At 71.3% G+C, this 57,671-nt stretch carries 45 protein-coding genes (2 of these 45 only partly in view); 25 read left to right on the top strand and 20 right to left on the bottom strand.

The annotated features are described in order from the left end of the window. Positions 1-2,239 carry the 5' portion of a tetratricopeptide repeat protein gene (locus WME95_RS16355; protein ID WP_437552775.1) on the bottom strand. It extends 1,625 nt beyond the left edge of the window, so 2,239 of the gene's 3,864 nt are visible here — the first part of the coding sequence; its start codon is at positions 2,237-2,239; its stop codon lies off the left edge, out of view. Between the two features lie 91 nt (positions 2,240-2,330). Beyond that, positions 2,331-3,992, bottom strand: a complete 1,662-nt coding sequence (locus WME95_RS16350; RefSeq protein ID WP_437909276.1) for a tetratricopeptide repeat protein — start codon at positions 3,990-3,992, stop codon at positions 2,331-2,333. Positions 3,993-4,658: 666 nt separating this feature from the next. Here WME95_RS16350 and WME95_RS16345 point away from each other — a divergent pair. Together WME95_RS16345 and WME95_RS16340 are read left to right on the top strand one after the other, a co-directional pair. Next, positions 4,659-5,510, top strand: coding sequence for a hypothetical protein (locus tag WME95_RS16345; protein WP_437909274.1), 852 nt, complete (start codon positions 4,659-4,661; stop codon positions 5,508-5,510). Positions 5,511-5,751: 241 nt separating this feature from the next. After that, positions 5,752-6,075 carry a YraN family protein gene (locus WME95_RS16340; protein ID WP_437552772.1) on the top strand — a complete coding sequence of 108 codons (324 nt, stop codon included), beginning with the start codon at positions 5,752-5,754 and terminating at the stop codon, positions 6,073-6,075. A gap of 85 nt (positions 6,076-6,160) precedes the next feature. Here WME95_RS16340 and WME95_RS16335 read toward each other — a convergent pair whose 3' ends face one another. Both WME95_RS16335 and WME95_RS16330 read right to left on the bottom strand, forming a co-directional pair. Then, positions 6,161-7,030, bottom strand: a complete 870-nt coding sequence (locus WME95_RS16335) for a HAMP domain-containing protein (protein ID WP_437552771.1) — start codon at positions 7,028-7,030, stop codon at positions 6,161-6,163. A 76-nt stretch (positions 7,031-7,106) separates the two neighbouring features. Continuing rightward, positions 7,107-7,901 carry a HEAT repeat domain-containing protein gene (locus WME95_RS16330; RefSeq protein ID WP_437552770.1) on the bottom strand — a complete coding sequence of 265 codons (795 nt, stop codon included), beginning with the start codon at positions 7,899-7,901 and terminating at the stop codon, positions 7,107-7,109. Positions 7,902-8,389: 488 nt separating this feature from the next. Here WME95_RS16330 and WME95_RS16325 point away from each other — a divergent pair, with 488 nt between their 5' ends. The 9 genes from WME95_RS16325 to WME95_RS16285 all read left to right on the top strand — a co-directional run bounded on the left by WME95_RS16325 (position 8,390) and on the right by WME95_RS16285 (position 19,941). Further along, on the top strand, positions 8,390-10,168 hold the full coding sequence (locus WME95_RS16325) for a carboxypeptidase regulatory-like domain-containing protein (RefSeq protein WP_437909272.1): 1,779 nt from the start codon (positions 8,390-8,392) through the stop codon (positions 10,166-10,168). A 145-nt stretch (positions 10,169-10,313) separates the two neighbouring features. After that, positions 10,314-11,672: a signal recognition particle-docking protein FtsY gene (gene ftsY, locus WME95_RS16320; protein ID WP_437552768.1), complete on the top strand. Its 1,359-nt coding sequence runs from the start codon at positions 10,314-10,316 to the stop codon at positions 11,670-11,672. A 560-nt stretch (positions 11,673-12,232) separates the two neighbouring features. Continuing rightward, complete coding sequence (locus WME95_RS16315) at positions 12,233-13,021, top strand: outer membrane beta-barrel domain-containing protein (RefSeq protein WP_437552767.1); 789 nt, start codon at positions 12,233-12,235, stop codon at positions 13,019-13,021. Between the two features lie 73 nt (positions 13,022-13,094). After that, positions 13,095-13,973 (top strand): hypothetical protein, encoded by an 879-nt coding sequence (locus WME95_RS16310; protein WP_437552766.1) that lies wholly within the window; start codon positions 13,095-13,097, stop codon positions 13,971-13,973. A gap of 337 nt (positions 13,974-14,310) precedes the next feature. Then, positions 14,311-15,006, top strand: a complete 696-nt coding sequence (locus WME95_RS16305; protein WP_437909270.1) for a HEAT repeat domain-containing protein — start codon at positions 14,311-14,313, stop codon at positions 15,004-15,006. Positions 15,007-15,248: 242 nt separating this feature from the next. Further along, on the top strand, positions 15,249-16,910 hold the full coding sequence (locus tag WME95_RS16300) for a hypothetical protein (protein ID WP_437909269.1): 1,662 nt from the start codon (positions 15,249-15,251) through the stop codon (positions 16,908-16,910). An 11-nt stretch (positions 16,911-16,921) separates the two neighbouring features. Then, positions 16,922-18,370 (top strand): cytochrome c3 family protein, encoded by a 1,449-nt coding sequence (locus WME95_RS16295; RefSeq protein ID WP_437909267.1) that lies wholly within the window; start codon positions 16,922-16,924, stop codon positions 18,368-18,370. Positions 18,371-18,478: 108 nt separating this feature from the next. Next, positions 18,479-18,733: a hypothetical protein gene (locus WME95_RS16290; RefSeq protein WP_044964942.1), complete on the top strand. Its 255-nt coding sequence runs from the start codon at positions 18,479-18,481 to the stop codon at positions 18,731-18,733. A gap of 77 nt (positions 18,734-18,810) precedes the next feature. Then, positions 18,811-19,941, top strand: coding sequence for a hypothetical protein (locus WME95_RS16285; protein ID WP_437909265.1), 1,131 nt, complete (start codon positions 18,811-18,813; stop codon positions 19,939-19,941). Between the two features lie 16 nt (positions 19,942-19,957). Here the strand turns inward: WME95_RS16285 and WME95_RS16280 are convergent, their stop codons facing one another. Beyond that, positions 19,958-20,854 carry a diguanylate cyclase gene (locus WME95_RS16280; protein ID WP_437909264.1) on the bottom strand — a complete coding sequence of 299 codons (897 nt, stop codon included), beginning with the start codon at positions 20,852-20,854 and terminating at the stop codon, positions 19,958-19,960. A gap of 77 nt (positions 20,855-20,931) precedes the next feature. Here WME95_RS16280 and WME95_RS16275 point away from each other — a divergent pair, with 77 nt between their 5' ends. Together WME95_RS16275 and WME95_RS16270 are read left to right on the top strand one after the other, a co-directional pair. After that, the gene (locus WME95_RS16275; RefSeq protein ID WP_437909263.1) at positions 20,932-21,696 is read left to right on the top strand and encodes a DUF3105 domain-containing protein; all 765 of its coding nucleotides are present in this window, start codon (positions 20,932-20,934) and stop codon (positions 21,694-21,696) included. 41 nt (positions 21,697-21,737) lie between these two features. Next, entirely contained in the window at positions 21,738-26,261 is a 4,524-nt protein-coding gene (locus tag WME95_RS16270; RefSeq protein WP_437909261.1) for a sigma 54-interacting transcriptional regulator, read from the top strand. A gap of 16 nt (positions 26,262-26,277) precedes the next feature. On the opposite strand, the gene WME95_RS16265 is transcribed toward WME95_RS16270, so the two are convergent. The 7 genes from WME95_RS16265 to WME95_RS16235 form a co-directional block, all read right to left on the bottom strand. Further along, entirely contained in the window at positions 26,278-26,895 is a 618-nt protein-coding gene (locus WME95_RS16265; protein ID WP_437909260.1) for an SCO family protein, read from the bottom strand. A 169-nt stretch (positions 26,896-27,064) separates the two neighbouring features. Continuing rightward, positions 27,065-28,063 (bottom strand): heme o synthase, encoded by a 999-nt coding sequence (gene cyoE / locus WME95_RS16260; protein ID WP_437552757.1) that lies wholly within the window; start codon positions 28,061-28,063, stop codon positions 27,065-27,067. A gap of 364 nt (positions 28,064-28,427) precedes the next feature. Then, the gene (locus WME95_RS16255) at positions 28,428-29,318 is read right to left on the bottom strand and encodes a carboxypeptidase regulatory-like domain-containing protein (RefSeq protein ID WP_437909259.1); all 891 of its coding nucleotides are present in this window, start codon (positions 29,316-29,318) and stop codon (positions 28,428-28,430) included. A 195-nt stretch (positions 29,319-29,513) separates the two neighbouring features. After that, positions 29,514-30,731 (bottom strand): hypothetical protein, encoded by a 1,218-nt coding sequence (locus WME95_RS16250; RefSeq protein ID WP_437909258.1) that lies wholly within the window; start codon positions 30,729-30,731, stop codon positions 29,514-29,516. 19 nt (positions 30,732-30,750) lie between these two features. Then, positions 30,751-31,254, bottom strand: a complete 504-nt coding sequence (locus WME95_RS16245) for a T3SS (YopN, CesT) and YbjN peptide-binding chaperone 1 (RefSeq protein WP_012235526.1) — start codon at positions 31,252-31,254, stop codon at positions 30,751-30,753. A gap of 44 nt (positions 31,255-31,298) precedes the next feature. Continuing rightward, complete coding sequence (locus tag WME95_RS16240; RefSeq protein ID WP_437909257.1) at positions 31,299-33,062, bottom strand: hypothetical protein; 1,764 nt, start codon at positions 33,060-33,062, stop codon at positions 31,299-31,301. A gap of 273 nt (positions 33,063-33,335) precedes the next feature. Then, a complete protein-coding gene (locus tag WME95_RS16235) occupies positions 33,336-34,181 on the bottom strand; it encodes an SDR family NAD(P)-dependent oxidoreductase (protein ID WP_437909255.1) in 846 nt (281 codons plus the stop codon). 253 nt (positions 34,182-34,434) lie between these two features. Here WME95_RS16235 and WME95_RS16230 point away from each other — a divergent pair, with 253 nt between their 5' ends. Further along, a complete protein-coding gene (locus WME95_RS16230; RefSeq protein WP_437909254.1) occupies positions 34,435-35,208 on the top strand; it encodes a J domain-containing protein in 774 nt (257 codons plus the stop codon). Positions 35,209-35,226: 18 nt separating this feature from the next. Here the strand turns inward: WME95_RS16230 and WME95_RS16225 are convergent, their stop codons facing one another. The 3 genes from WME95_RS16225 to WME95_RS16215 form a co-directional block, all read right to left on the bottom strand. Further along, the gene (locus tag WME95_RS16225) at positions 35,227-35,961 is read right to left on the bottom strand and encodes an OAM dimerization domain-containing protein (RefSeq protein WP_437552751.1); all 735 of its coding nucleotides are present in this window, start codon (positions 35,959-35,961) and stop codon (positions 35,227-35,229) included. Positions 35,962-36,278: 317 nt separating this feature from the next. Beyond that, on the bottom strand, positions 36,279-36,770 hold the full coding sequence (locus tag WME95_RS16220) for a hypothetical protein (protein WP_437909252.1): 492 nt from the start codon (positions 36,768-36,770) through the stop codon (positions 36,279-36,281). Positions 36,771-36,798: 28 nt separating this feature from the next. Continuing rightward, positions 36,799-38,343 (bottom strand): lysine 5,6-aminomutase subunit alpha, encoded by a 1,545-nt coding sequence (locus WME95_RS16215; RefSeq protein WP_437552749.1) that lies wholly within the window; start codon positions 38,341-38,343, stop codon positions 36,799-36,801. Positions 38,344-38,548: 205 nt separating this feature from the next. On the opposite strand from WME95_RS16215, the gene WME95_RS16210 reads away from it, so the two are divergent. The 4 genes from WME95_RS16210 to WME95_RS16195 all read left to right on the top strand — a co-directional run bounded on the left by WME95_RS16210 (position 38,549) and on the right by WME95_RS16195 (position 43,514). After that, positions 38,549-39,145, top strand: a complete 597-nt coding sequence (locus tag WME95_RS16210) for an FxsA family protein (RefSeq protein ID WP_437909251.1) — start codon at positions 38,549-38,551, stop codon at positions 39,143-39,145. Positions 39,146-39,616: 471 nt separating this feature from the next. After that, the gene (locus tag WME95_RS16205) at positions 39,617-40,159 is read left to right on the top strand and encodes an NUDIX hydrolase (protein WP_437909249.1); all 543 of its coding nucleotides are present in this window, start codon (positions 39,617-39,619) and stop codon (positions 40,157-40,159) included. Between the two features lie 382 nt (positions 40,160-40,541). Continuing rightward, the gene (locus tag WME95_RS16200; RefSeq protein ID WP_437909247.1) at positions 40,542-41,234 is read left to right on the top strand and encodes an oxidoreductase; all 693 of its coding nucleotides are present in this window, start codon (positions 40,542-40,544) and stop codon (positions 41,232-41,234) included. Positions 41,235-41,327: 93 nt separating this feature from the next. Next, positions 41,328-43,514: a RecQ family ATP-dependent DNA helicase gene (locus tag WME95_RS16195; RefSeq protein ID WP_437909246.1), complete on the top strand. Its 2,187-nt coding sequence runs from the start codon at positions 41,328-41,330 to the stop codon at positions 43,512-43,514. 13 nt (positions 43,515-43,527) lie between these two features. Here WME95_RS16195 and WME95_RS16190 read toward each other — a convergent pair whose 3' ends face one another. From WME95_RS16190 to WME95_RS16175, 4 genes are all read right to left on the bottom strand, one after another. Then, a complete protein-coding gene (locus tag WME95_RS16190) occupies positions 43,528-43,740 on the bottom strand; it encodes a hypothetical protein (RefSeq protein ID WP_437909244.1) in 213 nt (70 codons plus the stop codon). Positions 43,741-44,065: 325 nt separating this feature from the next. After that, positions 44,066-45,121 (bottom strand): tyrosine/phenylalanine carboxypeptidase domain-containing protein, encoded by a 1,056-nt coding sequence (locus WME95_RS16185; RefSeq protein ID WP_437552743.1) that lies wholly within the window; start codon positions 45,119-45,121, stop codon positions 44,066-44,068. 135 nt (positions 45,122-45,256) lie between these two features. After that, the gene (locus WME95_RS16180; RefSeq protein WP_437552742.1) at positions 45,257-46,576 is read right to left on the bottom strand and encodes a PhoH family protein; all 1,320 of its coding nucleotides are present in this window, start codon (positions 46,574-46,576) and stop codon (positions 45,257-45,259) included. A 95-nt stretch (positions 46,577-46,671) separates the two neighbouring features. After that, complete coding sequence (locus tag WME95_RS16175; RefSeq protein WP_437552741.1) at positions 46,672-48,033, bottom strand: sigma-54-dependent transcriptional regulator; 1,362 nt, start codon at positions 48,031-48,033, stop codon at positions 46,672-46,674. A 387-nt stretch (positions 48,034-48,420) separates the two neighbouring features. Between WME95_RS16175 and WME95_RS16170 the strand changes: the two genes are divergently transcribed. From WME95_RS16170 to WME95_RS16145, 6 genes are all read left to right on the top strand, one after another. Next, complete coding sequence (locus WME95_RS16170; protein ID WP_437909242.1) at positions 48,421-50,100, top strand: aminotransferase class I/II-fold pyridoxal phosphate-dependent enzyme; 1,680 nt, start codon at positions 48,421-48,423, stop codon at positions 50,098-50,100. Positions 50,101-50,247: 147 nt separating this feature from the next. Continuing rightward, positions 50,248-50,955 (top strand): hypothetical protein, encoded by a 708-nt coding sequence (locus WME95_RS16165; RefSeq protein ID WP_437909241.1) that lies wholly within the window; start codon positions 50,248-50,250, stop codon positions 50,953-50,955. A 320-nt stretch (positions 50,956-51,275) separates the two neighbouring features. Next, a complete protein-coding gene (locus tag WME95_RS16160) occupies positions 51,276-52,085 on the top strand; it encodes a hypothetical protein (protein WP_437909239.1) in 810 nt (269 codons plus the stop codon). A gap of 112 nt (positions 52,086-52,197) precedes the next feature. After that, on the top strand, positions 52,198-53,646 hold the full coding sequence (locus tag WME95_RS16155; RefSeq protein ID WP_437909238.1) for a serpin family protein: 1,449 nt from the start codon (positions 52,198-52,200) through the stop codon (positions 53,644-53,646). 117 nt (positions 53,647-53,763) lie between these two features. Continuing rightward, a complete protein-coding gene (locus WME95_RS16150; RefSeq protein ID WP_437909237.1) occupies positions 53,764-54,933 on the top strand; it encodes an acyl-CoA dehydrogenase family protein in 1,170 nt (389 codons plus the stop codon). Positions 54,934-54,969: 36 nt separating this feature from the next. Further along, positions 54,970-56,028, top strand: a complete 1,059-nt coding sequence (locus WME95_RS16145) for an LNS2 domain-containing protein (RefSeq protein ID WP_437909236.1) — start codon at positions 54,970-54,972, stop codon at positions 56,026-56,028. Positions 56,029-56,113: 85 nt separating this feature from the next. On the opposite strand, the gene WME95_RS16140 is transcribed toward WME95_RS16145, so the two are convergent. Continuing rightward, positions 56,114-57,310: a vWA domain-containing protein gene (locus WME95_RS16140; RefSeq protein ID WP_437909235.1), complete on the bottom strand. Its 1,197-nt coding sequence runs from the start codon at positions 57,308-57,310 to the stop codon at positions 56,114-56,116. 332 nt (positions 57,311-57,642) lie between these two features. Here WME95_RS16140 and WME95_RS16135 point away from each other — a divergent pair, with 332 nt between their 5' ends. Next, positions 57,643-57,671, top strand: partial view of an HAD family hydrolase gene (locus tag WME95_RS16135; RefSeq protein ID WP_437909234.1) — the start only. Its footprint extends 586 nt past the window's final position; the window shows 29 of its 615 coding nt (coding positions 1-29); it begins with the start codon at positions 57,643-57,645; the stop codon falls past the right edge of the window.

The following is a 57,671-nucleotide window of genomic DNA, read 5'->3' as shown; positions in this document are numbered from 1 at the left end:
TCTCCTTCTCCTTGCCGCCCTTGCAGTAGAGATCGATGAACTTGGGCACGTCCGCGGCCATGTCGTCGTAGCAAGACGGACGCGGCGGGTCCATGTTCGCGCCGAGGACGTTGAGCGACTCGAGGTAGAGCTGAGACGCGTAGATGCCGACCTCCTTGTCGGCATGGTTCAGCGCCACGTCGCGGAACGCGAGCGCGGCCTCCTCCCAGTGCTGCGCCTCGAAGTACGTGCGGCCGCGCGCGTACTTCACCTCGACGTACTGCTCCTGGGCCTCCTTGTCGTTGGCCGCGGGCTTGATGTAGCAGACGTACCGGTTGAAGGCGGTGATCATGCCCTTCTGGCTGTCACTGAAGTCCTTCGGCTGGAACTTCGCCTTCTCCGCCTTCTTGTCGCCCTTCTTGCCCGTCCCCCCGTCGGGGAGGTTGCCGGACCCCTTCTTGTCGGAGCCGTCCTTGTGGGTCTCGGTGTAGATGTTCTGGTAGCAGAGCACCGAGGCGTACGCGGCCTCAGCCGCCTGCGGGCCGTTCGGATCCTCGGCCACGACCGAGTCGAACGCGGGACCGCACTTGGCCCAGTCCTTCTGGAAGTACAGAAGGTCGGCCATCGCGTACTTGATCTTGAAGATGTTCGGCCAGTCCTCCTTCAGGATGCGGGGGAACTCGAACTTGGCGAACTGCTCCTGCTTGAAGTTGTTGACGACCTTGTCGTAGAGCTGCGCGGCGAGCTGCATCGTCTTCTTGTCGCCGGTGCCGCGCACGCCGCCCGAGCCCACCGCCTCGAGGTGCCAGGCCATCGCCGTCTCGGTCAGCAGACCGGCGGTGATGTTCGAGCACTTCAGCTTGGCGTCCGCCGGGTGCCCCTCGCCCTGGAACTTGTTGTGGACGTCGAGCTGGCGCCCGAGCTCGCCGATGATCTGGTCCTTGTTGCCAGACTTCATGGCGAGCGTCGCCTCCGCGATGTGCCCCTGGTAGACGCAGTACCTCGGGCCCCGATCGCGGGTCATCAGGTCGGTGTAGAGCTCGATGCCCTCCTTGTAGTGACCGGTGTCGAGGTAGTTCTGCCCGAGGTCGTCCATCATCTTGAACGTCTTCTCGGAGCTGCCGCCCGCGTCGCCGCTGAGCGGACGGAGGAAGTCGTGCGACTTGCGCGGGTCGCCCGCGAGCGCGTAGACGGGGATGATGTCGCGCCGCGCAGAGACGGCGAGCTGCGCAGCGTTCGGCATCTGCTGGAACTGCTGCCCGTACTCGATCGTCTTCTTGAACTCGCTGATGGCGCGGGCGAAGTCGCCCTTGTTCCAGTAGACGTACCCGAGCTTGTAGTGGGCGTAGCCCCAGACCTTGTTCTCGGGCGGCGGGTACTGGGTGACCTTGACGTACGACTGCTCCGCCAGGTCCCACTTGGACGGGTCGCCCTGCGCCTCGTTGAAGAAGAGCTCACCGAAGGCGAGGTACGCGTTCGGGATGTACTTCGAGTTCGGCCAGTTCTTGATGAGCTCGAAGTAGACCTTGCGAGCGTCCTCGAGCTGCTGGGCCTGCTCGTACTCATAGGCGAGGTAGTAGAGGACCTCGTCCGTGCAGCCCGTGCTCTTCGCGGGGTCGGCCGCGTTGGTGCTCTGGCAGTACTTCGGATACTGCGTCTTCAGGTCCGTGTAGTACTTGATCGCCTGCTTGCGCGCGAGGACGAGGATCTTGTCGGCCTTGGCGATCTCGGCTCGGATCCCGGCGACCGCCTTCGGGTTCTTCCGCTTGGCCTCGTCCGCCTTGATCTGCCCCTCGGTCTTGTCGCGGAACGCCGCCGACTCGAGCTCGACGTAGCCCTCGGCGAGGCGCCGCATCAGCTTCGGCCGGTCCGGCGCGTTCTTGGGCGTCGAGGAGTACAGGCCCTCGAGCCCCTGGATCTCCGTCACGAGCAGGCTCCTCACCTTCGGGGCGAGGCGATTGCGCCGCTCGTCGCGCTGCGCCGAGGCCTGTGAAGCGGTCGGATTGGCCGGCTTCGTCAAGTCCTCGCGCTTCTTCAGCTGGATCCCCTGCGGGGCTGACTTGAAGCTAACCTGCGGCTTCTTGCCCGCCGACACCTGGAGCTTGCCGCCCGGACAGGCGGCGATCGCATCCTTCGCCGGCTGCGTGATGCACGCGTCGGCCGCCGACGCGGGGCTCGTTGTGACCGCGCACGCCGCCACGGCCAACGTACCCGCCGCCGCGCGGAGCGCATGCAGTACACCGAACTTCGACTGCTTCATCTCCATCTCCGTCCCTCCGCCACGGACCCCCGTGAGGAAGCGCTGCCTGCCCCGCGACCTCTGGCCGCGGGGCCAACCATGATGAAATCGCTCACTTGCTGCACTTCGACGTCACGACCTGCCGGTAGAAGCCGAGCTCGTCGCGCCAGTACTCGCCGTCGAACGGCCAGAGCACGTGCTCGTCGTCGGGCTTGACGACGCCGTACGTGAGCGCGTCCTCCTTCGACAGCTGGCCGCTGACGACCTGCTGATCGAGCTTGTTCCTCTCGGCCGCGGTGATGTCGATGAGGATCTTCGACGAGTCGCGGAGGTGCTCGTTGAGCTCGTCGAGGTTGCGCTGGTAGCGCTCCCGGCCGAGCGTGCCGGCGTTCCGGATCGCGAGGCTCCTCGCGAACTCGAGCGCGTCGGTCACGTCGCTGCCGACCGGAGAGTTGCGGAAGTTGGCGGGCGCCTTCTTGAACCGGTCCGCCTCCTCATCGAGGATGCGCACGTACTCCATGTTGCGGCGGAGCTGGCGGTCGGAGAGCGCGTTCTCGACGATCGGCCGGACCCTCGGCGGGATGTCGCCCTTGCCGGCGCCCACGTCCTTCAGGAACTGGAAGAAGCGCTCCTCGTTCCCCTCCCCCTGGTACCGCGTGAGGATCGACTCGAGGTCCTTCTTGATCGGCTCGTACTTCTTCTTCATCTTCGCGACGATCGTGGTCGCGTCGCCGTACTGGCAGATCGTGAACGAGACGACGGCCTTCAGGATGTCGGCCTCGGGATAGAACGAGTTCGGGAAGTAGGGCGACTCGATCGTGTGGATGTTGCCGAGCGCCTGCGGGTACAGCCCGGCCATGAAGTACGCCCAGGACTGCTCGAAGAGGCTGTCCAGCCAGTACTCGCTCGCGACGTCGACGCGGTTCCAGTACTTGACGGCGGCCGAGAGCTTCGCGGCGTCGATCGTCGGAACGTTGTTGTCGTCGAGGCGGACGGAGGCCGAGTAGTAGGTGCGCGCCATCGAGAGGAACGCGAGGTCGCGCATGCGCGCCTCGTCCTCGAGGCCCTCGACGCCCTCGTCGATCGCCTGGACGATGCGCTGGAACGACTTGACAGCCGGCACCGACTTGCGCAGCTGCACGTACGAGATGCCGCTGAAGAACTGGGCCTGGACGTAGTACTTGCTGTTCGGGTCGACCTTGGCGAAGAGGCTGATGGCCTCCTCGTAGTTCCGGTTCCGGTACTTGTAGCGGCCGAGCAGGTAGTTGAGCTGCCAGTAGAGGTCGCGCTGCTGGGGGTTGTTGAACCGCGCGATCTGCTCGGTCTTGTACTTGCCGACGCGCTCGATGATGTCCGCCGGCTCCGGGAGCTGCGTCGCGAGCTTGGACAGCCAGAGCAGCGTCTCGTTGAACTTGAGGTGGTTCGGCTTGTCGGCGATCTGCGAGAAGATCGCGTAGCTCGCCTGGTAGAACTGCATGCGGTAGAGCGCGATCGCGAGGTGGTACTGGGCGATCTGCTTGTTGCCATCGTCATCGCCGGTGTCGCCGTCGACGACGCGCTTCAGCTGCCGCGCGGCGTCGCTCCACCGCTCGCTGTCGAAGAGCCGCTTGCCCTGCGCCGCCTCCTCCGTCATCTGCCCCGCGGTCACGGGGCCCGCATCCTCGTCGGCGCTGACCTCTTTGCTGGGCTTCTTGTCGCCCTTGGCGTCCGCCTTTTCAGCCGCGACGGGCTTACCTTTGCCGGGCTGCGCATGCCCCACGGCGGGGGATAGCAACAGGGCAGAAGCTACAAGGCAGATACTCGCCACCCGGTTCCGCATCGTCGTTCCTCGCTTTCGGCGACGTAAAGATCGTGGCCCCTTCGCCCCGTTCGCGGCTCCACACACGGAGAACGCGCGCCGTAGACCCCCGAGGCAGCTCGGTCAGGAACCAAAAAGTTCAATGAGAATCAACGGATACTTGCGTGTGGCGGGGGATGGTAGGATTGTGGCGCGCAGCTTGTCAAGCGATGCCGGGCGAGGGGCCCCCTCTTGCATTCCCGTCCTGAGACACCGGGCGCCGGGCCGACCTTGGGGTTGCGCACTGCGTAGGAGTCGACGGTGGAATTATCGAACGGAGGCGCGCTCGCTTCCTTAAATGCGATCGTCGCGCCGTGGCCGCGCCGTCGCCGCACTATTGCCGCCCAGGCGGCAGCCTGACCGTCCGCTGCCAAGGGACCAGCGCGCGCAGGGTCGAACGCCTCGCACCGGCGGCGCCCGCCCACCTCGGCGACGTGGACGGGCGCGCCCCATCCGGCTGTTGACGCTCGAGGCGCGCTTCGTCTAGGGTCCAACCGCTGACGTTGTGCCTTTGAGCACCTCGACTTGAGCGTTTTCTTGCCTCCCGTCCGCGCGCCTCTGCCGAAGCGGTGGCGCGCACCGCCGCCGAAGGAGCACGTTCTGATGACCCGTTCCATTCTGTCCGGCCTGCTCGGCCTGCTCAGCGTCGTCGCAATGGCGAGCCTGCCCTCCGCGTGCGAGAGCGGCGGCGTCGGCGACCCGTGTCTGCCCGAAGACGAGTACGATTCGCAGTTCGCTGGCTTCAAGGTGACGGAAGAGAACATCGAATCGCGATCCTTCCAGTGCCAGACGCGGATCTGCCTGGTGAACCACTTCCAGGGGCGCGTGAGCTGCCCGCTCGGCCAGGAGGCGCCCGCGACGTGTATCCCCGGGCAGGCCGGGTGCACAACCTGCGAGGAGTCGGGGACCTACGCGCCCGACTGCGAACCGTCGAGGCCGGACGGCGGCAAGAGCCAGTGCCTCAGCGGCATGTGCGACCCCGCGGGCGCCTTCTGTCGCTGCGGCGGCGACGCGGACTGCCCCGGCAGCGGCTGGATGTGCCAGGAGGGCGTCTGCAAGCTCTACCTCTGCCGCGACGGCTTCACCGGCTGCCAGGACCCGACCAAGTCGGCGGCAGAGAACGAGGGCAAAGCCTGCTGCGTGCCGGGGACCGACGACCAGGTCGCGTCGCCCGTGTGCGGCCAGTGCGCCGCCAACTCGAACCGGAACGCGCAGCAGGCGGTGTACTGCTCCTGCCGGTGCGGCGTGGCCGACGGCGAGCCGGACGACCCGAACTTCAACTTCTGCGAGTGCCCGCAGGGCTTCACCTGCTCGGAGATCCGGCCGAACGTCGGCCTCGGGGACCCGAACATCACCGGCAAGTACTGCATCAAGCAGAACACGGGGTTCGAGAACGAGGGGGCCTGCGGCGACGTGCAGGGCCGCGCCAACTCGGACCAGTGCGAAGGCTTCTAGGCGTCGGGTGACCGGTCGTCGCGGTTCGCGAAGCCCTCGCCCGACGACGGCCGATCTGGCCGGCACCTCCCTCTCCCTCCCTCCCAGCGATGATTCGGGCTCACACGACGGCCGTCCGCCCGGGCGCACCGCCACGCGCAGCGCGCCGGCGGCTTCGGCGACGAGCCGGACCGCGATCGGGCGCGCTGGCGCTCCGGCGGCCGACGCGCGGCGAGCGCTCGGCGCGCGCGCGGAGGACGCGGTGGTCGCTCACCTCGCCGCGCAAGGCGTGGAGATCGTCGCGCGCAACGCGCGGGTCGGGCGGCTGGAGATCGACGTGGTCGCGCGCGACGGCCCCGTCATCGTGATCATCGAGGTGCGGACGCGCGGCGCCGGCTCCTACGTCCGCGCCCTCGACAGCATCGACGCGAGCAAGCGCGCCCGCGTGCGGCGAGCGGGCGAGCGGCTCTGGCGCGCCACGTTCTCGCGCGTGCGGGGCGTGGAGCGGATGCGCTTCGACGCCGCGTCCGTGACGTTCCTCCCAAGCGGAGAAGCGACGGTCGAGATCGTCAAGGCCGCCTTTTAGCGCGGCCTGAACTCTTCCTATTTTTAGCTTGATTTCGCGCTGGATTCGGATGGCGCGTGCATCGTTCGACCGCGCGCGGGCGCGATCACGCGTCGAGCTGCTCCTGCATCTCGCTGCGGAGTCGCTTCAGCTGGGAGAGGCCCTCGGGGTCGATCTCCATCGTCCCCTTCTGGGCGTGCGCCCCCGCCTCGAGCTTCTCGAGGATCGCATCCATCTTGGCGATCTTGCCCTGCTGGCGCGCCCTCAGGTCCTCGACCATCTTCTCGAACGCCTCGAAGAAGTGCTGGAGCTCGTCGCCCTTCCGGAGCTTCTCGCGCACGATCAGCTTGCCCTCGCCGACCTGACGGAGCAGCCGCTTCATCTTGAAGATCGGCCCGGCGATCTTGTGCGTGAAGACGATGCCCGCGACGCCGACGCCGAGGACGAGCAACGACAGAAGCGCGACGATGAGGCGGAGCAGCATCTGCTGGTTGTTCGCGACGTCGGCGGCCTGCCGCTCGAGCGCCTCCGCCCGCTGCTGCAGCGTGGCCGCGTCGCGCTCGAGCCGCGACTGCTCGTCCTTGAGCTTGCTCTCGTCGAGCTGCGCCGCCTCGCCGAACGTCTTCGCGAGCTCGGGGTCGTCCTTGTACTCCTTCGCGATGTTCATCGCGACGACCTCGCTGACCCGACGGCTCTGGACGAGCACCTCCTGGCCGCGCTTGACGGTCTCCTGACCCTGACGGACGGTCTCCTGACCCTGCTGCACGGCGCTGCGGCTCTGCTCGATGATCTTCGAGCTCGCGTTCCAGAGGAGGATCCCGAGCGCCACGGAGAGCGCAAGGCTGATCCCCACGAGGAACCCCGTGTATTTCAGCTGGAAGTTCTGGTCGAGCAGGTAGTTCCGCGCGCTCCGCTGGTAGCGCGCTCTGACCTCCGGCGCGGAGGTCTGCGGGGCCGTGCTGGAAGCGTCGCTCATGGGATCCTCGAAGCTGGCTGGAGATGACAAGGGTCGTGAGGCACTGGAAAAGCCAATATCGAGCAGCGAAGGTGCGTCACAGCGAGGCGACGACCTTGTGGAAGGTCTCGACCGCGTTCTCGACGCACATCTTCATCAGGATGTTCTCGCTCTGGACGTCTTTCTTCGGGGTGCCGCTCTGCGTGAGCTTCGGCGCGAACTCACCCTGGAGCGACTTGGACGGATAGGTCCACATGCTGACGCGGACCACCTGGGTGAGGTTGCCGCCCTGGTACACGGCGGGCTCGACCGTGGCGAGGAGATAGAAGCCCTTCAGCTTCTTGCCGTTCAGAATCTTCTTGCCTTGCGCCACCGTCTCGCCCTTGGGGGCGACCGCGTAGCCGGCCTTCGCGAGGATCTTCGACTGTATCGCGGCGCGCACGAGCGGCTCGATCTCGGACTCAGGGCGGCCGCTCTTGTTCGTGATCTCGATGGCCACGTAGTACTTCGTGTCCGCGCCCGGAGGCGGCGGCGCCGCCGAGCCGCTCCCGCCGCCGCCGCCGCCAGCGGACAGCGCGGCGATCGACTTCTGCATCTGCGACTTGACGGCCGGCGTCTGCTCGCGGCCCTCGGCGCGCTCCAGGCACGCGAGCCCCGCGGGCTTACCGAGCTTGCCGAGCGCCGCTGCCGCCGCGACCTTGACGGACGCGTTGCCGTCCGTGAGCGCGTCGCAGAGCGGCCTCGTGGCGGCGTCGTCTCCCGACGCGCCGAGCGCGAGCGCCGCCTGCGTGCGGACGCGATAGTCCTCGTTGGTCCTGAGCTGGTCGGCGAGGTAGCTCGTGCGCTGATCCGCGTAGAGCCTCGTGGGTATCAGCGAGAGTACAAGCGTCACAACCAGCAACACGAGCACTGAAAAGGGCCGACGCATTCCACGTCCGACGATACACGAGCGCATCGCCGCCGTGGCGATCGGATCAGCGGGTCTACACCCGAAAATTGGTGCGCACACGCTCGCACTTTTGCCTTGCATTCGCTCGCTCCTCGCTGCGACCAGACTGGACGGTTTGACGCGGCCTGCTCGCGGCGCTTCAACCCGTGAACCATGTTGGGCTCACGGCGAACACGGCTTCACCATCCGCTTATCTACCCACCGCTGCCGTCATCGACCCGACGCGCTGCCGCGAGCTCGCGTGCACGTCCGCTCACGTCCGCTTACGTCCGCACTCGCCGCTTGCTCGCTCGCTCGCGACACGCACACGATGCCCGCCGGGCGAGCGCGAGCTCGGCACGACTTCGGATCGGCTTCCTCTTGCCCGTGCCGCGCCGGCGTGACCGATAATGCGTGACCATGACGAGGAGCTCGCCGGAGGCGTTCGGGAGATGCGCGGACTGAGACGATGCCTGCCGTGGGCGCTCCTCGCGGCCACGGCGCTCGCGGCGGCGCCCGCGGCGCACGCGCAGACGCAAGGTGCGCCGCTCCGCATCCATGTGCGCGGAAGCGCGCAGATCGAGGCGGTCGCATGGACCGAGCCCGACGGGTTCGTCGTGCGCGGAAGCGTGGTCGACGACGCGCGGAGCGCGATCGCGGAGGCGCCGCTCTCCCTCGATGCCCTCACGAGCGCCGGCGCCCCCGCGGTCCTGCCGGCGGCCTTCGGGTGCGCGGCCGACGGCGCGGCGCGCGCACGCGAGCCCCGCCCCTCGCAAGGCGGCTACGTGATCGCGACAGACGAGCGCGGCGGGTTCTGCCTCCGCGGGCGCGCGCCGCTCGCGGACGCGACGCTGCGCATCCGGTTCGCAGGGGGAAAGCTCTACGACGCGGTCGAGGCGAAGATCCCGCTCGAGGCGCGCGCGGCCCCGCTCGCGCCGGTGATCCTCCGGTTCGATCCGCCGGTCGACGCGGTCGATCTCGATCGCCCGACGGTGAACGTCACCGTGGCGCTCCGGCTCGATCGCAGCGGCGCGCGCGGCGTCGGGAGCGGCGCGCCGTTCGAGCGCGAGCGCCTCCCGGTCGTGCTCGAGGACGAGCGCGGCGCGCGGCTCGCGGAGGCTCCGACCGGCGGCGACGGCCGCGCGCGCTTCGAGCTCCCGACCGAGCGCCTCGACGGCGCCGGCCAGGGCGTGCTGCGCGCGCGCTTCGATGGCACCGCCACGCTGGCGAAGGCGAGCGTCAGCCAGAGCGTCGTCCGGTACGCGCAGGTCACGCTCGATCTGTCGCATCCTGTCGAGCCGGCGCGCGCGGAGGACGGCGTGCCGATCGACGTCGAGGTGCGCTCGTCCCGCGGCCCGGTCGAGGGCGGCGTGGTCGAGGCGCTGCGCGCGGGCGAGCCCGTCGGGGCGGCCACCGTGACGGGCGGCAAGGCGCGGGTGATCGCCGCGTTCACCGCCGAGCGAGCGGGGACGGTCCCGATCTCGCTCCGCTACGTGCCCGCCTCGCCTTGGTGGATCCCCGGCGCGGAGCTCGCGATCGACGTGCCCGTCGCCGGCCCAGGGGCGTGGCGGCAGATCGCGCTCGGCGCCGCCGTCCTCGCCATCGCGGGCTGGGTGCTCGGCGGCTGGCGGCGGGCGCCGAAGCGCACCGCAACGACGCGCGCGGGCGACGAGCGGCCCGTCGCGCCGCCCGGCCGCGCCGGCGTGCGCGTCATGGGACCGCTCGAGGGCGCGACCGGCTGGCGTGGCGCCGTCGCCGACGCGCATGACGGAACGCCCATCGCGCGCGCCGAGCTCGTGATCGTCGTCCCCGCCTTCGACGGCAGCGGCGTCATCGCCCGCGCGCAGACGGACGACGTCGGCGAGTTCTCGATCGAGGCGCCGTACCGGAGCGACGCGAGGCTCGTGGTCCGCGCGCCGATGCACAGCAGCCATGAGCAGGCGCTCCCGTCGCCGAGCAAGCTGGGCATCGCGCTGGTCACGCGGCGCCGCGCCGTCCTCGAGCGCCTCGTGCGCTGGGCGCGGCGCCAGGGGGCGCCCTTCGAGGGGCCGCCGGAGCCGACGCCCGGGCACGTGCGCCGGGTGGCGAGCAGGGTTCAGCAGCGCGAGGTCGAGCTCTGGGCGAGCCGGATCGAGCACGCCGCCTTCGGTCCCGATCCCGTGGACGAGCGGATCGAGCAGGACCTCGGGGCGTCGGAGCCCAAGCCGGGCGCCGCGCCGCTGGCCCCGTGAGCCAGGCGCACGGGGCCCGCGGAGCGCCGGCCCCGTCGCCGCGCCGATCTGCCGTTTCGCTGGTCGGATCGCGCCCCCGCGCGACCGCACGTTGACGTATGGGGTGCGTCCCATATAGTCGGCTCCCTCGCCGGAGAACGCCAACGTGGAAATCGCCCTAATTATCGTCGGCCTCGTCGTGGTGGCGGCGATCGTCTACTTCGTCACGAAGAAGGCGCCGCCACCGGAGATCGCAGCGCCCCCCGAACCGAAGAAGCTCCAGGAGAAGGCGAAGCAGCCCTCCGAGAAGCCGGCGGACAAGCCGACCGAGAAGCCGCGTGCCCCGAAGAAGCCTCCGGCGGAGGAAGCTCCTCCGGCGAAGGCGAAGGAGCCCGCGCCGCAGGAGGAGCCGCCCGCGGCGGCGCCCGCCCCTGTCGAGGCGCCCGTCGCGCCGCCGCCCGCCATCGAGCCGGCGGCGACCGCGGCCGCGGAGGCGCCCATCGCGCCCGCGATCGAGGCGCCGGCCGTCAAGCCGGCCGCCAGGCCAGCGCGGGAGACCGCGCCTCCGGCCGCGCGCAAGCGAGACATCGAGGGGCTCCGCAAAGGCCTCACGAAGGTGCGGGAGAGCGAGGGGTTCTTCGGCCGGCTGAAGGCGCTGTTCGCCGGCAAGAAGGAGATCGATCCCAACGTCGTCGAGCAGATCGAAGAGGTGCTGCTCACCTCGGACGTCGGCGTGAAGACGACAGAGCTCCTCCTCGACGAGATCCGGTCGGCGCTCAGCAGGAACGAGCTCGCCGACACCGACAAGGTCTGGGACGCGCTGCGCGAGCACGCGAAGCGGATCCTGCGCGTCGGCGCCGGCGGCGGGCTGCCGCTGAAGGCGCAGCCCACCGTGGTGATGGTGGTCGGCGTGAACGGCGTGGGAAAGACGACCACGATCGGCAAGCTCGCGACGCAGCTCAAGGCCGAGGGCCGGACGGTGGTGCTCGCGGCGGGCGACACGTTCCGGGCGGCGGCGGTGCAGCAGCTGAACGTCTGGGGCAAGCGCGTCGGCTGCGAGGTCGTGCGCGGCAAGGACGGCGCGAACCCCGGCGCGGTGATCTTCGACGCGATCCAGAAGGCCAAGGACACCGGCGCCGACGTGGTGCTCGCCGACACCGCCGGCAGGCTGCACACGAAGACGAACCTCATGGAGGAGCTGTCCCGGGTCGCGCGCACCATGAACAAGGCGCTCGAGGGCGCGCCTCACGAGACGCTGCTCGTGCTCGACGCGACGAACGGCCAGAACGCCATGCAGCAGGCCGCGCTCTTCAAGGAGGCGCTGCCCATCACCGGCATCGTGCTGACGAAGCTCGACGGCACCGCCAAGGGCGGCGTCATCCTCGGCATCTGCGCCGAGCACGGGCTGCCCGTCCGGTACGTCGGCATCGGCGAGCGCGCGGAAGACCTCCGCGAGTTCGAGCCCGACGAGTTCGTCGAGGCGATGCTCGGCCGCGCCAGCGGCTCCGAAGACGCGGCCGCCTGACGCGCGGTCCGCGGCGTGAGCGCCGGCGGCGCTCGATCTCTCCTCACCACCCAATCGCGCGGCTCGACGCCGGTCCAACCAACGGGCGATGGCTCCGATGTCTCAGCACGCCGCGCCTCTGCCGCTGAACCCGTCAGGCGCCACCATCGTCGCCCTCGGCGCAAGCACACCGGCGATCCGGGCCCGCGGTGATTGTGCAGCGAGTCTGCCGCTCGCCGCGTGTCCACCCGGCGGGTCCCCTCTGCGACGCCGCCGGTCGTCCGTGGCAAAAGGATTTGGTTGTTGATCCTTTTATTTTCGACGTGATATAGTCCGTCGGGCTTGGCGGTTGACCGAATTATTTAATGAATTCGAGTAGTTAGGAAGCTGTACTACCTGGGCGATCGATCGCTCGCATCGCACGGACTTCGGAAGGGATGGCGATGAACCAGGCTCGCGTGGGGCTTCTCGTTGCGGCTGCGCTGGTCGCGATGCCGCTTACGGCATCAGCTCAGCCAAAAGGGCAACCCAAGGAAATCAACCTCGACGAGCCAGAGACTCCTGCCGAAGGCACGGAGCCGGTGGAGGCGCCCGCAGCCCCTGCCGAGGGCGGCGAGACGACGGGGCTTGGGGACATCTGTGCGATCGATCCGACGGCGTGTCCCACGATCAATTTGGAGAAGGAAGCGGCGAAGGATCTCAGGAACGAGACCTACGCGGTGCAGCAGATCTACGCGCTGCGCTACCACCGCTTCGAGGTGAACCCGTACTTCGGGCTGACGATGAACGATCAGTTCGTCGGCCACAACGGGCCGGGGCTCGCGGTCAACTGGTACCTCACCAACGTCCTCGCGATCGGGGTCAACGGCAACTGGTACGGTGCCCTCAACACGCCGTCGGACTTCAACTTCCAGACGAGCAGGGCGGCGCGTATCGGCGAGCCGATCACCGAGTATCAGTGGAACGCGAATGCGAACTTCACGTACGTCCCCGCGTACGGCAAGTTCGCCGGGTTCAGCGACTTCATCTTCCACTACGACTTCTTCGTGCTGGGCGGTGTCGGCGCGATCTCGACGAGGCCCATGGCCGTCGTCGATCCCGACAACCGCACCTTCGACTGGAAGCCGAAGCTCTCGTTCCACGTCGGCGGTGGCCTCCGCATCTTCTTCAACCGCTGGTTTGCGGCGATGTTCGAGGTCAGCGACTACATCTTCTTCGACGAGCTCGAGAACCCCAGCGTCGACACGAACAACCCTCAGGACAAGAGCACCTGGCTCGCCGAGGGGAAGAGCTTCACCAACAACGTACAGGCGCAGGTCGGGCTGTCGGTCTTCCTGCCGTTCTCCTGGGAATACCGGCTGCCGAAGTGAGGACTTTGGACGCGGGGACGCGCAGACGCCGAGCGCGAGACATAGGATGATTCAGCCAAAGACGGGGACAGGCATGATGCGTCGATTCGTCCAGAGCCTCTGCACCGTGGTGGCAGGGCTTACCGGCTGTGCACTTCTGATGACGGCTGCGCCCGCTGAGGCGCAGGAGATTCAGCTCACGGGCCCTCTGGCCGGCGCGCCGGCCGTGCGGAAGCTCCGGCTCCACCGCGACGGGCGCTTCGAGGTGGCTCCAGGCGCATCGTTCACGCTGCTGGACGAGTACCGGCGGACGATCATGCCGGGCCTGCGGCTCACCTACCACTTCACGGACTGGCTCGGCTTCGGCGCCTGGGGCGGGTACGGGTTTCAGTACAACACCGGGTTGACGGACGAGCTCCAGCGCGTCGCGATCGACGGGCGTAACTGCGACACCCAGCCGTTCACGAAGGCGTGCCAGCTGACCAGGGTCAACCTGACCAAGGGCGACCTGACGAAGGATCAGCTCGGACAGATCCAGTGGGTCGCAGCGCCACAGGTCACGGTCGTTCCCTTCCGCGGAAAGCTCGCGCTGTTCGCCGAGCTCTTCGTTGACACCGACGTGAGCTTCTTCGCGGGAGCCGCGGCGATCGGCGTGAAGGAGCGCAAGGAGTGCGGCACGACCAACCAGAACGCCTGCGCGGAGACCTTCGGGCTCGAGAGCCGCATGGCCTTCGCGCCGACGTTCGGCCTCGGCTGGAACTTCTACCCGTCGGACTTCATCGGCTTCGGCGCGGAGTGGCGCGCCCTGCCGTTCGCATGGAATACTTCGGGCTTCGACAACCACGGGCTCGGAACCGACGAGGCGTTCCCTGACCGCAAGGTGGACGACAAGGACCGCGAATTCCACTTCACGAGCATGGTCACCGTGAGCCTGAGTATTCAATTCCCCACCGGCATCAAGACGACCGAGTAGACGGCTGCGCCGGCTCGCGGTGACCGAGCCGGTCCGCCCGGGATAGCTCGGGCGGGAGGCCCCCTCTGCCGGGAGCCACTCTGGCGGGGTGCAGGTTCGCGTGATACGGGCTCAGCCGCTAGGCAAGCGCGTGGGCGTACGAAAGTGCGCCGCAGCGAGCCGAATTACGCGGATGAGCCCGTAGCGCACGAAGATGCGCCCCGCTATAGATCGGGCCACGATCGCCGGGTAGCTCGGACCGGGCGGCGGGGACAGCCACCAGAGGTCAGCGTTGGGTATTTTCGATTTTCTCCGCAAAAGCAATCCCCCTGCCGGGGGCGCCCCCTCCGACAAGAAGGTGGCCGGGCCTGCGAAGGTCGTCGCGGACAAGCGCGCTCAGACGTACGACCGCCTTGACGCCATCCAGTCGCTCGCCGCGATGAAGAGCGCGGATGCGGCGGCGGCGCTCCTCAGGCGCTTCACGTTCTCGATCGACCCCTCCATCACGGATCAAGAGGAGAAGGATCTGGCCTTCCGGGGGATCGTCGATGCGGGCAAGGACGCGGTGCCCGCCGTGGTCGAGTTCTGCATCAAGGCCGAGGCGCTCACCTGGCCGCTCAAGATCCTGCGGGCGCTGCTCGACGACACCGGGTACCGGACCGAGCTCGTCCAGCTGCTCGACCGCTTCGACACGGAGTATGCGCGCAACGTCGAGCCGAAGCAGCAGCTCATCATGGCGCTGGGCGACATCAAGGGCGACGACGTGCGGGTGGCGGTCGAGCGGTTCCTCGACGACGTCAACGAGACGGTCCGTTTCCACGCCGTGCAGACCATCTTTTCCCAGGGCGATGAGGCGAGCGTGCCAGCGCTGGTGAAGATGCTCGCGACCGAGGAGTCGGTCCGGGTGAAGAACAAGGTCGCCGAGGGGCTGATGACCCGGGGCTGGACGGTGCCGGCCGAGCTGCGGAGCAGCGCGAGCCAGGCGCTCCAGGACTCGAACGGCTTCAGCGTGGGCTCGGACGGCAAGCTCCGGAAGGGCGCTGGATACAGCTGACCCGGCGCGCGTCGTGACAAGTCCGTTCGTCCTGCGATCGGGTTGACAGCATCACCGCACGTGGACGAAACTCCACGCCATGCTTGTTCAGCCCTCGGCGGTAGCTGAGAGCGAAGCCGCGCAGACCGGCCCGCACAAGACGAAAGCGAGCGCAGTCCGTGATTGAGCACCGCTCATGGATGGCGGAGCTTCCGTCACGACCTCGTCCCCGGCGCTCCAGCGACGCGCGCCCAGGCACGCTCGTGGGGAGCGCCCGTCGCGTCCTCCTCTGTCGCCTCCCCCTGTCACGCGCGCTCGCCGCGGCGTGCCTGCTGCCTTGCGCGCTCGCCGCGCGCAGCGCGGCCGCAGCCGACTTCGAGGTCGAGTCGACGACCGGCGTCCAGGCCTACGAGGTCGCGGGCCCCTGGGGCGACACGAACATCGAGCGGCGGCGGCTCCTTCAGACGCTGGGGCTCGCCGTCTACAACCTCCAGGGCGACTCCGCCCCAGGCGAGGCCGACTACTCGGCGACCGTGCGGCTCCGGCTCGACGCGGACTTCGGGATGAATGGCCACCTCGACGGCGCGCAGCGGGGCGGCGAGACCGACTACAGCATCGATGGCGGCTCGCGCTACATCCCTGGGCTGCGCGAGGCGCCCCTCGATCTGATGTACGCGTACGTCGAAGGGCGGAACGTCGCCAGCGGGTGGCTCGGCTTCCGGGTCGGCCGCCAGTACGTGAGCGACGTGCTCGGGTGGTGGTCGTTCGACGGCGCGCTCGTCCGGGTGACGACGCCCTACTACGTTCAACTCGAGGCGTACGGCGGGCTCGAGCAGCGCGGCGGCCTCCCGCTCTCGACATCGCGCTTCGAGCGGCAGGGGATCTGGCGCGGCAGCCACCGGGGATTCGGTGACGACCGGACGCAGCCCGGGAGCGCAGCCGATTTCCCGTCGTACCAGGAGGCCGATCTGGCGCCGGCGTTCGGCGTCGCGCTCGAGAGCGCCGGTCCGAACTACATCCACGGTCGCCTGACCTACCGCCGCGTTTACAACCTGGGAACCTCTGTCACCCAGCAGTTCCCGGATCCGGACGGAGGCGTCCGGACGTCCGATGCGTCGCGCATCTCGCAGGATCGGCTCGGGTACGCCGCCAACCTCAACAAGCCCGATCTCGGCGGCATCAAGGGCGGAGTGACCTACGACTTCTACAACCAGCTCGTCGGCTCGTTCTACGGCGGCCTGGAGGTGTACGCCGGGAGCCGGGTCACGCTGGGGGCGGACGTCGACTACTTCGTTCCGACGTTCGACGCTGACTCGATCTGGAACTGGTTCACCCACGATCCCATCACCACGATCACCGGACGGGCGGCGGTGGACATCACCCGCGAGATCGATGTCGCGGCCTGGGGCGGCACGCGGATGTGGATCGCCGAAGGCAACCCGGAGGAGTTCGGCGCTGGCCAGTGCGAGGCGGTGGAGCGACCGGGCTGCGTCGGCGCGACGTCGCTCGATCCGAACGACGGTGCTCTCCGCGACTACGCGCGCGACGAGGAGAACCGCGCCGCGACGATCTCGACCGATGTGCTCGCGAACCTCGCGGGCCGCTACCGCACGCGCACGACGTCGGTCGAGCTCCGCGGGATGCTGCAGACGGGGGAGCGCGGGCGGCGGACGGGGGCCGATCTCTCGGGAGAGAAGCGGCTGAGCGGGCAGCGCTACGCGCTCGGAGCGCGGATGTCGCTGTACAACTGGGAGGATCCGCTCAGGCCGGACCGGGGCGCTACGTCGTTCGGATATGTCCTCGGGGCCGGGTATCGGCCGGGCGAGGCTGCGGATTTCAAGCTCGAGTGGGAGCACGACATGAATCGGCTGGTGGGCCAGCGCTTCCGGGTCGTCGGCCTCGTGAACCTGCGGGTGGCGCCGTGAGCGAGGATCGCATGGACGCAAGACAGGACGCACGCCGCCGCGCTCGGCGAGACGAGGCGAGGTTCGTCCCTGGGTGGGTCGCGATCGTCGCGTGCCTTGGCGCGCTGGCGCTCGCGATCGTGGGCCCCGAGGCGGCTGCCCAGCCGAAGCCGCCGGCGGCAGCAGACGACGACAGCGCCGAGGCGGCAGAGGATGACGCGGAGGAAGGCGACGCCGAGGGAGAGGCGCCCGCCAAGGCGCCGCGCGGCGGGTACACGTCGGGCCTCCACCCGATGCCCGACGACGCGGAGGTGCCGCTGGCGTGGATGCCGCCTGGGACGAGCGCGACCCCGGTCCCGAGCGACGAGATCTACCCCCCGCAGACGCTAACGATCCGGTTCAACCACAAGAAGCACGTCAAGGGGCTCAAGCAGACGTGCAAATCGTGCCACGGCGCGGCCTACACGAGCGGCGCGGTGACGGACCGGCTGCTGCCGAAGCCGAGCGAGACGTGCGACAACTGTCATGATGTCGATCACTCCGACCTCACCCAGGTGAAGGCGGGGACGAACGAGAACGGACAGTGTGTGTACTGCCATATCGGGGAGAACGCTGGCAGCGACGGAAAGGTGGCGCCGCTCGTGCTGCCGCACGCGAACCTCCGCTTCCCTCACGCGAAGCACGTGAGCCGGAACATCAAGTGCAGCCAGTGCCACGGCCGCGTCGACCGGATCGAGCTCGCTACCCGTGATCAGCTGCCGCGCATGGCCGGCTGCTTCACGTGCCACAACATGAGCGGCGCGGCCCAGGGTGAGGCGAAGAGCGACTGCGACGTCTGCCACCTGACCCGCCCTGACGGGCGGCTCGTGACGGCGTTCGCCACGGGCGATCTGCTGCCGCCCGCGTGGCTGCACAGCGCGGGGCACACGCCCGACTGGCTCGAGCGGCACAAGCAGATCGCCGCCAACGACAGCGCCTTCTGCGGGTCATGCCACAGCGCGAACTACTGCACCGACTGCCACGACGGGAAGATCCGTCCGCGCAACGTCCACCCGAACGACTTCCTCTCGATGCACCCGCAAGCGGCCCGGCAGGACAATCCTCGCTGCGTGAGTTGCCATCAGGAGCAGACGTTCTGTGCGGACTGTCACCGGCGGACGGGCGTGGCGCGCGACGCGCCGAGCGCAGCGCGGCCCGCGGGGCGCCGCTTCCATCCCCCGCCGGCGGAGTGGACCACGGCGCCGCGGAGCGCGAAGCACCACGCCTGGGAAGCAGAGCGAAACCTGAATGCGTGCGTTTCCTGCCACACCGAGCGGGACTGCGCGACCTGCCACGCGACGCGCGGGGCGTCAGGCGGGCAAGGGCTGAACCCGCACCCGCTCGGGTTCGAGAGCAAGTGCAAGACGGCGTTCTCCCGGAACCCGCGTCCGTGCCTGGTGTGCCATCAGTCGAGCGACAGGTTCGTGCAGCGGTGCCAATGAAAAGTCAAAATCCGTCAGTATATTCCTTGCCCTGGCCTTCCAGCGACGGGTATAGCGAAGTGCGCGCGGCTTCCCTAACGATCGCCGCGAACGCCAAGGAGAACGGGCGTGAAGGAGCTGATCAAGTACCTGATCGACAACCTCTATCTCGATTTCCAAGGGGAAATCACGCTGGAGACAGTGCGGGGCTTCCTCCGCGAGGACGACGGACGGGAGGCACGCCAACTTTTGTCGAAGCTCATCGAGGAGAAAGGGGTAGACGACATGCTGATCACGCTGGCCGACTGTCTCAAGGAGCACATTCAGTCCGGGGTAAACGAGAAGGTCGTCCGCGAGCAGCTCTCGCTCTACTCCGAGAGCTGAGCACGCTGGCTCGCGCCACACGCCTCACCCCCCTCCCCCTCTGCCTGCAGGCGGCCCTCGCGACGGCCGGCTGCGACGTGGGGGAGGCCACGCTCCAGCCGATCGACGCCCCTCCTGTCCAGCTGATCGAGGCGCGCGCCACGACCAGCCTCGACCAGAACTACCAGCCCGTCCGAACCGCGCTCGATCCCGCCGGCACGACCGAGGTCCTGTCGACCGCTAGCTTCGTGCTGAAGTTCGATCGTTACCTGCTGCCGAGCTCGGTGAGCGCCACGGTCGGCGCCGAATCCGTGTGCGTCTCGGGCGATCTGGCGACGGTCCAGACCTACGCGGACTGCGTCAATCCGATCGCCCTGGCGCCCACGTACAACCCTGTCCAGCGGGAGGTCATCTTCCGCCAGATCGAAGGCATGCCGGGCCTGGTTCCCGGGACCCGGTATGCGCTGACGGTCTTCAAGCCGGCGGACGAGGCTGCGCCGTCCGGCATCCGCGCGTTCGACGGCGCGCCCCTCGGCGGCAACACGCGCATCGAGTTCTCCGTCGCGGCGACGAACCCGCCTCAGGCGATGCCGGAGCGCCCGCCGAGCGGCGACTTCTTCTGCCAGCGAGACCTCGAGTGCGTCACGCGCACGGAAGCTTGCCAGGGCGACGCTCCCATGGATCCGACGTGCGTCGCCTGCGTGAGGGGCGCCGCGTACTACCTCTTCTACGGCTGCTTCGGGTGTCACAACGGCGCGAGCGCCGCCGCAGGGCTGGACCTGAACCTGGGCACGGCGTTCAACCAGCTCGATCCGCTGTTCGAGACCGCGATCGGGCGCACCGCGCACCAGACCCAGATGGGCGAGAAGGCGCACGTGGGGGAGGCATCCCCGGAGCGCTTCGGCAGGGCCATGCCGCTCATCGACCCTGGAAACCCGGGGAACAGCTACCTGCTCTACAAGATCCTCATCGGGCCGAGCGCGGTCGACCCCTCCTTGCCCGCCGATGCGGCGGAGAAGCTCCGCCAGGAGAACGAGCGGCTTCAGGCGGCGTTCGTGGTGGGGATGCCGATGCCGCCCCCGCCTGCAAACCCGATCTTCTGGTTCCACCCCCAGGGGCCGGACGATCAGAACACAACGCCCTACGTGGACGGCATGGACATCCTGTCCGCGTGGATCCTCAACGGCGCCGCGCCGCGAGACTGCTCCGCCCCGGCTGCCTCGCCCTGACGGCGCTCGCGGAACGTCACATCACGCGATTCCGCCCGGCCTTCTTCGCATGATAGAGCCGCTCGTCGGCGCGGCGGTAGAGCTCCATCGGCGAGACCGGCGCGTCCGGCGTGACGCCGGCGACCCCGAAGCTCGCGGTGACGGCGACCTCGCCCTCCTCGAAGCGGAACGGCGTGCGCTCCACGAGCGCGCGCAGCTTCTCGGCCACCAGGCGGGCGCTGTCGACGGCGATCTCCGGCACGAGCAGGGCGAACTCCTCCCCGCCGACGCGCGCGAGGATGTCGTCGCGGCGGACGTTCGCCGCGGCGAGCGCGGCCATCTGGCGGAGCACGGCGTCGCCCGTGAGGTGCCCGCGGGTGTCGTTGATGTTCTTGAAGTGATCGATGTCGAACATGATGAGCGCGAGGTGGCGATGGTAGCGACAAGCCCGCGACACCTCGCGCTCCAGCGCGACCTCGAAGGAGCGCTTGTTGTGGACCTGCGTCAGACCGTCGAAGGTCATCAGCCGGTAGATCTCCTCGTGATACGAGAGCTCGACGTTCCCACCCTGGATGAACTTGAAGATCGTCCGGCCGATCTTCACCTGGTCACCGTCTTTGAGGGCGCGCTCATCGACGGAGACGTCGTTCACGTAGGTGCCATTCGTCGAGCCGAGATCGCGGACAACGTAGCTCATCCCCGTCCAGGAGATGCGCGCATGGCGCCGGCTCACCGCGTCGTCGTCGAGCGGGATATCGGTCTGTATCGCGCGCCCACACTCGATCGCCCCGGTCCCTAGCGCGATGCGGCGCCCGAGCTCGGTGCCGTAGATCACCACCAGGCACGCGGTGCCCGGCGCCGCCGGCAGCACCGGCGGGGCGATCGCGGTGCAGGTGACGAGCGTCTGCCGATGATCGTTCTCTTGCTTCGCCACGCTAGGGGACCCAAGTACACCAGAGCCGACGTGCCAGGGCAACGCGCGTCGCGCGTCGGACATGGTAGGCTTCGGCCATGAAACACTGCGGTTTCGCGCAGATGTGTGTCGCTGCCACGATGGTCGCCGGGCTCGCCGTTCCTCTGAGCGGGTGTGGCACGAGCTCGCCCCCGATCGACGAGGGCGACGCCGCGCCCGCGCCGCAACAACCCGAGACCGTCACGAGCTTTCCGGAGGCCCCGCCGCTCCCGGGCGAGACCGAGTGCAAGGTCGTCGTCACGACGGGGATCCCCGTCACGTCGGCGCAACACGTGGCCACGTGCGCGCCTGTCCAGTACGCGACCAACCCGCCGAGCGGCGGAGATCACTGGGGCCTGTGGGCCGAGTACAAGCGCTTCGAGTCCGAGGTCCCGCGCGAGGTGTACGTCCACAACCTCGAGCACGGCGCGATCGTCCTCGCGTACCGGTGCGCCTCGTCCGGCTGCGCAGAGGTGAAGGCGGTGCTCGACGAGGTGCGGGCCGAGGCCGCCTCCGATCCGAAGTGCCTCATGGTGCCGGGAGGGCCGGAGGCGCGCCTCGTGATGACGCCCGACAGCGCGCTGGACACACCGGTCGCGGCCGCGGCCTGGGGCGCGACGTACACCGCGACGTGCCTCGACAAAGCGTCGCTCGCGCGCTTCGTGGCGGACCACTACGGCAAGGGCCCGGAAGACACCTGCAGCGACGCGGGGGCCGTCGATATCGATCTGCCAGACGGCGGCGCGCCGAGCTGCGGTGACGGATCGGGCGGAAGCGGGGCAGGCGGGGCAGGCGCGGCGGGGGGCGCTGCGCCGGATCCGTAACCGGGTTGACAGGTGGCTCCTTGCCCGGGAGCATTCCGGGGATGAGCGAGCCGTCGACCGTGACACCTCGGTTGGCAGAGCGCTTCCGGCTGCTGGACGCCGCGGGGTCCGGCGGGTCGGCCGAGGTCTGGAGGGCCGTCGATCAGGAGCGCGGCGGCTTGGTGGCGCTCAAGATCGAGGCGCGCGGGCGCGGAGCGTCCGCGGCGCAGCGCGCCTCCGTGCGGCGGGTGCTCGGCCGCGAGGCGCTGCACGCGGCGCTGGCGCTCTCGCCGCGGCTGCCAGAGCTCGTCGACGTCGGGTGGCTCGCGGCGCCACCAGGCGTCGCGCGCGTCGAGGGCGCCGCCGGCGAGGAGGGGCGCGCGTTCGTCGCGATGCGCTGGATCGAAGGGCGAGCCGTCGCCGACGCCCTGCGCGGGCTGCCCCCTGGCGAGCGCGCGGCGCTCGCGCTCGCCGCCGCGCGCGACGCGGGCGAGGCGCTCGCCGACCTGCACGGCATCGGCCTGGCGCACGGAGACCTCAAGCCGGAGAACCTGATCCTGACGCCGGAGGGGCGGATCGCGGTGATCGACCTGGGGCTCGCCTGCTCGATCCACGAGACGTCCGTGGACGGGGCGACGCTGCGGTACATCGCGCGCGGGGACGCGGAGCTCGGAGACGCGCGGGCGAGGGACCTGCTCGCGCTGGGGACGCTGCTCGCCGAGATCGCCTTCCCCGGCGTGGCGGACGCGGACGATCCGATCGGAGCGGCGCGGGCCGCGTCGGCCGCGGAGAGCGCGGCCGGGCCGCCGCTCGACGCGATCTGCCGGGCGCTCCTCTCGCCCTCCCCCGCGGCGCGCCCGTCGTCCGCGTGGGTCACCGAGTCGGCCCGCGCCGCGATCGCCGGCGCGCAGCGGGGGCGGCCCCCGTTCGCCGCGCCCGCCGCGGGGCGCGCCGGCCGCGACGCGGGGGCGCCCGGCGCAGAGCGCGATCGACAGGACCGCGACGCGCGCCGCGTGCGCGCCGCCTACCTGCGCCTGCGGCGACACGAGCTCGAGGCGGCGCTCGGGGTGCGCGACGATGTCGCCCCCTGGCTCGTGGACGCGTTCGCGGTGGTCGAGCGGGTGCGCGCGCTCTCCGGCGCGTCGCTCCGCGCGAGCGACGGCGCGGCGCGCGTGGGCCCGCCGCAGAGCGACGCGGCGTGGCTGGGGCGGCTCGGGCCGGACCGCGTCGCGCGGTGGCTCACCGCGCTCGCGGGGACGAGCGCGGCGGCGTGGCCGATGGGGCCGCTCGCGTCTGCGCCGGAGAGGGCGCTCGCGGACGCGCTCGTCGCGCTCGCGCGGCAGGTCCCGCCGCGCGCCTGGACGTTCGCGGACATCGAGGCGGCCGTGCTGGGAACCCCGGGGAGCAGCGCGCGGCGGCGGGCGAGCGCGGCGCCGAAGGACCGCGGAGCGGCCGAGGGCGCCGCCGAAGCGCGCGCCCTCGGCGCGGCGGAGGCGGCGGCGCTGGCGCTCGCGATCGCGCGGGTGCCGCCGGATCCACTCGCGCTCGAGGCGATCGAGCAGCGCGACGACGCGCCGGCCAGCCTGGTCGTCGCGGCGGCCAACGCGCTCCGGCTGCACGGCGACGCCGGGCGCGCGCGGAGCCTGATGCTGCGCTCGTGCGTTCGCGGCGCGACGGAGGCCGCGGCGCTCGCGGCGGAGGTGCTGCGGCGCGCCGGCGATCGCGCCCTCGCGGAGGAGCGCGCGCGCGCCGCGATCGACGCCGGCGCGGACCCGGAGGGGCGCGCGCGCGCGGTGCTCGCGCGCGTCGCGATCGACGCGGGGGCGCTGGAGGCGGCCGACGCGCTCGCCGGGGACGCGGTCACGGCGCCGCTCTGCGAGGTGCGCGCGCTGCTCGCCGTGCTGCGCGGCGACACCGCGCGGGCGCTCTCGGAGGTGGCGCGCGGCGAGGCGCTCGCGAGCTCCGTCGAGGAGCTGGCGCGGATGGCCGCCGTGCGCGGCTACGCGTCGCACGCGAGCGATCCGGAGCGAGCGCACGCGTCGTTCAGCGCCGCGGTCGACTACGCCGTCCGCGCCGGCGCGGTGGTCGAGGAGGCGACCTACCGGACCGGCGAGGCGGCGGCGGCGGTGGATCTCGGCGATCTCGACGGCGCGATCGCGACCTCGACCCGCGCAGCGCTGCTCTGGGAGCACCTAGGCCGGCCGGCGCAGGGCGCCCGGGCGCTGCTCGCCTGCGCCGCCGCCTACGCCACCGCGGGCCTGGTGCACGAGACCTGCCGGACCGCCGAGGACGCCATCGCGCGGGCCCGCGACGCGGGCGACGCGAAGGCGGAGGCCTACGCGCTCTGGGCCATCGCCGACGTGGTCGCCGCGCGGGGCGACGGCGTCGTGAGCGCGGACGCCGGATCGCACGTCGACCCGCGCGCGGCGGCGGCGCGCGCGGCGGCGCTCCTCGCCGGAGGCTCCGCGGACGACACGCTCCGGGCGGCCGCGCGGCTCCTCCGCCACGGCGCGGGCGAGCTCGATGGAGCACGCGTCGAGGAGCTCGACGAGCTCGCGAACGGCCCGGAGCCCGCGGCGGCCTCGCGGCTCGACTGGTGGGGAGCGCGCGCCGCGATCGCGCTCGCCGCGGACGACGTCGGCGCCGCGGACGACGTCGGCGCCGCGGACGACGTCGGCGCCGCGACCGCCGCGGACGACGCGCCGCGCGGCCCGGCGGGCGCGTCGGCGTGGCGCGGCCGCAGCGACCGCATCCTCGCCGCGATCGCCGCGATCGCGGGCGCCCGCGCCTCGATCGCGGCGCGCGGCCCGGCGCTGGCCGCGGCGCACGCGCTGGCCGTCAGGGCCGGGCAGACGGACGTCGCGCACCGGGTGCTCGCGGCGCTCGCCGACGCCGCGCGCGAGCTCTGCGGGCGCACCGCCGGCGCAGGCTCGGCGGGCGCCTCCGCTGCGTCGCCAGGGGCGTCGGCGCTCTCCGGCGCGGTCCGGTCGCTCCCGTGGGTCGTCCGCGCGCGGGCGCTGCAGGAGAGCGGGCTTCGGCCCGAGCAGGCGCGCGATCTGGAGGCCCTCGTCGGCGCGCTCGGCGAGCGCGAGCGGCTCGCGCCGCTGCTCGACCGGGTCGTCGACGCGCTCGTGCTCTGGACGGGGGTCGAGCGGGGGCTCCTGCTCCTGCGCGCCCCGAACGGGCGCCTCGTCCCGCGGGCCGCGCGCAACCTGGCGCGCTCGAGCCTCGGCGCGGAGCAGCTCGCGCTGTCGGAGACGCTCGCGCGCCGCGCCCTGGAGGCGCGCGAGCCGGTGGTCGCGGTCGACGCGGCGGGGGAGCTGCCGAGCGTGCACCACAGCGTGCACGCGCTGAAGCTGCGGAGCGTGCTGGCCGTCCCGCTCGTGGCGCGCGGCGAGGCGCTCGGCGTCGTCTACCTCGACGACCGCGTGCGCCGCGGCGCGTTCGGCGCGCAGGAGCTGCGGTGGGCGCGCGCCATCGCGTCGGTCGCGGCGCTGGCGATCTCCGACGCGCGCGCGCAGGTCGAGCTGCGCCGGGCGGCGCGCCGCGCGGAGCGCGCCTCGTCGCGCCTCGCCGAGGAGCTCGCGCGGCGCGAGGCGGAGCTCGACGCCGCGGCGCTCGAGCTCGCCAGGGCGCGCGGCGGCCGCGACACGCGCTACCGGTACGACGCCATCATCGGCGAGAGCGAGCCGCTGCGCGCGATGCTGCGCCTCGTCGATCGGGTGACCGCCTCCGAGGTGCCGGTGCTCGTGTGCGGCGAGTCCGGCAGCGGCAAGGAGCTCGTGGCGCGGGCCATCCACCACAACGGCCCGCGCGCCGCGCACGCGTTCGTGAGCGAGAACTGCGGCGCGATCCCCGAAGGGCTCCTCGAGTCGGCGCTCTTCGGGCACGTGCGCGGCGCGTTCACGGGCGCGGATCGCCCGCGCGCCGGGCTCTTCGAGGTGGCCGATCGGGGCACGCTGTTCCTCGACGAGATCGGCGAGATGAGCCTCGCGATGCAGACGAAGCTGCTGCGGGTCATCGAGGACGGCCTCGTGAGGCCGATCGGCTCCGAGCGGGCGCGCAAGGTCGACGTGCGCGTCATCGCCGCGACCCACCGGGATCTGGAGGCGCTCGTCCGGGCCCGCGCATTCCGGGAGGATCTGCTCTACAGGCTGAACATCATCACGATCCGGGTTCCGCCGCTGCGCGAGCGCGCGACGGACGTGCCGCTCATCGTCCAGCACCTCGTCGAGAAGCACAGCCGCGGCTCGGTCCGGGTCACGCGCGGGGCGATGGATCGCCTCTCGGCCTCCGCGTGGCCGGGCAACGTGCGCCAGCTGGAGAACGAGATCCGGCGGGCGATCGTGCTCTGCGACGGGACCATCGATCGGGAGCATCTCTCACCGGAGATCGCGCACGGCGGCAACGCGACGCCCCGCGAGCTCGGCCTCAACGTCCGAGCGAGGATCGACGCGCTGGAGACGGAGCTCGTGCGCGACGCGCTCGAGCGCACGCGCGGGAACCAGACGCAGGCCGCCAAGCTGCTGGGCCTGTCCAGGTTCGGCCTTCAGAAGATGATCAAGCGGCTCGCCATCGAGGCGTGAGGAGGGCGCGAGCGGGTCACCTCGACTTCACGAGGGCGCCCGCGTCGCGCAAGACCGCGTCGATCCCGTCGTCGTTCGCCTCGTAGTAGCCGCGGATCACGCCCTGCTGGTCGACCAGCACGAGGCGCTCGCCATGGAAGATGCTGAAGAGGCCAGGGCTCGACTCCTTCTTGCCCATGGCGATCTTGAAGCCGTCGAGGACCGTCGACTCTATCTGATCGAGGGGGCCTGTCAGGAACGTCCAGCGCTCGAGCGGGAGACGCTGCGACGCCGCGTAGGCCGCGAGCACCGCCGGGGTGTCGTTCTCCGGATCGACAGTGAATGTCACGAGGTGGAGCGCGTCACCGAGATCGCGGCCTCGGCGCTCGATCTCGCTCATGCGCTGCGTGAGCTTGGGACAGACGGTCGGGCAGGTCGTGAAGATGAAGTCCGCGATCCACACGCGGCCCCGGAGCTGCTCCAGCCCGAACCGCGCGCCCCGCTGATCCGTGAGCTCGAAGGCGGGCAGAGGGATGCGGATCGCGGGCGTCTCCGCCGCTTGGCCGTGGAGCGCGCGCCCGGCGACCCCGATGGTGATGAGCGCCACGAGCCCGACCAGCGCGAGGAGCGCGGCCCAGAACACCGGTGTGCCCACGAGCCCGCCGCGCCGAGGCCTCCCCGCGTCGCCGCGGTCGGACGGAAGTGATTGGCCGGTCGGCTCCGCATGCGACAGAGCGCCGTTCGTGTGGCGCGTGGGCTCCGTTGAGACCATCCGGTGACGCTTAAGGGCCTGTCGCCAGTGAGTCAAGGCGACGAGGCGCCGCTCAGGCGCCGATCATCAGCGCAGCGAAGAGGAGCACCAGGTAGACCATGGAGGCGAAGAAGACCTGACGCGCCCAGCGAGCGCCGGTGCCCGCGCGGAGACCGTAGACGCCGAGCCCGAAGAACGCCCCGCCGAGGAGGATCGCGGCGCCGAGGTAGACAGGGCCCGCCACGCCGAGCGGGACGAACAGCACCGAGGACAGCACGAGCAGCGCCAGGTAGCCGACGATGTGGCGCCGTGTCGTGAGATCGCCCTTCTCGAGCGGCAGCACCTTGAGCCCCGCGCGCTGGTACTCGTCCTGACGGAAGAGCGAAATCGCGAGAAAATGCGGGATCTGCCAGAGGAACATGACAGCGAAGAGCAGGAAGCCGGGCGCGTCGATCTGCCCTGTGACGCTCGTCCACCCGAGCAGCGGCGGAATGGCGCCGGGGATCGCGCCGATCGGCAGCGACAGCGTCGTCCTTCGCTTGAGCGGGGTATAGACGAGGACGTAGCTGAGCAGCGCCACCGCGGCGAGCACGCCCGTGATCGCGTTCACCCCGAGAAACAGCACCGGAATCGAGGCGGCCGAGAGCGCGATCCCGAACCAGAGCGCCAGCTCCGGCGAAAGCCGCCGCGCCGGCAAGGGGCGGCTCCGCGTCCGCGCCATCAGCAGATCGGTGTCGCGCTCGATGTACATGTTGAGCGCGTTGGCGCCGGACACGACGAGCGCCGTCCCCAGCAACGCCAGCGCGAGCTGCGCCGGCGGCACCGCCGCGCGCTCGATCGCGGCCTCTCCCGCCAGTCCGGCGCGGAGATAGCGGCTCGCGACCCACATGCCGCCGAGCATCGTCGCGACCACCATCCTCGTGATGCGCGGCTTGGTGAGGCTCACGAGATCGGCCGCTCCCTTGAGCAGCGGGCGCGCGCTCGTGGGGACCGCACAGCCGCCGCCCTCGGACGGCTCGGCCTGGCGAACGTAAGGGACCGGGGCGCGCTCGGCGGCCGGCTCGACGCTCATGGTCACGCGCGCACCTCGCTGCTGTGCCCGGCGCCCGCGCCGCGCGCTCGCGCGACAGCTCCGAAGATCCCTGGTCTCGGGACAGCTACACTGAAAAACGACGTCGTCACCGGAGCGCGGGAGGCGGGAGAAAACAGCATCGGGGCCGGGAGACTAGCGCGCACAACACGGCTCGGGGAGTCGAGTTCGTCAGTTGTCGCCCGCCACCCTTTAGGGCACGAGTCGCCTTGCGGCAACCGTCGTGGCGTGCTCATCCGTTCTTTGCGCGTCGAGTGAGCCTGGAAAGGTCGCTCCACCGCGCCGCTCGCCGCCAGCCGGGCGGCCCGGGGCGGGGCGACGCCTGCTGCAGGCGCTGCCATGGATCTCACCAAAGGCCCTTGAGCTCGTCCTTGTTTTCCGCCGGCTCAGGCTCGGTGCCGGCGTACGTGAACGTGACCTGGGCGGGCTTGTCGTCCGCGACCGTGACGTCGGCCGTCTTCAGGCCATGGTGCGGGTGCCACGCCTCGAGCTTGTACTTGCCGGCAGGGACCTTCTCGATCGTGAACGAGCCGTCATCGCCGCTCACGGCGAAGAAGGGGTGATCCGTCACCACGACAAAGCCGCGCATCCACGGGTGGACGTCGCAGGTGAGCTTGATGATGCCGTCCTTCCACGCCTTCGTCAGCGGCGCGGCGCCCCCCGGCTGCGCCTGGTTGAACAGCGTCTCAGAGCCCTTGTAGGTGTGCACGTTGTGCAGCGTCCGGTCGCTGTTCTTGATGTCGACCTGCTGCTCGGAGACCACGCCCTGGATGCGCGGCACATACATGCAGTCCTGCTGGTCGACCACCGCGTGCGCGTCGGGCGCCTTCCAGGTGCCGGGCACGCCTCCGACCGCGATGCGGACGAAGGTGTCCTTGAGCTTGCCATCGTTGACGACAACAGCGTTGTACAGGACATCTTTGTCCTGGCAGACCGGGGCGTCCTTGCGCGCGGTGGGGACCTTCATCTCGACCGGCTTGCCGGTGAACTTGACGACCCCCTTGATGATCCCCTTGCCCGCGGGGGCCGCCGGGGCGGCCTCCTGCGCCGTGGCCTTCGGCGCTTCAGACCCCTGCGGGGCCGCGGAGGGCTTCTCGACCGAGGCCGCCGGGGGCGCCGCCGCGGTGGCGGTCGCGGCCGTGCCGCCGCTGGGCCTCGAGGGCTCCTCGGGGCACCCTGCGAGCGCCAGCGCGGTGAGCGCGAGAGCAGAGAGCGAGGCGAGATCGCGACGATGCATGAGGACTCTCCCGCGCCCGCGGCGCGCCACGCGAGCCTGGTTCGCGCCCCTCCGAGCCTGACCTGGCCTTTTGAGGAGGGACCGTCTGGACCGGGCGGCGGCTCCCACCGCGTCCTTCTGGCGAGCAGCGGGTGGAATGCCGCGCGCTGTTCTTCCGCACAGCGAGGGCGTGCTTAACGAGTGTCGTCGCTCGCGTCAACCTGACGCGCCGCCGGTGATGTCCGGCTTCCCGGCGCCCGGGAGCGAGCTCGAGGTGCGCTCGCGCTCGTTCGCGAGCATGGCCGCCCAGAAGCCGCGCTCGTCGCGGGCCGCGAGCGCGATGCAGAGGGCGGCGATCACCAGCGACAGCGCGCCGAGCGGCACCTCCGGGGCGCTGCCCGCGACGAGCAGCAGCGCGAGCGCGCCGCCCAGCGCCGGCAGCCGCGGCGGGGCGACGAGCGCGAGCGCGACGACCACCACCGACAGGGCGGCGACGAAGAGCTGGATCGAGAGCGGCACGACCGGAGCGGGGCGAGTGAGCAGCCGGTCGAGCGCGCGGCGGAAGAGCGCCTCGACCATCGATGCGTCGTCGGCGGCGCCCGCGAGCGCCGCCCGCGTGGCGAACAGCGCCGACGCGAGCGCCACCAGCGAGAGCGGGCTCACGAGGCGCGGCGGCGGCGGCTCGGCGTCACGCGGCCGCGCCTCGCGGCCCGCGCCGAGCGCGACCGTCGCCGCGAGGACGGCCAGCGCATCGAGCGCGAAGGCTGCGGTCGCGACAGAGCTCGTCGCGCCGGCGAGCGCCTTCGAGCCGCGGTCGTTCGCCCAGACGGCCAGGAGGACGCCGGCGAGCCGCACGAGCGCGGAGGCGCCGATGAGCCCGAGCGCGGCAGCGACCGGACGCACGAACGGGACGCGGAGCGCCTCCCACGCGCTGCCGAGCGCGAGGATCGCGGCGCTCACGCCGATGAGCGCGGCGGACAGATCGGGCACGCGCTGCACCGTCGCGTGCAGCACGACCAGGATGACGAAGCTGCCCGCGACGATCGCGCCGATCCGCAGCGCGTACGGGACGCGGCTCCGCACGACCGCGCTGATCAGCGCCATCGCGACGACGATGGCGCCGATCGCGAAGAGCTGCGAGGCGCCGGCGCCGGCGAGCTCGATCGTGTGGACAGCGCGCTCGATGCCCACCGCCAGGCCGACCATCGCCGGCGCGACCATGCGGCCGAGGATCATCGCGAGCAGGGCGAGGACCGCGAGCGGCCGGATGAGCGCGAGCACAGGCAGGCCGGCGAGCGGAGGCCGCCCGGCGGCGGAGGACCGGCGCTCGGCGGGCGGAGGCTCGCCGCCCTCCTCGCGACGGGGCGAGGCAGCGGTGTCCGGCGCGGCGGAGGGAGGAGGGCCTTCGGGTGGGAGATCGATGGTGAGGAGCATGAAGAACAGCGCCCGTCGCTCAGCCCTTGTCCCAGGCGCGGGGAGCTTCGAGATCCGTGAAGACCGCGGCGGTCGCCGAGGCGTCGATCAGGTCCTGCATCCGCTGGCCGCCGGCCTCCTCGACGATGCGATCGTCGTACTCGTCCGCGAGCACGGACAGATCCCGGAGGGCGACAAGGATCTCGTCGGCGTCGAGCGTCTCGCCGCCGAGGAGCGTGTGGACGATGACCACACACGAGCCCTGCGCGACGTAACCGAAGGCGCCGAAGCGGATGCGCGCGTTCAGGCGGAGCAGCTTCATCGCGAGGTCCGGCGTCATCTCGACGCCGCGGGCGAGCTGCGCGACGAGCCGCACGAGCGCGCGATCGGGCGCCCAGGGAAGGACATGAAGGTAGACGTACGCTGTCCCCTGGCGAACGACGTAGAACTGCGGCTCGACTCGGGTGAACGCCGGGGAATCCGCGAGCGCCGCCTCGATGCGCGCGTTGGTCACTCGAACGGCCTCGTCGGAATCCTTCGGCATGACGCGGAGGATACATCGCCGCGGTCCCGGTGCAGAGCCGGGACCTAACGCCTGAGCGGAAGCAGCGGGCCTGGCGGCGCTGGCGCCCCCTCGTCGCCCGGGACGGGCCGCGGCCCCTTGCGCACAGGCGCCGGCTCGATCGGGGCGGCGCCGGAGGGCGCCTTCAGCAGGAACGGGCGGGCGTTGCGGGTCGAGCACGCGTCGTACGGATCCCGGTGGAACTCCCAGTGCAAGTACACGTTGCCGTCCGGCGACACGATCGCGTCCGGCGCCTTGCCGAAGGGCGACGCGCGGTGCACCGAGTTCAGCGCGACGATGTCGAAGGCCGTCATCCCGCTCGGCCTCGTGACCCCGAGGCGCACGACGCTGCCGCTGTCCTTGTTCAGGACGATCTCCACGTGCGTGACCCGGTTCTGGTTGAACGCGTGCCCGGAGGGCAAGCTCTCGAGCGACGCCAGGAACTCCTCCGCGAAGATCGGGTGGAGCCGGTTGTGGATCATGTTGATGTACGTCGCGAACGGCACCCGCGCGGCGTTGAGCGAGGTCTGGTTGCCGGGCTTGACCGAGGGGTCGTAGTTCTCGATCGCGGCACGCCATTTCTTCCACTTGTCCGTCGTCTCCCACGAGCCCCGGTGCGCGCTCCTGCGGGAGGCGCCGTCCGAGGCCCGCTCCGCCCTGAGCTTCTCGTTGCCGACGGCCGCCTGCACGCCGGCCATGTCCAGGTTGAGGTTGGGCCCGCCGGGGAGCCCCGGCGCGCCGAGGCCGATCGAGCCGACACGGACCGGGCTCTGGTAGGGCTGCGGCGTCGCCTTCTTGCCGGCCACGCGGCTCTTGCCGTCGCCGCCCGGGTTCGCCGGATTGAGGGTATAGCCGCCGCGCGCGCCGTCGATCACCTCGGGCGACGCCGGGCCGGAGCCGCCCGCGGCGCCCTTCTCCGGCGGCGGAAGCGCGGGAGAGACCTGCGCGACGCGAGCGCCGCCGCTCGCGCCCGGCATGCTCGGGGGGGGCGCCGCCCGGGAGGCCTGCGCTGCCTTCGCCGGCGACGCCGGGCTGTGGTGCTCCGCGCTCTCGCTCTCGGGGTTCCCCTCGCCGGGCGCGTGCTTCTCGTTGCCGGCGCGCTCCTCGCTGTGGCCGCTGTGATCGTGGTCGCTGTCGCCGACCCTGTCCGTCGGCGCCTTCGGCCCCGACGGCGTCCCGGGCGTCGGCTCGGGGTCGTCCTGATCCTTCGAGCGGATCTGCGCCATGGTCTCCTCGTCGACCTTGTTGGCGTCGTCCGCGATCCGGTTCGCCTCGGGGTTGTCCTGCTGGTCCTTCTGGACGTGCTGCCGGACGGCGATCCGCTGATCCGCCGGCGGCAGCGGCGGCGGCGGCGCCGGCTGGACCGGTACGATCTTGGCCGCCTCTTCCTTGGGCGGCTCAGGCTTTGGCGGCGCGAGCGGAGGCGCCTTCGCCTGGCGCGGCGGCTCGGCCTTCGGCGGCTTCCGCGGCGGGATCGTCGCCGCCTTGGTCGGCTCGGGGTTCGGCTGCTGCGGATCGGGCGTCGCGTCCTTGTCCGGCTCGCTGTCCGACGGTCGCTCGGGCGGCGCGAGCGGGGCGGGGGGCGGCGTGAGCGCCGCGCCGTCGGTCAGGATCTCGAACGTCGTGTCGCCCGGCCGGAGGCCATCCCTCACCGCGTGGACCATCTGGCGGAGCTGGGCGCGATCCTCGATGACCTGCGCCACCTCGACGGCGCCGCCGCCGCCCGCCATGTGCGCCACGATCGCCGCGCAGATCCACAGGGCGAGCGGGATGTGGGCGTCACGCGACACGGCGCTCAACGCCTCCGCGCTGCAGAGGCCGCACCGCGCGACATGGCGCAGGCGTAACAGCAGCGAAAGACGGTCACCGGTGGCACCTCCAGACTCCGCGTGAACGACCTGCTCGAACAGTGCGCCGATGCGCCAAACGTACCCCGGAAGCGGTTCGAACCTAGCATCCAGGGATCAGCGCAGCAACGGTCGGCTCACGCGCAGCCGCATCGTCCGCGCCGGCGCTCCGGCCGCGCCCGCCCTCGGCGAGGCCGCCCTGCGCCGTCGCCACGATCAGAGCTTGATGATCGCGTCCCAGTGATCCGCGATCTCCTGCGCCGTCCAGACGCCGCCCTCGTCCTTGAACTTCCCGGGGCTCTGGACGACCTTGTAAATGTACATCTGTGCACCGGCGACGGCGAGGACGTTGCCGGTCTTGTCGGCGCACAGGTCGGACGCGAGGAACAGCGCCGCAGGCGCCACGTGCGACGGCGTGAGCGTGTCGCCCGCCGATTGGAACATGGGCAGATCCTCCGTCAACCGGGTCTTGGCGATGGGCGCGATCGCGTTGACGGTGATCCGTTGCTTCTGCAGCTCGATCGCGGCGGTGCGGGTGAGGCCGTAGATGCCGGCCTTGGCAGCCGCGTAGTTGGCTTGCCCGAAGTTGCCGAGCATCCCGGAGACGCTCGTTGTGTTGACGATCCGCCCTCCCCCGCCCTGCGCGACCATCTGCTTCGCAGCGGCCTGCGTGCAAAGGAACGTCCCCTTCAGGTGAACGGCGATGACGGCGTCCCACATGCCCTCATCCATCTTGAGGAGCGTCTTGTCGCGGACGATCCCCGCGTTGTTCACCAGGATGTCGACCCGGCCGAACGCATCGACGGCGGTCTTCACGATCTTCGCCGCGCCCTCGGGGGTCGCCACGCTGTCGAAGCTCGGCGCGGCCTGCCCGCCCGCGGCCTTGATCTCCTCCGCGACCTGCGCCGCCATCGCGTCGCTCGAGCCCGACCCGTCGCGCGTCCCGCCGAGGTCGTTGATGACGACCTTCGCGCCCTCCCGGGCGAAGAGCAGCGCTTCCTCGCGGCCGATCCCGCCGCCGGCTCCCGTGATGATCGCGACCTTTCCGTCGAGCAAGCCCATCGCAGATTCCTCCTGATCCGCGCGCCGGCGCGGTGCGCCGTGCCGTTTTCGCGCGGAGCTTCGCACGGCGGGCCTCGGCCCGGGCACACATTCGTGCGCGCAGGCGCGCGCAGCGCAATCGAGCGAGCGCCGAGCGAGCGCCGAGCGACGGTGCGCGCGAGCGGGCCCGTCCGACGAGGGTGATGGCCGCGCGCCGGAGCGCCCGCGCCGCTTCTTTGGCCGATCGAGCGCGGCAGTGATAACGCCGCCTTCGATGCAACTGCCCAGCCGCCTTTCCACGTCGACCCTGGGAGACCTGCTCGGCGCGCTGCACCGCGAGAAGACCACCGGGCTCCTGGAGCTCTGCGAGCTCCGGACGCCGAGCGGCTCGACGGTGCCAGGCCGCCAGCACCGGATCCAGCTCTTCTCCGGCCTCGTCACGGCCGTCGAGACGCCGCTCCGGGTGCCCCGCCTCGGCGAGATCCTCGCGAAGGAGGGCTCCGCGCCCGAGCCGTCGATCCAGCGGCTCGCCGCGCTCGTCGCCGCGCACCGGGGGCGCCGGACCGGCGAGGTGCTCGTGGCGGCGGGGCTCATCCCGGCGACCGCGGTCGACCGCGCGCTCCGGATCCAGCTCCGCGCGCGCCTCGAGGCGCTGTTCAGCATCGAGGAGGCGACCATCTGCTTCCACACGGCGAGGCCCCTCGCCGGGTCGCTGCGGCAGACCGGCCCGCTCCCGCCGAGCGATTTCCTCCACGGCCGCCCGCGCGCGCGGGATCGGCAGCGGCGCGCCGGCTCGTCGGCGCGCGCCGCGCACAGCGGGCCGACGGGCGCGCCGCCGCGCGCCGCTCGGGCGGACGAGCCGCGCCGCCGGGCGCTCGATGTGCTGGGCCTGCGCGAGGGCGCGAGCGAGGCCGAGATCCGCCGCGCATTCCGCCGCCTGGCCGCGTCCATGCACCCCGACCGCGCCGCCGCGCACGCCGGCGACGGCGCCCAGCGCACCGCGCGGTTCGCCGAGCTCTCGGCCGCCTACCACCTGCTCGTCGCCTGACCGCCTACGCCTGACCGCCTACGCCCGGCCCACGAGGCGCTCGATCAGGAACGACGCCACGGTGATCGGCTTCGTTCCCGGGCCGAAGCCAGCGTCGAAGCCGAGCTCGACGGCCAGGTTGTGATCGATGCGCGGACCGCCGAGCAGCAGGATCACCTTGTCCCGGAAGCCCTGGCGCGTCGCCAGGTCGACGAGCGCCGCCGCGTTCTCCTTGTGGCAGTTCCGCTGCGTGATCACCTGCGAGACAAGGATCGCGTCCGCGCCGAGCGCCTTGGCCTTCTCGCAGAGCTCGGCGTTCTCGACCTGCGCGCCGAGGTTGTGGGCGTCGAAGCACTTGAAGCTCTCGAGCCCCTTCTCGCCGGCGAACCCCTTGTAGTTCAGGATCGCGTCGATGCCGACCGTGTGCGCGTCGCTGCCGGTGCACGCCCCGACGACCACGATCTTCCGGCCGAGCTTCTTGGCCTGCGCCTCGATGTCGTCCCGGGTGAGCGGCTGGGCGGCGAGCTCCTGGACCTCGATGTCCGAGAGGTCGACCCCGTGCTGGGAGTGCCCGTAAACGACGAAATACGTGTGCTCCCGGCTGGCCTGCTCCATCGCCGTGACCAGCGGCTCGCGCAGGCCGTGCGACTCGGCAAAGCGCTTCGCCGCCTCGCGCGCGCGGTCGCCCGGCAGGACGCGGAGCGTGAACGACATCTGGACCATCCCGTCGCCCTCGCGGTCGCCATACGCACGCAGGATGTTTCGCGGTGTCATGCTCACCTCCGTCTACAGGCTACAGGGGGCGGACTGCGCCGATCCCTGGTTGACAGTAGCGCCAGGCAGCCTCGCGCGGCTAGGGCGATCGCGCCGCAGAGAGCGAGCGAAAACGACACGAAAGCTCAGAGAGCATGCCTTTTGAAGACTCCAGTGACGCGGCTTCCCGGAGCGGTTCGAGCCCGACTCTGGCGCTGTGCTGGGACGAGAAGGGAGTGAGACGCCAGGATGTAAGGAGGAGAGATCCAGGGGTTCCTGGCGTCCATGGCGCTTCGGCGGTCCCTTCTCCGATCGTTCCGTTCCCCTCGATCGGCGCGTCAGCGCTGGAAGGAGAGGGGCTCGTTGCAGCGCGGGCATCGACCCGACCAGTACCGCTCGTGGTGGGCCGGCTCGCTGGGGTCCGGGCGTCGGATCCGCCGCGCGCAGCGGGCGCAGTGGACCCGATCGACGAGCTCCTCGATGAAGCCGTGCGCCGGGTGGGCGTCGACCAGCTTGCGCAGCTCGGAGAACACCTCCGACGAGGGAAGGCGACCCGCGCGGCGCAGGAGCTCCTCGGCCGCGCGGCGGACGTCGTCCCTCTGCGGCGGCTCCGCCTTCGCGGGGGGCGCGGGCGCCGGGAGGTGAGCGAGCTGAGCGCGCATCCGCTCGAGCTCCTGCCTGAGCTCGTCGATCGCGCGCTGCTGTCGGTCGAGCGCCTGCCGCTGCTCCGCGACCCGATCCTCGAGGATCTCGAGCCGCACCGCATCGGTCGCGTCGCTCCGGTAAGGCGAACCGCGGCGCCGTGTCTCCTCGGGCGTCCTTCCGCTCATGCGCCCATGCTCGCAGATTCCGGTCGGCTTATGGCCGCTCCAGCACGTCGAGGATCGGATTGAGGTACTCCGGGTGCCGCACCACGACGCCCGAGTACCCCTTCCCCCCGGTGCGCGTGCGCTTGACGTCGCCGAACGCGCCACGCCCGATGGCGTCCCAGACGGTCTCCTGCTCGACCTCCCGCAGCAGCTCGTGCGCCTTGTCGAGGACCTCGCGGGCGCGCCGCTCGACGATGCCGCCCGGCTTCCACTGGATCTCGTCGCCGAGGTGCCGCGCCGCCGTGAAGATGTAGCGGGCGCTCTTCAGCGAGAGATACCGGTCCATGAGGAGCGGTGTGTGGACCGCCTCGCTGAACATCCCGAGCAGCTCGATCGACTGGCCGGTCGTGATCCCGACCAGGTTGAACATCGCGTCGTGGACGTGGCTGTGGAAGATGTCGCCTGTCTTGAACTTGGTGGGCGGCATCCACTTGATCGGGTGCCGGTCGAAGATCTGCCGGACGAGCTGGGCCTGGGCGAGCTCGAAGAGGAGGCTGTCCTCGAGCCAGGGGTCGATCTCGAAGGCGTGGCCGAGCCCCATCTGCTCCTCGCGGAGGCCCGCGCGCCGCGCGAACGCCTCGTTGATGAACTGCGACGCGAGCACCGTATGGGCCTTCTCGACCGCGTCGGCGGTCGTGAGGTAGTTGTCCTCTCCCGTGTTGATGACGATGCCGCTCCTCGCGATGATCCTGCGGGAGAAATACTGATCGATGAACGTCCGCTGCATGTTGATGTCGCGGAACAGGATCCCGTACATCGCGTCGTTGAGCAGCATGTCGAGCCGCTCCACCGCCGCCATCCAGGCGATCTCGCTCATGCAGAGGCCGGACGAGTAGTTCGTCTGCGCGAGGTAGGTGCCGGTGTCGCGGGTCGCCTCGTCGGCGGCGCGGCGGATGATCCTGAAGTTCTCCTGGGTCGCGTACGTGCCGCCGTATCCCTCGGTGGTCGGCCCCTCCGGGACGTAGTCGAGGAGCGACTGGGCGGTCGCGCGGATCACGGCGACGATGTCGGCGCCGGCGAACCCGGCGGCCTTGGCCTGCACGGCGTCGTCGTAGATGTTGCCCGTCGCGACGATGACGTACTTGAGCGGCGCGACGCCGACCCGGTGCGCCGCCTTGGTGGCCTCGCGCTCGTCGCGGGCCCTGTCGATCCGGGCGATCGCCTCCCGCGTCGCGGCCTCGAGCGCGCCGCGCGCCTCGGCCGCGGAGGGCCCCGGGCCGAGGTCGGCCGCCTCGCTGAACGCCAGCATCTCCGCGGCCTCCTGCACCGAGCCGGCGCCCTCGCAGAGCGCCCGGCCGAGGTGGTACGCGACGCCGCGGCCGGCTTGCCCCGCCCTGTGGATGCGATCGACCAGCGCGTTCACGAGCGGCGTCCCCTCGGCGTCGGCGCCGACCACGCCGTAGGCGCGGGCGACGGTGCGCTCGACGCCGACCGTCGTGTGGCGGTCGATGAAGCGCTGCACCTCGTCGGCGATGTCGGCGGCAAACGCGCGGCACGCCTCCACCTTTTCCTGCTCCACGGGGACAGTCGTCATGGATTTCTCCGGGGCAAGCGCTCTTAGCGCACTCTCACCGCGGCCGGTACTCCGGCGCAGGATCCATGGCGGAGCATGGAACAGCCGGCCTCGCGGGACTCAGCGGTGGCCGATGACGGCGCGGCGCGGCGCGTGATGACGGCGCACGGCGGCGGGCGGCCTCACGCGTGCGCGGCGCGGCCGGGGGCGCTAGACGACGGGGGTCATGGGCAAGCTCATCCTGCTCTTCACGGCGCTCCCGATCCTGGAGCTCTGGCTCCTGCTGTCGATCGGCGACGTCATCGGCTTCTGGCCTACGGTGGCGATCGCGCTCGGGACGGCGGTCCTCGGCGCAGCGCTCGCGAAGCGCGAGGGGCTCAAGGTGCTCGCCTCGTGGCGCGGCGCGATGGCCGGGGGGCGCGTCCCGGACGAGGGGCTCACGGGCGGGCTCCTTGTGCTCCTCGGGGCGGCCCTGCTCGTCACGCCGGGGGTGCTGACCGACGTGGCAGGGCTCCTGCTCCTGCTCCCGCCGGTGCGCCGCCGCGTCGCGGCGGTGGTGCGGGAGCGGTTCGAGCGACGGGTGGCCGAAGCGAGCGCCGCCGGCATCGGCGTGGGCGGCCCCGGCAACGGCGCGTTCTTCAGCATGAAGGTCATCGACCTGAGCGGCGGGCCGTTCGGCGAGCGCGCCGAGGGGCGCGCTGGCGCGTCCCGCGGGCAACCGGCGTCGTGGCAGGTCATCGACGTCGATGCGGAGGTGACCGAGGGCGCCGAGGAGGATGAAGCCGGCGGGCCAGCGCGGACGTCGCGACGACTGCCCGGCTGACACCCCGATGTCACCGATGCCCCGGCGAACGCATGCGCGCTCGCGCCGGAGCACCAGCGACTCTCACGCACGACACCCGAACACCGGCGTCAGGAGCTCGGCGAGACACGCGAGCAACGACGCAGGACAATGATTCACGTCCGAGCTGCACGACTGAAACGACAAAGAAACAGAGCGCATTGTAGGCTCATCAACGTCGTCGGCGCAGCCCGACATCTCAGGAGAAACGACATGAAGATCTGAACCCGCGCAACATCACGCAACAACGCACAACGACACCAACGCAGCAACCTCTATGAAAGATCCAACTCGAACCTCGATCCCGTCGACCCGGCCGCGCCGCCCCGGCAGCAGCGCGAAGGACGACCCTGGCACGACGTCCAGCCCTGAGCAGCGCCGACGCGCTCGCCTGAACGCCCGGCAGGCGCTGCTCCAGCAGCCCCGCCGCACGCCCTCGCGGAGGGTGCCGAGATGAGGCTCATCAAGTCGATGGCCGGCTGGCTCCTCGGGTACGTCGATCCACGGGAGCCGCTCGGCAGCTCGCTCATCAACGCTCTTTCCCGGCTCCCCATCCACCTCGCCGCGGACGCCGTATGCCTCCGGAGGAACGCGGACTCCGGCGCCCTCGAGGTGCTCCTGACCCAGCGCGGAGCGTCGGCGGCAGGCCCTGGAGAGTGGTGCTGCCCCGGCAGCGTCCTCTCGCCGGGCGAGCAGCCCGAGCACGTCTTCCACCGGGTCGGGATGACGATCTCCGACTTCACGTTCGTCGGCGACTACTTCTCGGCCGCCACGCGCGGCTGGATGCTCTCCCGGGTCCATCAGGCGAAGCTCGCCGAGGTCCCGGCGACGGGCACCTGGTGGCCAGTCGAGCAGCTGCCGAACAACCTGGTACCCAAGCACCGGGAGCTGGTCATCCCGATGGCGGTCAAGGCCTTCCACGCCCAGCGCGCGAAGCGCTCGCAGGCCCAGCGCGCGAAGCCCTCGCAGAAGGTCGCCGGCGCGCCGCTCACGTGAGGACCCGCGCGGGGCCCGGCCACGCGCGCGGGCCCCGCTCAAGGCACATCTCGGACGCTCGCTCCGAGAGGCGCCCGCGGGATCACAGGAGATGTGCGATCATCCGCCCTTCAGCGTACAGCCATCTCCAGCGCCAGCTGCTCGACGGAGCGCCGCGGTCGTCCGTCTATGCTGCTCCGGGCGAGCGCGGCGCGTGACTGGACACCGACAGAGCATGTAGCGCCCAGACACACCAGGAAAGGAAGCGTGGGGGAGCCGCGCCGTCGGTCCGCTCGCGCCGTGCGCGGCCGGCCGCTATGGTTCGCGCGCCGCTTGCGTTACGCTGCGTGGTACGGCTGTGGATCCCCGCGGCGGCGCTCTCCGCGGGTGATTCCGCACGGACATGGAAGACATGACGGTCGACAAGACAGCTCTCATCGTGGGAGGAACGGGCCTCGTCGGCGGCCACTGCCTGCGCCTCCTCGTGCAACAGCCAGCGTACACGAAGGTCGTCGCCCTGCTCCGCCGCCCGGCCCCGATCGACGATGCGCGGCTCTCGCAGCGCATCGTCGACTTCGACCGGCTCGAAGGCGCGGACTTCGCCGGCGTGAGCGACGTGTTCTGTGCGCTCGGGACGACGATCGCCAAGGCCGGCTCCGAAGAGGCCTTCTACGAGATCGATTATCGCTACCCCATCACCGTCGCCAGGCTCGCCGAGAAGGCCGGGGTGAAGCAGTTCGTCCTTGTCTCCTCCGTGGGCGCCGACCCGCGCTCGACCAGCTTCTACCTGCGCGTGAAGGGCGAGCTGGAGCAGGAGCTCTCGGCGGCGAGCTTCGCGGCGGTCCACGTGCTCAGGCCGAGCCTGCTCCTCGGCGAGCGGGGCGAGGTCAGGAAGGGCGAGGCCATCGGCGTCGCGGCGGCGCAGACGCTCCGGTTCACGATGAAGGGCGGCCTGCGCAGGTACCGGCCCATCGACGCGAGGACCGTCGCCGGCGCGATGGTCGCCGCCGCGCTCGGCGGGCGCAGCGGTCGCCACGTCTATCACTTCGACGACATGGAAGCGCTCGCCAAGGGCATCGGCGTCGTCCAGGCCTGATCACCGCCATGGCGCCGCCACCCACCGGGCGACGCAAGCGCGCGAAAATGCTAGGGCTCTCGGCAGGCACGGCGCTCGCTCGATGACGCCGCCATGGTCTTCGCTCAACGCCCCTCGCCGATCGTGACCGAGCGCCTCGCCCCCTCCCCGCTGCGCCCGCCGGAGAGCCCGCCGCCGTCGCTCGACGCCGTGCTCGCGGAGCGGTTCGGCATCGCCGCGTTCCGGCCGTGGCAGCGGGAGGCGATCGAGGCCCTGCTCGGGGGCGCGGGCCGCGTCCTCGTGGTCGCCCCGACCGGCGGCGGCAAGTCGCTCTGCTACCAGCTCCCGGCCGTCGCCCTGCCCGGCACGGCGCTCGTCCTGAGCCCGCTCATCTCCCTGATGGAAGATCAGGTCCGCGCCCTCGAGGCGCGCGGCATCCCGGCGACGTTCATCGCGTCCAGCCTCGCGCGCGAGGAGAACGGCCGCCGCCTCGCCGCCCTCCGCCGCGGCGAGTACAAGCTCGTCTACGCCGCGCCCGAGCGCCTCGCCCTCGACGGGTTCCTCGAGGCGCTCGCCGCGAGCCGCCTCTCGCTCGTCGCCGTCGACGAGGCGCATTGCATCGTCCAGTGGGGGCACGACTTCCGGCCCGACTACCTGCGCATCGGCGCCGCGCTCGCGCGGCTCCGGCCGCCCCGGGTCCTCGCCTGCACCGCGACGGCGACCCCCGACGCGCGCGACGAGATCATCCGCCGGCTCGGCTGGCCGCTGCCCGCGCCCGACGGCGCGGGCGACGGCGGCGGCGGTGCGGTGAGCGGGCGGGGCCCCGAGCAGCCGCCGCCCAAGGTGATCCTGCGCGGCTTCGCCCGGCCCAACCTCCACCTGCAGGTCTCCGCGGTCGACGGCCCGCGCGAGGCGGGGCGCCGCACGGCGCGCGCGCTGCTGGAGGCCCTCGGCGATCCCGGGCGGCCCCGCGGGGCGGGCATCGTCTACGCGGCCACCCGCAAGGGAGCCGAGCGCCTCGCCGAGGCGCTCCGCGACGCCGGCTGGAACGCAGAAGCGTACCACGCCGGGCTCGCCCCCGAGTCCCGCGCGCGCATCTCGGCGGGCTTCGCCGATCGCAGCCTCTCCGTGGTCGTGGCCACGAACGCCTTCGGCATGGGGATCGACCGCCCCGACGTCCGCCTCGTCGTGCACGCCCAGCCGCCGTCGTCGATCGAGGCGTACTACCAGGAGGTCGGCCGCGCCGGGCGGGACGGCGCCCCGGCCCGTGGCCTCCTCCTGTTCGCGCCCGCGGACATCGCGCTGCGCCGCCGGCTCTGCCAGCTCGGTGAGGGGGGCGTCGAGGCGAGCGCCGACGACGCCGCGCGCGCCTGGGGGCTGTTCCGCGAGCTGCTCCGCTACGTCGACGCCGCGACGTGCCGGCACGACTTCATCCTCCGCTACTTCGGCGACGAGGCCGAGTCGCTCGGCGGCTGCGGCCACTGCGACGTCTGCCTGGAGGTCGACGCCCTCGAGGCGAGCGACCCGGCCGCGCTCGCCCGCGACAACGACCTCGTGCGCCGCGCGCTCGCCGGCGTCGCGCGGGTGAAGGGCGGCGCCGGGATGCAGGCGGTCGCGTCGATGCTGATCGGCGAGTCGAACGAGCGCGTCCGCCGCATGGGGCTCGACAGGCTCTCGACGTTCGGCGTCCTCGAGAAGAAGAGCCACGACGAGGCGATGTCGATCCTTCGTGCGTTGCTCGCCAACGCCTGGATCGATCTCACGACCGGCGAGTTCCCCGTCCCCCTCATCACGCCGGCGGGCTGGCGCGTGATGCGCGGAGAGGTGCCCGCGCGGGTGCGGCTCCCGGTCCCCGCGGCGCGGCGCCGGGCCCATCGCCCGCGCCGCGCGGCAGCGGGCCCGTCGCCCGCCGCGCGCTCGCCGGCGGCCGCGCCCTCCCCGCGGGCGCGCGCGCAGCCGGCCCCGCAGGCGTTCGCGTCCGCAGCGACCCACGACGACGCGGCGCGCCCTGCGCCGGGCGCCCCCCTCCCCCCCTCGCGCGCGCAAGCGGAGCCCGGCGTCGAGCTCGAGGAGCGCGACGTGCCGCTGTTCGAGGCGCTCCGGGCCCACAGGGCCGCGCTCGCGAAGGAGAAGTCGCTGCCCGCCTACGTCATCGCGCACGACCGGACGCTCCGGGAAATCGCGCGGATCCGGCCCGCGTCGCTCGACGACCTCGCGCTCGCGCGCGGCATGGGGCAGGCGAAGATCTCGAGCTACGGGGAGGGCATCCTCCGCGTCGTCCGGGAGTTCTCGGGCCCCTGATGGGCCCCGGACCTCAGGCGAGACCGGCGACGCGGAGCTCCGCGATGAGCTGGCCCTCCAGGCTGACGAACGTCGTCAGGCGCCCCTCGACGTTGATGAACACGTCGAGCATCAGGCCCGCGCCGAGATCCAGGACATGGAGGTCCCCCTTGAGGACCACCGTCGGGGCCTCCCCTCCCCTCGGCGGCCGCCTGGGTTCCCTCTCCATGGCCTTCTTCGAGTTCATGCCCGCCTCCGCCCGGCCCATCCGCTCCCAGGACCGCCGCCGCACGCCGCGCGGTCGACCCGGACGCGACCGCACGCGCGAGGCAGCCCGCCCGCCGGCCACCACGTCAAGCGCGTTCCATGCCGTGCTCGCACGGCTGGAGTGATCCTTCCCTTCACGCAGCCCCCTTTCTCGCCCGCTCCTCACCCGACCGGCGCTGCCTTCATTTCATGGGATCGGCCTCACAGGAAGGCATGAAGTTCAGCGAGGATCGGACTTTCTTCCCGGCTTCCCATCCTCCCGATCGAGCCGGGCAACCCCGGTCGAGCTGGGCAGCCGCGATCCATCACCTCTCCCTGGCCCAGGACGAGAGCGACGCTGCTGCGCCCACCGAGACCCGGCCCGACGCGAGCACCGGCCCCAGCGCTGGCTGCTCCACGAGCAGCGCCTCGACCCGCAGCAGCGCCGGCAGGTAGACGACCTCCCGCGCGAGGCCGCCGCCCCGGTGGACACGCGCCGCGATGCGCAGGGCGTCCCCCGTGGAGCGCGCGCCGCGCGCCTCGAGCAGCCGCGCGGTCTCGACGAAGCCCGCGCCGCGCTCGACGCTCCGCGCGGCGAGGTGGCGCAGCCCGAGCTCGATCCGGCGGGCGCCGACCAGGTACCCCGCGGCGCGCTCGCGCGCGAGCGCCCAGCCCTCCTGATCGTCGCCCCCGTTCGCGGTCCCGATCGCGAAGATCCCGAGCGGGAGCGCCGCGGCGCGCACGCTGGGCGCCGCGTGCCCCTCGATCTCGTGGAGCACCGTGCGCTCGACGTCGTCGCGCGTGAGCATGCGCCCCCGCGCGACCTGGATCACCCCGTCGCCCGTCGCGGCGAGCGGCGCGATGTCGGCGATCACGACGCGGAGGGGCAGGCGCCGCGCCCCGATCTCGCGGCGCATCCGCGACACGAGCGACCGGGGCGAGCGCGCGTCATCGCTCCGCACCCGCTCCTCGTCGCCCGACGCGGCGCCCGCCTCCTGCTCGACCCAGGCCGCGGCGAGCGCGTCCGCCTGCTCGTCGAACGCGTCGCGCGCGGCGTAGCGGCGGCGCGCGGCGGCCCAGCACCCGGCCCCGCCCGCGGCCTCGCAGATGGCGGCCTCCGCGGCGAGCTCGCTCGCGCGGCCGGCGTAGACCGCGCCGAGCTCCCCTTGCCCCGCGAGCCGCTCGGCCGCCGCCTCCATCGCCTTCCGGAGATCGCCGTGGTCCTGCGCGGGCGCGTAGGCGAACCGCGGGAGCTCCCCGCCGCTCCGAGCCCAGGAGGCGGCGAGCCGCGCGAGCTCCTCGACGAGGTTCACCGGCGTGCTCGACCCGACGACGCGGATCCGCCGCGCCGCGGCGCCGAGGAGCCGATCCGCGTCCGGCACCCACGCCGGAGGCGCCGGCCGCTCAGCCGACCTAGCTCGATGACGCCGCGCCACCGCCCGCCGCTCCTTCCAAGTACGCCCCCGCCCCGTGTGCCCCTGCCCCGTGAGGGCGCCGCGCGCCCGGTGCCGCCCGCCTCAGAGCAGGTTCGCCGCGAGCTCCGCGAGCTCGCTGCGCTCGCCCTTGGCGAGCACCACGTGACCCGCGATGCGCTCGCGCTTGAACCGCTCCGCCACCACGAGCAGGCCGTTCGACGCGTGGTCCACGTACGGGTTGTCGATCTGCTGAGGGTCGCCGGTCAGCACGATCTTGGTCCCCTCGCCGCACCGCGTGATGATCGTCTTCACCTCGTGCGGGGTGAGGTTCTGGGCCTCGTCCACGATGAGGTACTGGTGCGGCAGGCTGCGCCCCCGGATGTAGGTCAGCGGCTCGACCTGGATCTGCCCGCTCTCCAGGAGCTCCACGAAGCCGCGCGCGTCGCGCCCCGGCCTCGCGCCGCCGTTCGAGAACAGGAACTCGAGGTTGTCGAAGATCGGCTGCATCCACGGGTTCAGCTTCTCGTCCACGTCGCCCGGAAGGAAGCCCAGATCGCGCCCGAGCGGCATGATCGGCCGGCTCACGAGCAGCCGGCTGTAGGCGTTGTCCTCGGTCGTCCGCTTGAGCGCCGCCGCGAGTGCGAGGAGCGTCTTGCCCGTCCCGGCCTTGCCGATCAGCGTGATCAGCCGGACCGAATCGTCGAGCAGGAGGTCCAGCGCGAACGCCTGCTCCTTGTTGCGCGGCCGGACCCCCATCACCCCCTCCCGCCCGACGCGGAGCGCGACGATCTGCCCGCGCGCCGCGTCGAACCGGCCGAGCGCCGTGTGGCTCGGCGCCCCCGCGTCGCGGAGCAGCACCGCAGAATTCGGCAACAAATCCGAGAGGTTGGCGCCGGCGAGAAAGCCGTTCTGGAAGAACGCGTCGACCTCGGCGCCGGGCACCTCGAGCTCCACGACCGACTGCTCGATGGCCGGGTCGTGCACCCGCTGGTTCTCGTACGTCTCCGCCGGGATCCCGAGCGCGTCGGCGCGGATCCGGAGGTTCGTGTCCATCGTCACGAAGATGGTCGGCCGATCCTTGTGCCGATCGCGGATGTCGATCGCCGTCTGCAGGATGGCGTTGTCCTGCGATCCGGACTCCAGCCCCACGAGCAGCTCCGGCCGCCGCTCCGGGATCGCGATCCTCAGCGTTCCGCCGCTCTCGAGCAGCACCCCGGTCGCGAGCGTCCCGGCGCCGCGGACCTCGTCGAGCAGCCGGGCGATCGTCCTCGCGTTGCGCCCGCGCTCGGAGCCCTCCCGCTTGAACTGATCGATCTCCTCGATCGCGTAGATCGGGATGATGACGTCGTTGTCCTCGAACCTGAAGATCGCGTGTGGATCGTGGAGGAGGACGTTCGCGTCGAGAACGTAATTCTTCTTCATGGGGGAGCGGGACGACGTAGCCGCCTGAAGCGACGGGCGCAAGAGAGCTGTTCTGCCGCCCGCGCTCGGTTGTGGTCCCAGCCGGCCCGTCGTCGTCAGAGATCGATCCGGTAGTCCTTGATCTTGTAGAGCAGCGCACGGTGGCTGATCTCCAGCACCTCGGCCGCCTTGGTCCGGTTGCCCTTCGTCTTCTGGAGCGCGCGCCGGATGAGGATCTCCTCGATGACGCGGGACGTCTTCTTGATCGACAGCTCGCCGCTCGTCAGCTGCATCTGGATCGGATCGCGCGCCTCGCGGATCCGCTCGGGCAGGTCGGCCTCGCCGATGCGCTCGCCCTCGCAGAGCACCATGGCGCGCTCGACGGTGTTCTCCAGCTCCCGCACGTTGCCCGGCCAGCGGTACTCCAGGAGCAGCCGCCTCGCCTCGGGCTCGAAGCCGCGGATGTTGATGCCGAACCGCGCGTTGTTCCTCGCGAGGAAGTGATCCATGAGGATCGGGATGTCCTCCCGCCGCTCGCGGAGCGGAGGGATCGCGATCGGGAGCACGTTGATCCGGTAGAAGAGGTCCTCGCGGAACCGGCCGGCCTGCGTCTCGGCCATCAGGTCGCGGTGGGTCGCCGCGAGGATGCGGACGTCGACCTTGATGTCCTTGCTGTCCCCCAGCCGGCGGAGCGTCTCCTCCTGGAGCACCCGGAGCAGCTTCACTTGCAGCGGGAGCGGCAGCTCGCCGATCTCGTCGAGCAGCAGCGTGCCGTGGTTCGCCTGCTCGAACAGCCCCGCCCTGTCGTTCACCGCGTCGGTGAACGCGCCCCGCTTGTACCCGAAGAGCTCGCTCTCCAGCAGGTTCTCCGGGATGGCGCCGCAGTTGACCGCGACGAACGGACCGCCGCGGCGGCCCGACCGCCGGTGGATCGCCCGGGCCACGAGCTCCTTGCCGACGCCGCTCTCGCCCGTGATGAGCGCCGTGGTCTTGTAGTCGGCGACCTTCGCGATCGTCTTGAAGATCACCTGCATCGGCGGGCTCTTCGCGAGGATCTCCTCGAAGAGGTTCTCCCGCCGGATCTCCTGGCGCAGGACGCGGTTCTCGCGGCGGAGCGCCTCCCGCTCCTCGGCCTTGCGGAGCGTGAGCAGCACCTCCTCGGCCTTGAACGGCTTCTGGAGGTAATCGTAGGCGCCCGCCTTCATCGCCTCGATCGCCAGGTCGACGTTGCCGTAGGCGCTCATCACGATGACCGTGGCCTCGTTGCCCTTGGCCTTCAGCGTCGCCAGCAGATCGAGCCCGCCCATCCTGGGCATCCGGACGTCGGTCAGGATGACGTCGGGCCCGAACGTCTCGACCATCGCGAGCGCCTCCTCGCCGCTCGAGACCGCCTCGACCTCGTAGCCATCCCGCTTGAGGAAGGTGCGCACCACGAGGCGCAGGTTTTCTTCGTCGTCAACGACTAGGACACGGCGCATACACCCTGAAAACTTTTCCTACACCGGCGCGCACCACTCCGCAACGAGTTGCGTCTTTTCCCCTGCCGCAGCCTGTCCTCCGCGGTGTTTGGGAGTCGGGCGCGGCGCGCGCGGGCCCCCGGCGGGCGAGCTCTGCGAACGTCGCCGCGCACCGCGCGAACGCCCCTGCGCGACGCGGAATGCGCGTGCGCGGCGACGGCGCTTCGCGGCGCTCGCGGCGGGCCGGGGCGACGCGGTGGTGGCAGTTGACGCGGCCAGCTCAGGCTGCTTTAGCGGCGACACGCGCAGGGAACCAGCAGGGGCTCGAGAGGCCTCGATCCTGCACGCCGGAGCGGCTTTCGCGGACAGGACCGCGCCCCTTAATTCGATCGCGTGAGGAGCCAGGGCATGAGGATGAAGGATCGTCTGGTCGACCAAGCAAAGAAGCTCACCTCGTCGGGCGTGGTCGTCCGTGTCGTCAGCAACGATCGCGTGATGCGGCTCGCCACGGGGGTCATGGACGCGAAGAACCGCCTGCGCGCCGCCCGGGAGCGGGCCGCCGAGGCCTGGGACATCCTGCTCAACGGGCACGCGCTCCCGAACATCGATCCCGCGCTCGACGACGAGGCCGGGGTCCACGTGGCGACGCCGTCCCGCGCCGCGGCCCGCCAGCCCGCCGCGGGCGGCGCGGGCGGCGCGGGGCTGTCGGTCGTGGAGGAGACGGCGAGCAGCGACGCGCCGCGCGAGCGTACCGCCGCCCGCACGCACGTGAACGGCGTGGGCTCGAACGGCGCGGGCTCGAACGGCGCCGGCACCTACGTGGCCGCGGCGGCCGAGCAGCAGCTCGCGACGCAGATGGCGGCGCGGACGTCGCTGTCGCGGATCGGCGGGCGCGACGTGTTCGAGAAGGCGTACAAGTTCATGACCGCGGACAACGCCCGCGCCATGGGCGTCTACCCGTTCTTCCGCCCGCTCGACTTCAACAACGGCCCCGAGGCGCAGCTCGAGGGCCGGACCGTGATCATGCTCGGCTCGAACAACTACCTCGGGCTGACGACCCACCCGAAGGTGCGGGAAGCCGCGCGGAACGCCATCGACAAATACGGCACCAGCATGACCGGCTCGCGGCTCGTGAACGGGTCGATGCGCCTCCACAACGAGCTCGAGCAGAAGCTCGCCGCCTTCCACGGCAAGGAGGCGGGGCTCGTGTTCACGACGGGCTATCAGGTGAACATCGCGACCATCTCGGCGCTGCTCAGCAACAAGCGGAGCGTCGCGATGATCGACAAGGACGATCACGCATCCATCTACGACGGCGTGCGGCTCGCGCAGGCGTCCGGCGCCCGGATGGTGCGCTACAAGCACAGCGATCCCGCCGCGCTCGACAGCGCGCTCTCCGAGATCGCCGACACCGAGGGCGCCCTCGTGATCACCGACGGCGTCTTCAGCGCCCAGGGCGAGATCGCGAGTCTGCCCGGGATCGTCGAGGTGGTGAAGAAGCACAAGGCGCGGCTCCTCGTCGACGACGCGCACGCGCTCGGCGTCATCGGCCCCGGGGGCCGCGGCACCGCCGCGCACTTCGGCCTCGAGAAGGAGGTCGACCTCATCGGCGGCACCTTCTCGAAGTCGCTCGCCTCGATCGGCGGCTGGCTCGTCGGTGAGCGAAAGGTGCTCGATTACATTCAGCATTTTGCCTACAGCTTCCTCTTCGCGGCGAGCGCCGCGCCGCCCTGCGTGGCCGCCGCCATGGCCTCGCTCGAGGTCATGCAGGAGGAGCCCTGGCGCCAGGAGAAGCTCCGCGAGAACTTCACGTACATGCGCACGGAGCTGCAGCGGCTCGGCTTCGAGCTCGGCAAGACCGAGACGGCCGTGATCCCCATCTACATCCGCGACGATCTCAAGACCGTGATGATGTGGAAGTCGCTCCTCGACGACTACTCGCTCTACGTGAATCCGTTCATCACGCCCGGCGTCCCGCCCAAGCAGCAGGTCCTCCGCACGAGCTACATGGCGACCCACGAGCGCAAGCACCTCGATCACGCGCTCGAGGCGTTCGAGAAGGTCGGCAAGAAGTTCGGCGTCATCTGAGCCGGTGAACCGGTGAGCCGGGAGGAGCGCCCTCCGGGCCCGCTCCCCGGCCGAAGCGGCGCCCTCCGGGCCCGCTCCCCCTCCACGACGCACGCCCGCCACGTTCGGCATTTTCGCCGCGCGGCGGGCGTGGTCAGCTGAACGGTCATGGATCTTCGACCGTTCGCGCAAGGTGTCGCCGGTGCGCTGGGACCTGCGCTCCGCTCTTTCTTCCTGACCGCCGCGGCCATGTCGTTCCTGGCCCTCGTCCTCGCGGGCTCGTCGTATGCCATCGCGGCCGACGGCTCGGCGCTGCGCGGGGGGCTGGCGGCCGTCGCGGCGCTCGCGCTCTCCGCCGTGATCGGCTTCACGCTGTCGTGGAAGCGGGCGCTCGGCACGGGCATCCTGCAGATCGTGCGGGCGAAGCGCCTCGGCGGGACGCTCGTGACCGCCGTGTTCGAGCGGCTGCTCGGCGTCTCCGAGCACGCCGAAGCGGGCGCCCGCGGCGGGCGGATGGCGCAGGCGGTGGAGCGCGTCCCGCTCAACGAGGCGGTGAAGCGCCTGCGCCTCGCCGTGATCCACAGGGTGCAGGCTGCGCCGACAGGGGGCGGCCTTCGGGGGTTCCTGCGGCGCAGGATCGAGGCGCAGCTGCTCGGGACCATCGAGACGCTGACGCTGGCGCGCTTCCGCAACGAGGCCAACCAGGGAGGCGGCATCGACCTGCTGAAGGTGCGAGACGAGCTCGCTCAGGGCGTCGACGGCCTCGTCACGGACCAGATCGAGGGGACGCTGCTGAAGATGACGCTGCTCCTCGTCGGGGCCGCCACGCTGGCGTCGCTCGGGGCGGCCGCGGGCATCCAGCACATCCCCCTCTGATCTCCCGCTCAAGCGAGGCGCAGCCCCTCTCCCCTGCGCGCCCCCGGCGAACGGCACGTCGCCCAGTCGAGCGCCGCCAACGGCTCAAGCCGCTCCCCTGCCCGATCGACGCCTCCTGTGGCCAGCGATGTGCGCCGCCGGGGGGAAACACGCCGCCGCGCGCCGCTCGGGGGCTCCCCGTGCACATCGGCTTTGCCTAATTGCTCTCCATTACGTTAGTGTCAACCGACTGCCGTTACGTTTCATGTTGCTCTCACGTTTCATGTTGCTCTCACGTTTCATGTTGCTTTCACCTCATGCTGCGCAGAGGAGGCAATTCGATGATGGAGAACGATATGCGGAGATGTTGCTCGGCGCTCGCTTGCGTCGTGGGCTTGCTCGCGTCGCCGGCCGCCTGGGCTCAGGATCCCGCGCCGCCCCCGGCTGATCCGGGCGCAGCGGCCGCGGCGGGGGCGACGGCCGCGCCGGCGCCCGCGGCGGAGCCCGCCGCGCCGGCGCCGATCCCGAGCTGGTTCCGCTTCGACGCAGACAGCCTCGGTCTCCAGCTCTGGGCCGGCGCCACGCACCAGGTCGGCCCCATCAGCCTCTCGAGCGACATCTACCTCACCACGCTGGGAACCGCGGAGTTCGACATCGGGCCCGCCTTCACGATGGGCCCTGTCACCCTCAACCCGATGGTGGGCTTCTCGTTCAACTTCATGACGATGGAACCGGCGGCGCTGGTCGCCCCGCAGCTGTTCACCTACGTCGACGCAAAGCCCGTTTACTTCGAGTCGTGGATCCTGGGGTCGTTCTCCAGCATGTTCAACGAGAGCGTCCAGAACTACGTCTACACGCGGGACTTCCTGCTCTACTACCCCATCGACGACTTCGGCATCGGCCCGCACCTCGAGGCCACGATCGACCTCAACGAGGTCGTGACCTCCGTGGACGATCCCTTGACCGCCGGTGTGGACGAGGGGAGCGTCGACGAGAGCGGCCTCGCCAGCCTGCAGGTCGGCGGCGTGATCGGGCTGAACTACGGCACGGGAAACAAGCTGCTCCTTTACCTGGGCTACGAGACGCAGGAGGAGAGCCAGGCCGGCGGGAACAAGCTCGCTGGCCGGTTCACGTTCGTCCACAACTTCTGACGTCGCGCGGCGCGCGGCGACGCCCGCCGGCGCGGTAGGGGCGCACGCCCTCGCCGCCTTCCTCCTTCCGGTCGAGCTTCCCGCCGGCCTGGCGCGCTGGTACCGCAGCGCCATGGCCAGACCGATCTCGTTCTTCACGACCGCGCTGTGCACGTTGCTGGGGCTCGGGTGTCAGGCCCGGGACGGCGCCCCGCCGGCCGCGCCGGCCCCGAGCGCGTCCTGGTGCGGGCCCGCCGACTGCGGCCCCCTCTCGGTGCCCGTCTGCGACGATGGCTCCAGCGGCGCCCCGCAGTGCGTGCGCGCCCAGAACGGGGCGTGCCAGTGGGTGCGCGTCTGTCAGGGCCCGGAGCCGGCCGCCGGGACGGCGACCCCTGGGCCGAGCGAGCCCGCCACGCCGGACGCTCAGCAGGCCGACCCGCCGCCGGCCCCGGCGCTCGCGGACACGAACGCCGCGTTCGCGCAGCGCCTCTACGGCAAGCTCGCCGCCACGAAAGACAAGCTCTTCTTCTCGCCGGCGAGCATCTCGACCGCGCTGGCCATGACCTACGCCGGCGCCCGCGGCGAGACCGCGGCTCAGATGGCGAAGACGCTCGAGTTCACCCTCCCGCCCGAGGCGCTCCACCCCGCGTTCGCCGGGCTCCTCAAGGAGCTGGCGCTGGCGACCGGGCCCAAGGGGCCCGAGCTCCGGATCGCCAACCGGCTGTGGGGCCAGGCCGGGCTGCCGATCGAGCCCGCGTTCCAGAGCACCACCCAGCAGCACTACGGGGCCGTGATCGAGCTCGTCGATTTCAAGGGCGGGAGCGAGCCGGCGCGGGGGCGCATCAATCAATGGGTCGAACAACAGACGAACGGGAAGATCAAGGACCTGATGCCCGCCGGCAGCATCACCGGTCTCACACGGCTCGTGCTCACGAACGCCGTCTACTTCAAGGGGAAGTGGGCGACGCCGTTCGACAAGCAGGCCACCAAGAACGAGCCGTTCACGGTCAAGCCCGGGACGGCGCCGGCCGTGCCGATGATGCGCAAAACGCTCCAGGCGGGCTTTGGAAAGACCGCTGACGCGTCGGTGCTGGAGCTCGCGTACGAGGCGCAGAGCCCCGAGCGCCGGCTGGCCATGGTCGTCGTCCTGCCCGCGCAGGTGGACGGGCTGGCGAAGGTGGAGCAGCGCCTTGCGGCGGGAGAGCTCAAGGCGTACGTGGAGGCGCTCCATCCGGCGCGGGTCGACGTGGCGCTCCCGCGCTTCAAGATGACCGCCGAGCTCGAGCTGTCGGCGACCCTGAGCGCGCTGGGCATGCCGCTCGCGTTCGACGACAAGAAGGCCGACTTCACCGGGATCACGAGGGCGGAGCCGCTCTTCATCTCCCAGGTCCGCCACAAGGCGTTCGTGGAGGTCAACGAGGAAGGGACCGAAGCCGCCGCGGCCACGGGGGTCGTCGTGGCGACACGGTCGGCCCCGGCGCAGCCCCAGGTGTTCCGCGCGGATCACCCGTTCGTGTTCCTGATCCGCGACGTGGCGACAGGCGCCGTGCTGTTCATGGGCCGCGTGACCGACCCGCGATGACGTTCCTCCCCGCGGAGGGGGGCTGAAAGTCCGCGCGGGGCGCCAGAACCGCCGTACGATGAGCCGTTTTGCCGGGCCTTCACAGGCTCCACCACCCCCCATCTCGAGGAGCGAGCGATGAAGAACGAAGACGCCGCGAAGGTGCTGCATGCCGTCCGTGACCTGGCCCCCGCGATCGCCTCACGGAGCGCGGAGATCGAGGAGGCGCGGCGCCTCCCGGCGGATCTCCTCGGCCAGCTCAAGGCGGCGGGTTGCTTCCGGATGTTCGTGCCGAGGAGCCACGGCGGCCACGAGGTCGATCTGCGCACGGGGATGGACGTCCTCGAGGCGCTCGCCCGGGCGGACGGGGCCACCGGCTGGACCGTCATGATCGGCTCGGAGAGCCCGAACCTCTTCGCGCTCCTGCCGCGCGAGCGCTTCGACGCCATCTACGCCGGCGGGCCGGACGTGATCATCGGCGGCGGCTTCAACGCGCAGGGGGAAGCCCACGCGACGGACGGCGGCTACCGGGTCACCGGGCGCTGGAGCTTCGCGAGCGGCTGCGAGCACGCCAGCTGGCTGTTCGGGAACTGCGTGATCATGGACGGCGGCCGCCCGCGGATGGGCCCGGCGGGCGAGGTCCCAGAGATGCGGGGCATGCTGTTCCCGGCGAGCGAGGCGCGCATCCTCGACACCTGGTCCGTGCTCGGCCTGCGCGGCACAGGGAGCCACGATATCGCGCTGGAAGGGGCCTTCTGCCCCGAGGCGAACACCTTCGATATCTTCGGGGGCCAGCCGTCGGTGGCCGGGCCGGGCTTCGTCGCGCCGGTCCTGCACTTCGTGCTCCACATGGGGGCCGTGGCCGTGGGGATCGCCCAGGGGGCGCTCGACGACGTCGTGACGCTCGCGAGCTCGGGCAAGAAGCGACTGTATGCCCGCGCCCAGCTGGCGGACTCTCCGCTGTTCCAGGTGAACCTCGGCCGCGCCGAGACGAGCGTCCGCGCGGCGCGCGCCCTGCTGCGCGACACGGGGGACGAGCTCTGGGACGCATGCGTGAACAACCCGGGCGCCGCCCTCGCGATGGCGCCGCGGCTCTCGGGCGCCCTGGCCTGGGTGACGGAGGTGACCGCCCGGGCCGTGGACGCCTGCTATCAGGCGGGCGGAGGCGGAGTCGCCCGGAACGCCTCGCCCGTCCAACGGCGGTTCCGGGACATTCACACCTTCTCGCAGCACGCCGCCGCCGCAGAGGGCTGGTTCGGCCAGGTCGGCGCCGCGCTCCTGGGGCAGCCGACCGGCTTCTGGACCTGAACCTTAGCGACCACGACCAACGCGGTATACGTGGACATGGTGCGCCCCGCCCCGCTCGCCCCGCTGGTCCTCGCCGCCGTCTCGTTCGTCGCCTGCGCCGGTGCCCCGCGCCACGCTGACGCTCCCGCGCCGCCGCGGCCCCGGGCGGGCGCCTGCCCGGCCCGCCCGGCTTGCGACGCGCCGCCGCCGGCGGCCCTGCCGCGCGGGTTCAGGCACACGCGCTCGCGCCTCGTCGCGGCCGGGTGGCCGCGCCACCGCGGGCGCGACCTCTTCGCCCGCGCCGACGGGCCCCAGTGGGCCATCGCGAAGCTCGCTTACGGGCCGCAGGACGACGATCTCGAGGACGAGGACGTCGAGGCCTACCTGCTCCGCGGCTGCAGCGGCGCCTGGGAGCGGCTCGGCACCTTCCGGACGAGCGACGACGACCACCCGCACCCGACCACGGAGGGGATCCCGGACACCGGCGGGCGCGTCTACATCGACCTCGCCGCGGGCCGGCGCCTCGAGGTCGGCCGGCACCGCGTCCACCTCGCCGTGGCCGGCGACGCCACGAGCGCGGATCTGTTCATCGAGGTCCTCCCGTCCGGCGCGCAGGTGGCCGTGACCGACGTCGACGGGACGCTCACGTCGAGCGAGGCGGCGGTCGTCAGCGAGCTCGTCGGCGGCGGCCCGCCGGCCGCCCACCCCGGCGCGGCGGAGGCGATGCGCGCCCTCGCCGAGAGCGGGATCTACCTTTTCTATGTGACAGCGCGCCCCGAGTGGCTCGTGGGCAGCACGAGGGTCTGGCTGCGAGAGCAGGGCTTCCCGCCGGGCATCCTCCACACCACCATCGGCGTCACCGGCGCGTTCGGCGGCGCGGCGGCCGAGTTCAAGACGATCGAGCTCGGATGGCTCAAGGCGCGCACGGGCATCGTGCCCTCCTTCGGCTTCGGCAACATGCCGAGCGACGTGGCGACGTACACGGCCGCCGGGATCCCCGCCTCGCGGTGCTTTTATTACAAGCTCGGCGGCGATCTCCGCGGCGGCGTGCCCCACGAAGACTACCGGGGCCTCGCCCCGGCGCTCTTCAGCCCTCAGGCCGCCTGCGCGCCCTGAGGGAAGCGCTCGCGACGCGTGCCTGCGCGCCCCGCGCCACGTCAGCGGCGGGCGCGCCCGGATCAGGGAGCGCCCCCGCCGCCGATCATTGCGGGATGTCGATCACGTCCTCGCAGGTGAAGTCGACGCCCAGGGACGCCTGGGGATCGGACTGTATCGCGCCGCACACGCTCTCGCAGAGCTCGATCTGCGTCGGGTTCGACGGATTGTCGTAGCGCCAGGCGTCGGCGCTCGCGCACTCCTGATCGTACGCGACGGCCTTCGGCTGGCCCCCTCCGCTCGTGTAGGTCACGCGCACCCGCTGCTTGTCGAACGTCCGCCCGTCGGGAGCGGCCGGGATCGCGACCGTGCACGACACCGCGGCGCCGCGGATCTCGTCGATCGCCGCCCTGAACGCGGTCGCGGTCGCGTCGGGGTTGCCGGTCTCGATGATGAACGCCTTCCCCGTGCCGCCCGCCACCGCGATGTCGCGCAGGTTGTCGACGTTCCCCGGCTCGTCCTCCGGAGGGTTCGCCACCCCGATCACGTAGGTCGGGACGTTGTCCTGGCGCGCCCCCTCGACGCGCTCGACGACGGCCTCGATGCTGTCCGCGTCTCGGCTGCAGCGCTGCGGGTAGCCGTCGGTCACGAGCACGAGCGCGTACTTCCCGGGGTTCTCCTGGCGCTGCGCCTTGATGAAGGTGACCGTCCCGTCGACCACGAACGCCGTCGGCGTGCTCATGCCCCAGTCGTCGTCGTTCGCGGGCGTGACATCGTCGATCGCCTCGCCGAACGCCTCGGAGGGCAGCGGCGTCATCTCGACGTCCGGCGTGCGGTAGGTGCTGGCGTCGCACATCCGCCGCTCGCCGGGGAAGAACGTGAGCGAGGCGGTGAGCCCAGCGGACGCCGGATCCTTGAAGAACTGCTTGGTCGCGGCGACGACCGGATCCCACTTGAGCTCCTTGCTGTGCGAGGGCCTGTCGTTCATCCCCATGCTGCCTGACACGTCGAACGCGACAGCCAGGTACACGGGCTGGAGCCCGGCCTGGGCCGATTGCGTGGCGCACGCCTCGCCGGCCCCGGTCGAAGGGCCTGCGCCGCTGCTGGGGCCGCCTGTGCCGGCGCCGCTGCCCGAGGTCGCCCCCGCTGAACCGAAGCCGCCGTCGTCGCCTCCGGTCCCATTGCCCGAGCTGTTCCCGGCGCCCGAGCCGCTCTGATCGAGATTCTGGTCGTCACCACCGCCGCACGCCGCGCTGGCCACGGCGACCGTGAACAAGGCAATGCCCATCGCAGGCAATCTCATGGCCTGACTCCTTTTTAAGTAAGTACCGGCGCCGCGCGCCGGTAGATAAAGCAGACCAGCACACGAGACCTCAGGAGCCGGCGCATCGCCGGACCACGCTCCTGAGAACTCGCCACCCATGCCCAGTATAAGCCATCGCGCAGCGCATGGCGAGATGCGCTTTCTCAAAGTTCGTATCGGTTTCGTGACATCGGGTTGGTTCGCGTTGGCTCGCGTTGGCTCGCGTTGGCTCGCGCGCCCTCAGCGCAACTCACCCGTGTGGTCGCACGCCTGTGCGCCTGTGTGACCTGTGTGCGCACACAGGCGCGCGCCGGTGCTACGGTTCGCGACTGATGGTCCGCGCAGTGTGTTTCGATCTGAT

The organism is Sorangium sp. So ce327 (assembly GCF_051530205.1).
Lineage (GTDB): Bacteria > Myxococcota_A > Polyangia > Polyangiales > Polyangiaceae > Sorangium > Sorangium cellulosum_B.
Note: the sequence above shows the minus strand (reverse complement) of the source record. Positions and strands in the feature narration are given on the sequence as shown.

Bases quoted from the DNA above. Each gene is read 5' to 3' on its own strand.
- WME95_RS16345 (WP_437909274.1), top strand. From the start codon at position 4,659: ATGACCCGTTCCATTCTGTCCGGCCTGCTCGGCCTGCTCAGCGTCGTC.
- WME95_RS16335 (WP_437552771.1), bottom strand. From the start codon at position 7,030: ATGAGCGACGCTTCCAGCACGGCCCCGCAGACCTCCGCGCCGGAGGTC.
- WME95_RS16325 (WP_437909272.1), top strand. From the start codon at position 8,390: ATGCGCGGACTGAGACGATGCCTGCCGTGGGCGCTCCTCGCGGCCACG.
- WME95_RS16310 (WP_437552766.1), top strand. From the start codon at position 13,095: ATGATGCGTCGATTCGTCCAGAGCCTCTGCACCGTGGTGGCAGGGCTT.
- WME95_RS16295 (WP_437909267.1), top strand. From the start codon at position 16,922: ATGGACGCAAGACAGGACGCACGCCGCCGCGCTCGGCGAGACGAGGCG.
- WME95_RS16275 (WP_437909263.1), top strand. From the start codon at position 20,932: ATGAAACACTGCGGTTTCGCGCAGATGTGTGTCGCTGCCACGATGGTC.
- WME95_RS16270 (WP_437909261.1), top strand. From the start codon at position 21,738: ATGAGCGAGCCGTCGACCGTGACACCTCGGTTGGCAGAGCGCTTCCGG.
- cyoE (WP_437552757.1), bottom strand. From the start codon at position 28,063: ATGAGCGTCGAGCCGGCCGCCGAGCGCGCCCCGGTCCCTTACGTTCGC.
- WME95_RS16255 (WP_437909259.1), bottom strand. From the start codon at position 29,318: ATGCATCGTCGCGATCTCGCCTCGCTCTCTGCTCTCGCGCTCACCGCG.
- WME95_RS16250 (WP_437909258.1), bottom strand. From the start codon at position 30,731: ATGCTCCTCACCATCGATCTCCCACCCGAAGGCCCTCCTCCCTCCGCC.
- WME95_RS16245 (WP_012235526.1), bottom strand. From the start codon at position 31,254: ATGCCGAAGGATTCCGACGAGGCCGTTCGAGTGACCAACGCGCGCATC.
- WME95_RS16235 (WP_437909255.1), bottom strand. From the start codon at position 34,181: ATGGGCTTGCTCGACGGAAAGGTCGCGATCATCACGGGAGCCGGCGGC.
- WME95_RS16230 (WP_437909254.1), top strand. From the start codon at position 34,435: ATGCAACTGCCCAGCCGCCTTTCCACGTCGACCCTGGGAGACCTGCTC.
- WME95_RS16225 (WP_437552751.1), bottom strand. From the start codon at position 35,961: ATGACACCGCGAAACATCCTGCGTGCGTATGGCGACCGCGAGGGCGAC.
- WME95_RS16220 (WP_437909252.1), bottom strand. From the start codon at position 36,770: ATGAGCGGAAGGACGCCCGAGGAGACACGGCGCCGCGGTTCGCCTTAC.
- WME95_RS16215 (WP_437552749.1), bottom strand. From the start codon at position 38,343: ATGACGACTGTCCCCGTGGAGCAGGAAAAGGTGGAGGCGTGCCGCGCG.
- WME95_RS16210 (WP_437909251.1), top strand. From the start codon at position 38,549: ATGGGCAAGCTCATCCTGCTCTTCACGGCGCTCCCGATCCTGGAGCTC.
- WME95_RS16205 (WP_437909249.1), top strand. From the start codon at position 39,617: ATGAGGCTCATCAAGTCGATGGCCGGCTGGCTCCTCGGGTACGTCGAT.
- WME95_RS16200 (WP_437909247.1), top strand. From the start codon at position 40,542: ATGGAAGACATGACGGTCGACAAGACAGCTCTCATCGTGGGAGGAACG.
- WME95_RS16195 (WP_437909246.1), top strand. From the start codon at position 41,328: ATGGTCTTCGCTCAACGCCCCTCGCCGATCGTGACCGAGCGCCTCGCC.
- WME95_RS16190 (WP_437909244.1), bottom strand. From the start codon at position 43,740: ATGAACTCGAAGAAGGCCATGGAGAGGGAACCCAGGCGGCCGCCGAGG.
- WME95_RS16180 (WP_437552742.1), bottom strand. From the start codon at position 46,576: ATGAAGAAGAATTACGTTCTCGACGCGAACGTCCTCCTCCACGATCCA.
- WME95_RS16175 (WP_437552741.1), bottom strand. From the start codon at position 48,033: ATGCGCCGTGTCCTAGTCGTTGACGACGAAGAAAACCTGCGCCTCGTG.
- WME95_RS16170 (WP_437909242.1), top strand. From the start codon at position 48,421: ATGAGGATGAAGGATCGTCTGGTCGACCAAGCAAAGAAGCTCACCTCG.
- WME95_RS16165 (WP_437909241.1), top strand. From the start codon at position 50,248: ATGGATCTTCGACCGTTCGCGCAAGGTGTCGCCGGTGCGCTGGGACCT.
- WME95_RS16160 (WP_437909239.1), top strand. From the start codon at position 51,276: ATGATGGAGAACGATATGCGGAGATGTTGCTCGGCGCTCGCTTGCGTC.
- WME95_RS16155 (WP_437909238.1), top strand. From the start codon at position 52,198: ATGGCCAGACCGATCTCGTTCTTCACGACCGCGCTGTGCACGTTGCTG.
- WME95_RS16150 (WP_437909237.1), top strand. From the start codon at position 53,764: ATGAAGAACGAAGACGCCGCGAAGGTGCTGCATGCCGTCCGTGACCTG.
- WME95_RS16145 (WP_437909236.1), top strand. From the start codon at position 54,970: ATGGTGCGCCCCGCCCCGCTCGCCCCGCTGGTCCTCGCCGCCGTCTCG.
- WME95_RS16140 (WP_437909235.1), bottom strand. From the start codon at position 57,310: ATGAGATTGCCTGCGATGGGCATTGCCTTGTTCACGGTCGCCGTGGCC.